This is a genomic window from Meridianimaribacter flavus (genome assembly GCF_004366715.1).
Taxonomy (GTDB): Bacteria; Bacteroidota; Bacteroidia; order Flavobacteriales; family Flavobacteriaceae; genus Gaetbulibacter_B; species Gaetbulibacter_B jejuensis.
On record NZ_SOQZ01000004.1, the window covers coordinates 1 to 57,671 of the forward strand.

A 57,671-nucleotide genomic window follows, 5' to 3' on the forward strand; every position below is an offset into this window, starting at 1 on the left:
TAACTGATGATTGTGGTAACACTGCTACGCTTGTTCAAACTATTAATGTGGTAGATACTACTGCGCCTATTATTGTTGGAGACTTTGAAACAACTATAGATGTAAGCTGTTCAGATATTCCTGAAGTACCAGAATTAGTATTTGAAGACGCTTGTTCTTCTGACATAACTGTAGAGTTTAACGAATCAAATGATTCAAATGATGGTTTAGAAGATTATTCAATCACTAGAAGCTGGACTGTTACTGACGAATGTGGTAACGAAGCAATCTATACACAAATAGTAAATGTAAATGTTGAGAGTACATTCACAGGATATGATACCGAACTTTGTATAGATGATTTAGCTATTGACTTATTTGATTTATTAAGTGGAGATTATGACAGTGATGGTGTTTGGGAAGTTGTTTCTGGTAACGCTACGTTAGACGGAAGCATCTTTGACCCTGCAACAGCTGATCTAGGTGATTACATCTTTACTTACACTGTAGCAAACGGACCATGTCCAAGCACTGTTGAAGTAATGATTACAGTTCATGATGATTGTATTGTACTACCATGTGGCGCTGAAGATGTTGTGATTTCTAAAGCTGTTACTCCTAATGGTGACCAATGGAATGAGTTCTTTACAATCACTGGTGTTGAGGATTGTGGGTTCACTATTGAACTACAAATATTCAACCGTTGGGGAGCAAAAATCTATGAAAACTTCAATTATCAAAATGATTGGAATGGTACAGCTTCAAAAGCTTCAATAGGAAGATCTGATAAAGTACCTTCAGGAACGTATTATTATATAATAAACATCAAAGGTAGTAATGGACTGCAGCTAAAACCTTTTACAGGTCCAATCTACATAGGAACCAAATAAATTTTAACCTATTATGAAATTATTAAAGTTTAACATAATCGTTTTTATACTGTTCAATTGCTGGACAAGTGTTGCCCAACAGTTACCTCAGTTTACACAGTATATGTATAACACTATCTCGATAAACCCAGCTTATGCTGGTAGTAGAGAAACATTAAGTATTGTTGGATTACACAGGAGCCAATGGGTTGGTCTTGAAGGTGGACCAACTACACAAACCTTGTCTATTCATACACCGCTTAGAAACGAGAAAATTGGTTTAGGATTGTCGTTTATTAACGATGAGTTAGGTTATGAAAATTTCTCTTACCTATATGGTGACTTTTCGTATACTATTCAAACTGGAGAAAACACCAAACTTGCCTTTGGTCTTAAAGCTGGATTTACTCATTATAATTTAGATCAGGCTTTACTTAATGACCCTTCGGTAGTAAATGACCCTTTCTTTAATGATGTATCTAATAGATGGAGTCCAAATATTGGTACTGGTGTTTATTGGCATTCAAACAAATGGTATATAGGCCTCTCTGCTCCTAGAATTTTAAATACTGATTACAACAAAGGAAGCCAAGGAAATATTGACTATGTATCATTAGAACGTGTTAGTTACTATTTTACTGGTGGATATGTATTCGATTTAAGCGAAACCACAAAATTCAAACCAGCCACAATGCTAAAAGCTACAAATGGAGCTCCTTTATCATTTGATATAACGGCTAACTTTTTATTTAATGAAAAACTATGGTTAGGTGCTGCTTATAGAATGAATGAGTCTGCTGCTGCTATTGGTGGTATTGCCGATTTTCAGGTTTCAAAACAATTGAGAATAGGTTATGCTTATGAGTATCCTATTTCAGATATTAGACCTTATACAAGTGGAACTCATGAAGTTTTACTTATGTTTGAAATTTTCAAGACACAACGTGTTAAATCACCTAGATACTTCTAAAAAAACAGATTATGAAAGCAAGAATAATATTATTAATAGTTGCACTTAGTAGTACTTTTATGGTTGCTCAAAAACAGCAAGTAAAAGTAGCTGACAAGTTCTTTAAAAACTTCGCTTATCAAAAGGCTACTGAATTTTATGAAGAAGCTGTAAAAAAAGGTGATAGTAGCGAATATGTATTAACTAGATTAGGTGATTGTTATTACAATAATTCAGATTCTGAAGGATCAGCAAAATGGTATGCTGAAGCTGTAAGATTACATAAAAATAAAATTGATCCAGAATATTTTTACAAGTACTCACAAGCGCTTAGAGGTTTAGGTAATTATGAAGAAGCTATCATTTGGTTAGAAAAATATAAAGCAGAAAATCCTGATGACGACAGAATTGCAGGCTTAGAGTATGATAACCTTGAACTTTACGAAAAACTATCATCTACTGATGAAATTTATGTTACTATCAACACATTACCAATTAACACCAAGTTTGCCGATTTTGGTGCGTTTGAAAAAGATGGTAAGTTAATTTTCTCTTCTTCAAGAGATGGAAAAGACAAAATTTACGATTGGAATGGTGAACCATTTTTAGACCTTTATGAAGTAGAGGTTACTGAAAAAGATGGTGTAAACACTTATGAAAAAGTAAACAAAATTAATGGACCAAAAATAAATACTGAGTTCCATGAAGCAAATGCAGTTATTACTAGTGATGGAAAAACAATGTACTTTACTAGAGACAATGTAAATAAAAGAAACAAGTTAAAAACTGACAAAGAAGGAACATCACATTTAAAGATTTATAAAGCTTCTTTAGTAGATAGCATGTGGCAAGATGTAGTTGAACTTCCTATTAACGACACCTACTACTCTACTGGTCATCCTGCTTTAAGTCCTGATGATAGTACATTATTTTTTGTTTCTGATCGTGATGGTGGTTATGGATCCACAGACATCTATAAAGTTGCAATACTTGGAGATAATAAATATGGAACTCCTGAAAATTTAGGACCAGAAATTAATACAGATGGTAAAGAAATGTTCCCTTTTGTTGCCAAGGATAATACATTATACTTTTCTTCTGACAGTAATATAAACTTAGGATTCCTGGATATTTTTAAATCAAATATATTAAAAGGTGAAAACGCTGAAGTAGAAAACTTAGGTGCTCCTTTTAATACAAGTTATGACGACTTTGGTTTTATTATAGATTCTGACACTCAAATTGGTTACTTTTCATCAAACAGACCTGATGGAGCTGGTAGTGATGATATTTATGGATTTATTGGTTGTTCTCAAATAATTAAAGGAACCATTAGAGACAGTTTAACTCAAAAACCTATTGCAATGGCTACCGTTAAACTAATCAACAAAGAAGGTAAAATCTTAAACGAAGTTACTGCTGATGAAAATGGAGCATATTCATTTAAAGTAAAATGTCATACTGAATATACTGTATTAGCTACCAAACCAGATTATAAAGACAATCATAAACAAATTATGACTGGTGAAGTTAATAATGAAGAAAACACATTAGACCTAGATTTAATTCCGTTAATTATAAATAATGAAATAGTTATCAACCCTATTTTCTTTGATTTTGACAAATGGAATATAAGACCTGATGCTGCTTACGAACTTGAAAATATAGTAAGTGTAATGAGAGACCACCCAAATATGGTTATTAAAATTGAGTCGCATACTGATAGTAGAGGTAGTGATAGATATAACTTAAAACTATCAGACAGAAGAGCTAAATCAACTCATGAATATTTATTATCAAGAGGTATAGCTCCTGAAAGAATTGAAAGTGCTATTGGTTATGGTGAAACACAATTGTTAAACAAGTGTTCAAATGGTGTAAAATGTACTCCTGAAGAGCATCAACTTAACAGAAGATCTCACTTCTATATCTTAAAAAACTAAACAACACTTAATTATAAGAACAAAAAAACAGGCTAATAATAGCCTGTTTTTTTATACATCATAGTTAAGTCTATTATTGCCTAACCATTGTAATTTTGAACTATTAAAAACTAAGCCTTTTAACAACCTAGAATCATTTTTTTTGTTACGGTAGTTGAATAATCCAATTCAAACTTTAATATTAATTGTTCTTCAATAATTAAGTATGCTTCTTCTCTTCTAGCATTAATAAGAAATCCTAATGCTCACACACTTGTGATTTATTTTCTCGTTTCCGTTAGGTTAAATATAACTCATAGACAATGTACTCAAATTTAAAGTCCTTTTAATAATTACATACTTTAATTTATCAGAGCTAATAAAACTACTTATTTGTAGTTTGAATTATACCATGGTTAAGCTAGAAATAGTAAATGGTTTAGCAGCATGATTTATAACAGTACAACAAATGTAATTCCTGTATTTACATTAATAACCATGAATTAAATAAATAAAACCTTTAAATAAAAAAAGACCACTAAAAAGTGGTCTTAATTCATTAACTAATAATTAATCTATTAACGTTTTATAAAAATGTTGGTATAATACCATTTACCTTCTTCATTTTGTTCGGCAGAAATATCAAAGTCTGTAAAGTCTCCTTCAATATTTGCTCTATGACCTTCACTGTTAATCCATGCATTTACAACTGATTGTGCTGAGCTAAAAGCATAAGCAACGTTTTCAGATACTTTAGTTGCTGATGCGTGTTGCTCTAAACTACTTTTTCTTTGGAAAAAATTGTCATGATTTACTTGATTAACACTAACCATGTAGTCAGTATGCGAATAGGCAACAGACTTAATAATGTTTAAATTGTTCAATGGATTTAAGCCTAATTCTATTCTGTGCGCATTGATAAGCTCTAAAATTTCTATTTCAATAGTTTTTGCAGCTGGTGCGTTTTGTAATGTTATATTATTTGCTTCATTTTCAGGGAATTCTTCAGTAGAACAAGAGAAGCTTAACATTGCAAACAATACCATAACTGGTAGGTAAAATTTAGTCTTCATAAGAGGGTTATTTAGATTTGGTGTAGTAAAATTAGAAGACTATACGTAGTAGACTGTTAATAAAATGTTAAAATCGATAAAAAACATGCATTTCATCGATTTTAAATGTCAATAATCGATGAAATGCATAAAACTGAAGAATATTCTTACTTTTTATCGATAAAATTTTACACTTTATCGTTTTGTAAAAGCTGAAAAAAATAATTAAGGCGCAAGTCGGTTAATTGTCCAACTAGAATCTGAATTCAATTTATATTCAATTCTATCATGAAGTCTATTAGGTCTCCCTTGCCAAAACTCAATTTCTGTAGGCTTAATTAAAAATCCGCCCCAATGATTAGGTCTAGGTATATCTTTGTCATTATATTGAAGCTCTAATTCTTTTAACTTGTTATTCAATACATCCCTATCGTCAATAATTTCGCTTTGGTTAGAAGCCCATGCTCCTAGTTGACTTCCTCTTGGACGTGTTGAAAAATAGTCGTCACTAGTAGCAGCATCAACTTTTTCAGCAATACCTTTAATGATAACTTGTCGTTCAGCTGAATGCCAAAAAAAGGAAAGACAAACATTAGGATTTGCTAGTATGGCTTGTCCTTTGTCACTATTATAATTAGAATAAAACACAAAACCATCAGTATTAAACTCCTTTAACAGCACAATTCTACTTTTAGGGAAACCATCTAAACTTATTGTAGATAACGTCATTGCATTAGCTTCAATTTCAGGAAAAGAAGTATCTATTTCATGAAACCATCTTTTAAACAACTCTAGAGGGTTTGCAGGAGCATCTTTTAATAAAAGCTCATGTTTTTCATAAGATTTTCTGTAATTACTTAAGTCTGTACTCATTAGATTTTAATATGCTTTTTTGATTAGATTTTATTTTTTTGAATAAAGTAATTCATATAAATTTAAGAATTATTTTAGTCCCATGACATTTGAAAATAGCAAATATTTTAACCTTCTTAAACACTCAAAAGTAGAGTTTTCATTTGGTAATTTTTATCTTTTTGACAAGTTTATAATCTCTGAAATAAATGAAGGCGTCCATTTTGACTGGGACAAAATTCAACAGGTTATTGCTGCATTAATAGATTACTATGGGTCAAATCTTAAAATTGGATATATTTCAAACAGAGTAAACCCCTACTCTATTGAACCACAATTGTGGATTAGATTTCAAAGAGATTATGGGTTTATTGTTGCTAGTGCTATGGTATCTTATACTGAACTTAATTACATAAACGCCTCTATTGAAAAGCGATTTTCAGAGATGAGTATAAAGCGTTGCGGCTCTTTAGATGAAGCTATAAACTGGATTAAAAATTTAAAGGAGTTTAAATAATAAAATAGAACTGTCTTGCTTTTACTCTCAAAAAAGCTTATTTTAGTTAAAATATTTCCCCTTACATTATTATTTAAATTTTATAGCAATTAACAATGGATCATTTTAGAACCATAGAACAATATTGTAAGGGAATAGGTATATCTAAACCTAAACATTCAGAGTTTGACATTAGAAGATTTGAGATTAACATGAAAACCGTTAATCTTAAACAACCTCCTTTTAGACATGAATTTTATGCTATTGCCATAAAAGTTGCAGGAGGTGGCAAAGCTATTTCTGGTCATCATACTGACTTTCCTACTGGTTATACCATTTTCTTTAACTCACCTTATCAAATTTTATCTTGGGATATTTTACCCGATTGGGAAGGCTTTTACATCATTTTTAATCAAGACTTTATATCAAGATCTTCAGTGTTTAATAATATCTTGAATAGATTTCCTTTTTTAAAGATTGAAAAAGATATCCCATTAGAGATTGGACAAAAACAAGTAGACGATGTTTTAGCCATCTACGAATCAATTTATGAAGAATACCACAGTAATCATAAAGACAAGTTTCAAATTATTGAATCTCAAGTGTTACTGTTACTAAACTACATTAAAAGGTATTTTAAAAACACAAATACCACTTTAGATGTTCCTGAAGAAATTAGAAAAACAGATTTAAAAATACTAGCTCGATTTCAAACACTTATTGAGACTTCTTTTTTTCAAGACATTGATACTAACTTTGATTCTAAGCTACACTCTACCTCATTCTATGCTGATATATTAAATGTTCATCCTAATCATTTAAATACTGTAATTAAACAAATTACAGGGCAAACAGCAAAACAGTTAATACAAAACCATGTTATCAATTTAGCTAAATCAAGACTTATTAACACTCAACTTAGTGTAAAAGAAATCGCATACTCTCTACATTACGAATCTCCTAACAATTTTAGTAGTTTCTTTAAAAAAATGACAGGAAAAACACCAAATTATTACAGAAAAGAAAGTAATATTTGATTTTTATAGTTTTTCCTTTGTTTTTATTTAGATACAAAGTTCTAATAATTAGAATTTTGTATTCATAAGAAATAAAATGCAAAAAAAAATATCTTTTAATAGCAAAGGCCTCAAACTTAAGGGCAACCTTTTTTACCCCAATAACTATAGTGATAAGCAAAAATATCCTGCTATTATAGTCTCTGGAAGCTGGACAACAGTAAAAGAGCAAATGGCAGGTCTTTATGCTTCAAAATTATCAAAAAATGGGTTTATCACCTTAGCTTTTGACTTTAGTCACTATGGTGAAAGTGAAGGTGAACCTCGTTTTTTTGAAAGACCAAAACTTAAAAAAGAAGATATTAAAAATGCAGTTACTTTCTTATCAAGACAAAAAACTGTGGACACTAATAAAATTGGTGTTTTAGGCATTTGTGCTGGCGCAATGTATACATTAATGGCTGCTGCAGAAGACAATCAAATTTCTTCAGTAGTTACTGTTGCATCTTGGCTACATGATGAAGAAGCAGTAAAACTTTTTTATGGTGGAGAAACAGGTGTTAGATCAAAAATTAAAGCTGCAAAAAACGCAAAAATTAAATACGCTATTACTGGAGAAGTAGAATACATACCAACTATATCTGAAACAGATGAAAGTGCAGCCATGTTTGGATCGTACGATTATTACCTAAATCCTAAAAGAGGCGCAATTAAAGAATGGAGTAATGATAAGTTTGCAGTTGCTAGTTGGGAAGATTGGTTAACAACTAATCCTATGCCTTATGCTGAAAAAATTAAAACACCAACATTAATGATACATTCAGATGGTGCTGTTTTACCTGACTACACAAAAAAATTTTATAACACTATACCAACTCACAACAAACAACTTATATGGATGGATACTGACTTAGAGTCACCATTTCATCAATTTAGCTTTTACGATCAAGAACCTGAAGTTAACAAAGCAATAGAATATGCTAGCCAATGGTATAAAAAACACATGAATTAATAGCCTTCAAATATTAACCAAACAACCTCAAAAACACTTTACTATGCGACTAGAACTAACACGTTATTACAAAGAAAACAGTTCGTACAAACTGAAACTGTCTTTTGGAACATTTTATTTATTTAGTAAATTTTATGTTGCCGAAATCAATGAAGGAGTCCATTTAAGCTACAATAAGTTAAAAGTTATTTTTCAAGAAATAACTGATTTTTATGGTAAAAATGCTAAAATTGTATGTATTGCAAACAGAGTGAACACCTACTCTACCGAACCTATAGTATTTAATATACTTGATGATGAATTCCCTATTTTAAAAGCAAGTGCTTTTGTTACTTATAGCGACAAAGCTTTTAAAGTATCAACTTTAGAAAAAATTATCATTAAGAATAATGTATTAAGATTTAGATCTTTGGCCGAAGCTTTGCATTGGGCAACTAATTATGACCTCAAATCATCAAAATCAAATGATTTTCCATCTTTAGATAACAACACATTATCAAATACTGATGAAGCTTCCTCTCGAAAATCTTCATAGTCATTATAACGTGTTGAATAATGACCTAAAATTAATGATTTTGCATTAGCTAACTTAGCAATTTCAGCAGCTTCCTTTGCTGTAGAGTGCTTTGTTTTTGGAGCTAAATGTGCGTGTTTTTCTAAAAAAGTAGCCTCGTGATAAAGCACATCAGCATCTTTAATAATAGGAACAATACTTGGGTTATATGCTGTATCGCTACAAAACGCATAGCTTTTAACTGGAGCTGGAGCTTTAGTAAGCTCACTATTTTTAATTAGCTCTCCATTATTATCTACAACATCTGCTCCTTGTTTTAACTTTCTATAATACGCAACATCAATATCATTATTTAATATTGCATTCATATCTAGTTTTCGCTCTCCAGGTTTTTCTTTAAATAAAAACCCATTAGTGTACACTCGATGGTCTAAAGGAATTGTATGAACTTCTACTTTATCGTCTTCAAAAATTAATTCAGACTTTGTTGAAGTTAACTCATGAAAAATCAGTTTATAATTTGTCCATGATTCGGCTAACTTCATTTGGAGTGTAATGACTTCCTTAAGTCCTTTTGGCCCATAAATATGCAAATCAGTTTCTCTGGTTAAAAGCCTAAAAGTTGATATTAAACCAACTAAACCAAAATAATGGTCACCATGAAGATGTGAAATAAAGATATGTTTTATACGATTGAACTTAATCTTAGCTTTTCTTAACTGCACTTGTGTGCCTTCGCCACAATCAATTAAAAACATGTGGTTTTTAATTTGCAATACTTGAGACGTTGGGTTTGTATCTATTCGTGGAGTTGCACTATGACAGCCAAGGATTGTTAGTTGCATGTAGTTGTTTTAAAATCCTAAATCGCGCTCAATTTCTTCCATTTCAATAATATCATAAGCTTCTTGCAGTGTAGGAACTACAACAATTTCATCTGGAGTTTCATCTAAATTGGTTTTATCAGTAACTATAACAAACGAATGTTTTGATGCTCTATGTGTATTTGAAATACTTAAAAATTCTACTATTTGTTCTAAAGGAATTTTATTTAAACTAGTAAGATTAACAATTACATTGTCATTTTTAAAACGCTCATACATTACTTCAAGCTTTTTTACTAGTTCAACAACCGTAGCTTTTTCTTGTGTAATGATAGTTGTATTTCCGTCTTTGTCAAAAATCATAATAAATTAGTGTTTAATTTTTGAAGCTAATAAATAAATTACAGCCATTCTAACTGCTACTCCATTTTGAACTTGATCTAAAATAATAGCTTGGTCAGAATCTGCAACATCACTCGTGATTTCGACACCACGATTAATTGGTCCAGGATGCATTATTGTAATTTCTTTATCAAGACTGTTCAATAACGCTTTATTAACTCCATATTGCTGAGTGTACTCTCTTGTTGAAGGGAAATAGCTTATATCCATTCGTTCGTTTTGAACGCGAAGCATATTAGCTACATCACACCAATTAAGGGCTTTACGCAAATTAGTTTCAACTTTTACACCAAGTTTATCAATATGTTTTGGCAACAATGTTTTTGGTCCGCAAACCATAACATTTGCACCTTGAAGTTGTAATGCATATATATTTGAAAGCGCAACACGACTATGTAAAATATCACCAACTATAACAACATTTTTACCTTTTACACTTCCTAGTCGCTCTCGTATTGAATAACTGTCTAACAAGGCTTGTGTTGGATGCTCATGAGCTCCATCTCCAGCATTTACAATACTTGCATCTACATGTTGAGATAAAAACACTCCTGCTCCAGGATTTGGGTGTCTCATAACAACCATATCCACTTTCATGGAAAGAATATTGTTTACCGTATCAATTAAAGTTTCTCCTTTTTTTACTGAAGATTGTGATGCTGAAAAATTGATAACATCAGCAGACAATCGTTTTTCGGCTAACTCAAAAGAGAGCTTTGTACGCGTAGAGTTTTCAAAAAATAAATTAGCAATTGTAATGTCTCTAAGCGAAGGTACTTTTTTTATTGGCCTGTTAATGACTTCTTTAAAATGATCGGCAGTTTCAAAAATAAGTTGAATATCTTGAGAGTTAAGATATTTTATTCCTAATAAGTGGTTGACACTTAATTCGCTCATAGATTTAATTATTTATTAAGTAAACCGAGTCTTCTCCATCATTTTCAGCCCAATTTACTTTTACTTTTTCTTTGTTAATAGCATCTACCTGACGACCTCTATAATTAGGTTGTATTGGTAAATGCCTACTAAAACGTCGGTCAATTAAGGTTAAAAGTTCTATTTCGTTAGGTCTTCCAAACGATTGAATTGCTGTTAAAGCAGACCGTATACTTCGTCCTGTATATAAAACATCATCAATAAAAACCACATTTTTATTTTCAACTAAGAAGTTAATTTCGGTAGTATTAGCTTCAAGGGTTTTTTCTCCTCGTCTAAAATCGTCTCTAAAAAAAGTAATATCTAAATGCCCTAACTGAATGTTTTTTACTTTATAGTCTTCAGTTAACATTTTAGCTAAACGATTAGCTAAATACTTCCCTCTAGGCTGAATACCTATTAAAACTGTGTTGGAAAAATCGTTGTGGTTTTCAATTAATTGACAAGCCAATCTATGAAGAATGATGTTTACCTCTTTTGCATTAAGTAACACTTTTTGACTCATATTGTATCCAAACGTATTTGGAGAACAAAGATAATGCAAAATTTTTACGCAGTTTGCATAAACTCTAAAAAAGTAAAAAGAAGCCTATTTAAGGCTTCTTTTTTTTAGTTGTCAAAATAAATTAATATCTAACAAACTTGACAGACTCACTGTTTTTATTATTGTATAAGTTTAAAACATAAACTCCTTTGTTTAAATAAGATGTATCAATAGATTGTAAAACATCACTTGAATCTCCTTTAGCCAATTGCTTACCGTCTAATCCATAAATACTAAATTCAAAAAAATCGATATTATTTAATAAATCTATTTTATTGTCCTTTACTAAAACTTTAAAGTCTTGTTGATTTGCGCTTTCTAAACCTAAAGTACTATCATACTCACTAACCATGGTAATTGATGTTCCATTTAAAAGATTGGTTAAAACACCTCCAAGTCCTGAAGTTTTATACACTCTCAAATAGTAAACATCACCTGGGTTAATATTATTGATAACAACTTCAAAGCTACCTCCAACAACCAATAAAACTCCGTAAGAATCACATCCTATTTCTTGAAGATTTCCAATATCTCCTGATGGTGCTAATAAAATTTGGTAATCAACACTAGTTATTAAAGAAACACCAGCGCTTACCATACCAATTGTAACTTTGTTATCTCCTCCTGAGACTTCATGCATATAAAACACATCATCAGTAGCTCCACACGCAGGATTTAATCCCGAAGGAGTAGCTGAGTTAAAATCTAAAACATTTACAGCTACAGCAGTTCCATCTACTTCTATAGCATCATTAATCGTGTTTCCATTTTGAGCTACTAAGAGGGTAGCCATCAAAAATCCGGTTAAAAAAAGTACATTTTTTTTCATAATATAAAAATTTAGGGTTAATAAAAAGACTGCTTTGTTCTTGATTGAACTATATCTTGTCTAATTACAAAGTGCACTCTATAATTATGAAAAAATTTAAAACTTATTTTAACAAATAATCATTAAAATCGTTATTTTAATACTTATTTACTATTAATTTAACAAACAAAAGCATAAATAACAACGATTTAATTAAATATTATGTGAAATACATAAAATTTTAACATTTAATATGAAAAACATAAAAAAGCCTTACAGAAACTGTAAGGCTTTTTAAAAAATTGGTTTTGGGTCAAATATTACTTCTTCCCGTCCATTTTATCTTTAAGAGCTTGCAACGCGTCGTTAGCATCACCTAAAGTAGGTTTTGCTTCAGCAGCTTGAGCTTCTGCTTTTTTAGCAGCAGCTTTTACGTTTGCAATTTCTTCTTCTTTAAAGATTGCTGTATGAGAAGCAACTACTCTCTTGAATTCTTTATTGAACTCAATGATTTTGAATTCTGCTTCTTCACCTTTCTTAAGTTTCTTACCATCTTCTTTCTCTAAGTGACGAGAAGGAACAAAAGCAACGATATCTTCGTTAAACTCAACAGTTGCACCTTTGTCAACGATTTCAGAAATTTCAGCAGTGTGAGTTGTATCTAAAGCAAACTCAGTCTCATACTTATCCCATGGGTTATCAGTAGTTTGTTTGTGACCTAAAGATAATTTACGTCCTTCTACGTCTAACTCAAGAACAACAACTTCTAACTTGTCTCCTACGTTACAGAACTCGCTTGGGTGTTTAATTTTCTTAGTCCAAGATAAATCAGAGATATAAATTAATCCGTCGATACCTTCTTCTAATTCAACAAATACACCAAAGTTTGTAAAGTTACGCACAATACCAGTGTGTGTAGAACCTACAGGGTATTTTCCTGTAATATCAGTCCATGGGTCTGGAGTTAATTGCTTAATACCAAGTGACATTTTACGATCTTCTCTATCAAGAGTTAAGATAACTGCTTCAATTTCGTCTCCTACAGATACGAAATCTTGAGCTGAACGTAAATGTGTTGACCATGACATTTCAGATACGTGAACTAATCCTTCAACACCTTCTTCTACTTCAATAAATGCACCGTAATCAGCAATTACAACAACTTTACCTTTTACTTTGTCACCTACTTTTACAGTTTCACCAAGTGCTTCCCAAGGATGCTTGCTTAATTGTTTTAAACCTAATTGGATTCTAGATTTATCTTCATCGAAATCTAAAATTACAACGTTAAGTTTTTGGTCTAATTCAACAATCTCATTTGGATGGTTGATACGAGACCAAGAAAGATCAGTAATGTGGATTAATCCATCAACACCACCAAGATCAATAAACACACCGTATGACGTAATGTTTTTAACAACACCTTCTAATACTTGTCCTTTTTCTAATTGACCAATGATTTCTTTCTTTTGTTCTTCAATATCAGCTTCAATAAGAGCTTTGTGAGATACTACTATGTTTTTGAATTCGTGGTTGATTTTTACAACTTTAAATTCCATAGTTTTATTTACGTACTGGTCGTAATCTCTAATTGGTTTTACATCGATTTGAGAACCTGGTAAGAATGCTTCAATACCAAAAACGTCAACGATCATACCTCCTTTAGTTCTACATTTTACAAAACCGTTTACGATTTCACCAGTGTCATGTGCATTGTTTACACGATCCCATGCTTTGATAACACGAGCTTTACGGTGAGATAATACTAATTGTCCTGTTGTGTCTTCACGAACGTCAATTAATACTTCTACCTTGTCACCAACTTTTAAATTTGGGTTGTAACGGAACTCATTTAATGAGATTACACCTTCAGATTTTGCGTTGATGTCGATGATAGCATCACGATCAGTAATGTGGATTACTTCTCCTTCTACTACTTCATCATCTAAAGTATCTACGAAATTTTCAGATACTAATTTTTCAAATTCTTCTAATTGCTTGTCGTCAACTTGGTCAATTCCTTCTTCGTAATTGTGCCAGTTAAACTCTTTTAAGAATTTTTCAGGATTTGCTTGCGCTTCAGATACTACTGGAGCTTTAGCTGCTACTGCTTCAGTTGCTTCAACTTCTGCTTGTTTTGCTTGTTTTTCAGCCATGTGCTGATAATTAATTTGTATTCTGTATGTTTAAAAAGATTTATGCGAACACACACAGAAGTGTTATTGTTTGTTTTGTTTGTTTCCTTCCTATCTTTTTCAACTCGCTAAAAAGGAGTGCAAAAATACAATTTATTTATTGTAATACCAAATAAATAATTGAAGTATAAATTATTGGTTTTTAACGCGTAATAAGTGCTTATGCGTTTTTAGCAATGGTTTGTTTTGCTAGCTGCAAAATGGTTTCAAATTGCTCACTTAATGTAAGGTTAGAATTATCTATTTCTATAGCGTCTAAAGCTTTGGTAAGTGGAGAGTCTTTTCTGGTGGAATCTATCCTATCTCTGGTTTCAACATTTTTTAAAACGTCTTCAAAACTCACATCGTCACCGCGTTCTTTCAATTCTTCATAACGCCTCACTGCTCTTGTATTTGCAGATGCTGTCATAAACAATTTAAGCTCTGCATCAGGAAAAACAACTGTACCAATATCTCTACCGTCCATAACAACACCCTTGTCTTTTCCCATTTGTTGTTGCTGTTTTACCAATTGCCTACGAACTTCGGGAACTGTTGCTACTTGACTTACAAATTTTGAAACTTCTAATGTTCTAATCTGCTTTTCAACATTTACAGAATTTAAATATACCTCAGCAAAACCTAGCGTTTCATTAAACTTAAATGAGATATTTATATCATCTAATTGATTGATTAATGCTTCTGTATCAAAACAGTCTTCTGCTATAAGGCTATTTTGCATCGCATATAAAGTTACAGCTCTATACATTGCTCCTGTATCCACATACACATAGCTTAAAGCTTTTGCTAATTGTTTAGCAACTGTACTTTTTCCTGTTGAGGAAAATCCGTCTATAGCAATAGTAATGTTTTGCATTAGCATGTTTTTATTTATCAAAATTAGTTATTTTTTAATAAGATCATAAACTTTATCAGTCAACTTAATAACTTCAAAATTAGTGCCTTCTATGGTTCCCATTTCATTGTTATACAAGGATATATTACCTTTTTTGTCTTTTACATAAGAGTATGCATAACTTTTACTCTCATTATCAAAAACATCTCTAATAAAAATAACTAAATCTTCATTAGATGGTAATCCACAATAAATATCAGTTGAAAAATACACAGTAAAACCCTCTAACAATGAATATCCTTTTACCAATCCATCTTCACTAATAACCAAATCATTAGAAAGTAAATTATCATTAATATCTTTAAGAACATAATTTCCTACTAAATTCTTACTCCTTGTATAATAGTATAAAGGATTAGGATATTGATAGTCCTTATTGAAGGTTGATTTCACTCGTTTGTATTTAATAATCTCCTCTGTATGTTCTTTATTTTTTGGTCTATATAGAGTAACTGTACTGTTTTGAGAATCTAAAGATAAATAAGACACCCAATCATTATTAAATTCACGAAAATCTATTATCTTATAAAACCCTAATGAATCTTTTGAGTTTAAATCCACACTAAAACTACCTTGTTCACTTATAGTGTCTTTATTTTTCACAACATATTTAGACACTTCAGGATGTAAAAAATGGTCGTGTAAAACAGAATATCCTATATTAAGAATTCCATTTTTATTTTCGGATGTATTAATTCTTAAAGCTACAGGATAACTATAATCAAAAGCATTTTTACTTTTTATTGCACTATTATTCTCTTCAAAAGCATTATAATATTCTTCAGCAATCCAAACTCCATTCAAAGTGCTTATTTCAATTAGGTTGGTTTGTGAAAAAACATTTACACTAAATGCTAAAAGGAAAAAAGATAATTTATTAAACATAGACTGGTTATCTCAAATCTATTTGCAACCCAAAGAAACTTGTGTTTGAAGCTCCTGTATATCTTGCATGCGTATAACTGAATCGCATTTTGTTGAGTTTTATTCCAACTCCAAAAGATAATCCTGAAAAGTTACGTTGGTCAACAATTCTTAATTCTTCTGATCTTCTAAAGTTATACCCTAATCGAACATTAAACCCTCTATCAGGAAATAACTCTACTCCTAGTATTGTATGACGTAGTACTTCATTTAAAAAGCCTACTTTTTCTTGGGTTTGTTCGCCATCTAGGTCTGTAGTTGCTCTTGCAGGATTAGAAAAACCAATTGGCCACTCTTGAAGGTTTTCTAAGGTTAAGTGCCATCTAATTGGTACGTTCTCTAAAGTTTGCGACATACCAAAATTGATTTCTAAAGGTAAACTCTCATTTAAACCTGCATAAGTTTTAAGCTGCGCTCCAAGATTTCTAACGGTTAATGCTGCATGAAAATCTAATCTTTCATTTATATACATTATTCCTAAATCTAATGCACCTCCAATAGAGTTGTATTGTTCCAATTTTGAAGTGATTATTTTAAGGTTTGCTCCTGCATAAAAATCGGAAAACCCTATTTGCTTTGCATAACCTAAAGATAAAGCAGCTTCATTTCCTGTAAAAGAACCTGTAGATACTCCGTTGATATCATAACCATCAAAACTACCATAATTAATATAGGTCATCCCAATATGAAATGTTTGCACTCGTCTGTCCCAAGTATATGCATAAGCAGCAGTACCATAACTAATACCTCCCAAATAGCTTGAATAATTAAGTGCTAACTGGTTATCCATTTCATCATTAATAGTTGCAGGATTGTATAAAGGACTGGTTACATCATAATCATAATTGGTAAGCACTTTACCTCCTAATGCAGCTTGACGAGGAGATGATACCAAATTTAAAAACTGGTACGTAGACTCTCCACCAACTTGAGCATAAATTGATGAAGTGACAATGCAAAATAAAAAAATAAAAACCCTCTTTAGCATAAGTCTGCAAAGTAAACAAATCTATCTTAAAACGAAGACATCATTGTTTTATTTTTATGCTATAAAAAAACCTCAACAAATTGTTGAGGTTTAAACTTATAAGGCCTTTGCATTTTTAACCTTTTGGTTAGTGAGTGCAAGCTTTAAAACATCACTCATATCGGTAACATAGTGAAATTTGAGACCTTTTAAATATTCAGGCTTTATTTCGTCTATATCACGCTTGTTGTCTTCACAAAGTAAGATTTCTTTTATTCGAGCACGTTTAGCAGCCAATATTTTTTCTTTAATTCCACCAACAGGTAACACTTTTCCACGAAGCGTAATCTCACCTGTCATCGCTAAACTACTTTTAACTTTACGTTGCGTAAATAAAGACACTAAAGAGGTTAACATAGTTACACCTGCACTTGGACCATCTTTAGGAGTAGCTCCTTCAGGTACGTGAATGTGTACGTTATATTTATCAAACACTTCTGGGTTTATACCAAACTCATCAGCATGCGATTTAATATACTCCATAGCAATGGTAGCAGACTCTTTCATCACCTTTCCTAAGTTACCAGTAATAGTTAAATTACCTTTTCCTTTAGAAAGTATTGATTCTATAAACAAAATATCGCCTCCTACTCTAGTCCAAGCTAATCCTGTAACAACTCCTGCTACATTATTATTTTCATATTTATCGCGTTCTAGCTTTGGTGCTCCAAGTACTTCTACAATATCATCATTACTCACTTTTACATTGTACTCCTCTTCCATAGCAATGTTTTTTGCTGCATAACGCACCATTTTTGCTACTTGTTTTTCCAATCCTCTAACACCAGACTCTCTAGTATAACCTTCTACAATTTTTTCTAATTGTGGTTTTGCTATTTTAAGGTCTTTAGGTTTTAAACCATGTTCTTCAAGTTGTTTTGGCAGTAAATGTCTTTTTGCGATTTCAACTTTTTCTTCAATAGTATAACCGCTTACATTTATAATTTCCATTCTGTCTCTTAAAGCAGGCTGAATGGTATTTAAGCTATTAGAGGTTGCAATAAACATCACTTTAGAAAGGTCAAATCCCATTTCTAAGAAGTTATCATAAAACTCACTGTTTTGCTCAGGATCTAACACTTCTAACATTGCAGATGAAGGATCGCCTTGATGCGAATTAGACAGTTTATCTATCTCATCTAACACAAACACTGGGTTTGATGTTCCTGCCTTTTTAAGACTTTGAAGAATTCGTCCAGGCATTGCACCAATATAGGTTTTACGATGTCCTCTAATTTCAGCTTCATCTCGCAAACCTCCTAATGACATCCTTACATACTCTCTTCCTAAAGCTTCAGCAATAGACTTCCCTAAAGACGTTTTACCAACTCCTGGAGGTCCATAAAGACAAAGGATTGGAGATTTCATATCATTACGCAATTTTAAAACTGCCAAATATTCAATAATTCGACGTTTTACGTCATCTAATCCATAATGGTCTCGGTCTAAAACTTTTTTAGCGTGTTTTAAATCGAAGTTATCGTCACTAAACTCATTCCAAGGTAAATCTAAAAATAAGTCTAAGTAATTACGTTGAATAGAATACTCTGCAACTTGCGGATTCATTCGCTGTAATTTAGATAATTCTTTATCAAAATGCTCGCCTACTTTTTCATCCCAAACTTTATCCTTAGCACGTTGACGCATTTCTTCTACTTCCTCTTCATACGAAACACCTCCAAGTTCTTCTTGAATGGTTTTCATTTGTTGATGTAAAAAGTACTCACGTTGCTGTTGGCTCATGTCGCTTTGCACTTTAGACTGAATGTCGTTTTTAAGCTCCAGCTTTTGGAACTCAACATTCATATACTTTAAAGTCGTTAACGCACGCTCTTTTAAATCGTTTATCTCTAAAAGCTCTTGCTTTTCCTTTACTGTAAGATTCATGTTTGAAGACACGAAATTTACCAGAAACGAATTGCTTTCAATGTTTTTAATTGCAAAAGTAGCTTCGGTAGGAATGTTTGGGCTTTCCTTAATGATTTGAAGCGACAATTCTTTTATAGAATCTATTATTGCCGAAAACTCCTCGTTATCAACAGCTGGTTTAGCTTCTGCCACATCTTTGATAGTTGCTGTTATATAAGGTTTTTCAGAAACTATTGTATCAATCTCAAAACGTCTTTTACCTTGTATAATAATAGTAGTATTACCATCAGGCATTTTTAAAACTTTAAGGATTTTAGCTACTGTTCCTTTTTTATAAATGTCGTTTCCTGTTGGGTTTTCGATAGTTTCATCTATTTGAGAAACCACACCTATTACCTTACTACTTTTATTAGCATCGTTAATAAGCTTTATAGACTTGTCTCTACCTGCTGTAATTGGAATAACCACTCCAGGAAACAAGACTGTATTACGTAATGGTAATATTGGTAATGTTTCGGGTAGTGCTTCATTATTTATTTCTGCTTCATCTTCAGGTGTCATTAGTGGGATTAACTCTGAATTTTCATCGAAATCCTGTAATGACAAACTGTCAAGACTTAAAAAATTAGATTTTGCCATATATCTTTTGTAGGTCATTCTGTCATTATAAATAACAAAATGCATTTTAATTAATCATTAAATATTCAAAACAAATGCTGATAATCAACAATTTAACATATCAACAAAGTTATTTACCTTTATATAATTTCAATAGTTATGCCATTACCAAAATATCACAGTAAAAACTTTTTTCAATTAAAGTGTAACAAATTAAAAACACATACATCTTTATACTAAAGCATTTGTTTTTTGACACTAACCAATCAAAATATAGAGCAGCTACTACAGCTATGTAAATTAGGCAACCAAAACGCGCAAATGGAAGTCTACAACCGGTATTACAAAGCTATGTATAATACTGCACACCGAATTGTAAAAGACAGCTTTGAAGCTGAAGATATCATGCAAGATTCTTTTTTAACCGCTTTTACAAAATTAGACAGCTTAAAAAACGTGTCGACTTTTGGATCATGGTTAAAACGAATTGTAGTAAACAATAGTATTTACCATTACAATAAAAACAGTAAATACAGTGATGTTCCTTTAGATAATGTAATGTATAAAATTGAAGATGAGCAAGGGATTGCCGAAGATTATGAATTTACCAATCTAAAAGCAACCCAAGTTATGCAGAGTATGAAGCAGCTTAAAGAAAATTACCAAGTTAGCTTAACACTGCATTTAATTGAAGGTTATGATTATGAAGAAATCTCGGAAATCATGAATATATCACACGCCAATTGCAGAACAATGATATCTAGAGCTAAAGAAAGTTTGAGGCAAAAACTTCAGCCATTAGCTGAATTATAAGTAAACGATATGGAAAAAGATAACTTAAAGAATTTGTTTGAAAAGCTAGATGGTCAATTTGACATTGAAACTCCATCTATAGGTCATCAAGATCGTTTTTTGAGTAAATTAAAAACTCAAGATACTAAAGTAACAACGGTTGAATCCAAAGGTAAAAACATTTGGAAACCTTTAATGGCTGTTGCTGCATCAGTAATACTATGTTTAAGTCTTTTTACTATTACTCAGCAAGAACCTGAAGTAAAAGATTTAGCTAGTGTGTCTCCAGAGTTATCAAAAACTCAAGATTTCTTTACAACAGCTATAAACAAAGAATTAGCATTACTTAAAGATGAGCGTTCTCCTGAAACCAAAGTTTTGGTTGACGATGCTTTAAAGCAGTTAAACATTTTAGAAAAAGAATACGAATTACTAAAAGTTGACCTTACTGAAAGTGGAGATGACAAACGAGTTATTTATGCTATGATCTCAAATTTTCAAACCAGAATTGACGTATTACAATCAGTACTAGAAAACATAGAACAAGTTAAACAATTAAAGCAACAAAATAATGAAATCAAAAATACTATATAACCTGTTTTTAACCTTGGTTTTAGTGATGCCACTATCTGTTATAGCTGGTGGAACAAGCTTAAAAGGCAAACACACTAAAGAAAAAACCATTAAAAAAGAGTTTACTGTTAACAGTGATGCTCTATTAAGAATAAAAAATAGCTATGGTAATATCAATGTAGCTACCTACGAAGGCAACACAACATCTATTGAAGTGGTTATAAAAACCAACGGAAATGATTTAGACGAGGTTCAAAAAAAGCTTGATGAAATTACTGTTGAATTTAACGCAACATCAAACGAAGTTGAAGCAAAAACCATTTTCAATAAAAACAAATCAAAGTCTTGGTGGAATTGGGGAAAAGGTAACAATATTAATATGGAAATTAATTACATAGTCAACCTTCCTATTACCAACAATGTCGATTTAAACAACGACTATGGTAGCATTACACTTGATAAGCTAGAAGGAAGCGCTATAATAAGATGCGATTACGGAAAGATTACCACAAAAGAATTAATGTCAGACAATAACATACTAAGCTTTGACTATACTAAAAACTGCTACTTTGAGTATATAAAAAGTGGTAAAATCAATGCTGATTACAGTGGGTATACTGTTGCAAAAACGAAAAATCTTGAAATTTCGGCAGACTATACAGACTCTACAATTGAAGTTGCTGAAAATGTAAGTTACAATTGTGATTATGGTTCAATTACCATTAATAACGCAAACAACGTAAATGGCAAAGGGGATTATCTAACTCAAAGACTTGGCAACATTTATAAAAATGTAAAATTGAATGCTGATTATGGTTCTATAAAAATTGCTAAAATGGCTGCAAATGCAGGAAGTGTATTGATAGAGTCAGATTATGTTGGAATTACAATTGGCTACGATCCTGGATACAACTTTAATTTTGAAATTGATTTAGAGTATGCATCCCTAAAAATTGATGATGCTGTTGAAATTTCTAAAAAACGAATTGAATCTACTGACAAATATTACTTAGGACATAAAGGAAACCCAAATAGCGGAAACAACATTAAAATCACTTCAGACTATGGAAGTGTAACACTAAAAGAGAATTAATCAAAAAACACAACTAAACAATGAAAAAATCAATCTTATTTTTAGCCTTTTTAGCATGTTCGTTTATTGTAAACGCACAAAAAATAAAAGGCAATGGAAACATGACCACTATTACCAGATCAACATCAGACTATGATGGTATAAAATGTGCTGGTTCGTTTGATTATATTTTAGTAGCAGGAACTGAAGGAAACATAACTATCGAAGGTGAAGAAAACCTTTTAGAGTATATAGTTACCGAAGTTAAAGGTGGAAACCTTATCGTTAAAACCGAAAACAATGTTAACCTTAGAACAAGTAAAGGGAAAACTATTAAAATTACCATTCCTTTTAAAGATATCAATAATGTATCGCTTGCTGGTTCTGGAGACCTTTGGAACGAAGATAAAATTACCTCTACAAACCTCGACGTAGCTTTAGCTGGTTCTGGTGATGTAGTACTTAACGTAGAGGCTTCTTCTATAGTTGGAAAACTAGCTGGCTCTGGCGATTTAACGCTTAAAGGAAACACCAATGAGTTAGAAGCTAAAGTTTCAGGATCAGGAGATTTTCATGGCTTTAATTTGCAGTCAAACCACACAAATGTAGCTGTTGCAGGTTCTGGTGATGCTGAAGTTGTGAGTAATATAAGTTTAAAAGCAAGAGTTGCAGGTTCTGGTGATATAGAATATAGAGGAAACCCAAAAACTGAAGATACTAAAGTTGCAGGCTCAGGAAGTATTAGCAACTAAAATAATTTCATCAATCAATTAAAAAAGCCACTCAATCCCATTACTTAGGAAGAGTGGCTTTTTATTTTTATCGTTTATATTTCTTAATACGTAATATTAATAACACCTGAAGTAATACTAAGGTCTCCTCCATCTGCATTGGTAACTACTCCTCCAAAAGAACCAACTAAATTTCCAGCTTCATTAACTGTTATATTTGATACAAAATCAAATGGAGGTCCTAATTCTGAAGGATAAAATACTGATGTTAATGTTAATTCAAAAGTATCATTAATTAAACCTTCTCCTGTAGTATCAACAGGTACTTCAAAATAAATTGAATATACAGATCCTGGAGATGTATCTACTCCTGTAACTTTTACCATTCCGTTTTCAACAGCTACACTAATATCTTCAAAATCAATTGGAGCTGTACCTGCAAAAAGGCTTAGTTCTTGATCAGGGTTTTCAACATTTACAACACATTCGCCTAAATCATCAACAATCGCTTGTAAGCTTCCGTCGTTATCTCCACATTCGGCAATTTGGTTTTCTAAAGCCAATTTGTAAGCATTACAATAGTCAGCATAATTATCGTCAGTTGCATTATTAAAGTTTACCTCAGCTAAGTTAGTTGCGTTCGCTAAAGCTTCACAATCATCAAATCCGTTAGGATCTGAACAATCTCCTAAAGCGTCGATACTAGATTGAATGCTTCCATCAGGATCACCACAAGCTGCTAATAAGTTTTCTAATGCGGTTTTGTACGCAGAACACAATTGAGTATAGTTATCATCAGTAACCGAAACAAAAGCTAAAGCAGCTGTAGCTACTTCTTGTGCTGCAGCTTCACAATTTAAATTTCCTGAGTTTGATGTATCTATTTCACTATCTAATGGTTCATTTTCGCAAGTAAATGCTGATAAAAGAATAAATAGAGAAAATAAAAAACTGAGTTTTTTCATAATAGTTTTGAGTTGAATTTTTACAAACATAATGCTTTAAGTCTCAAAGATAAAATTGAGTGTCCCTTTTTATTAATTAAAATACTGACTAAAACGAACTCTAAAAGTACCTTCTGTTACTTCAATTGAGTTTCCATTGCTATCATATAACACACAATTAAATGTTCCTGTTACTATTTGTCTATACACTTCGTTTCCATTACTTAATGTGTAGTTTGCAGATTCTGAATTTGTAATTTGAAATTGACTGTTTGATTGATCACCTGAAGCACTAGTATACCAGCCTCCTTCAAGACCTGTAGGATAATACTCCATATGCATACCTTGTTCTAAATTTCCTTCATCATTTAAAGCGTCATAACTACCAACAGTAAAAATAGAATTAAATACACTAGTTTCATTAGTATAATTGCATCCTCCGTTGTAAAAATAATCGAAGTTTATATTTGCGGCTGGTAATTGATTAAAAGGAAGTGAAGAAGCCAATGTACCATGATAACCTATTATACAATTATCGTCTTCAAAATCTAAAACACTAAAACCAGACCCATCTCCTGTAAGATAATTATCACTGGTTCCTGTTTCCATAATTATTGATTCTCCATTAAATAAACCTGTTATGTAGAATTCTGCGCTAGACACTGGAGAACTATTGTTACAATCACCTAAATCATCAACAATCGCTTGCAAGTTTCCGTCGTCATCTCCGCATTCGGCAATTTGGTTTTCTAGAGCCAACTTGTAAGCATTACAATAATCAGCATAATTATCATCAGTTGCGTTATTAAAGTTTACCTCTGCTAAGTTAGTTGCGTTCGCTAAAGCTTCGCAATCATCAAATCCGTTAGGGTCAGAACAATCTCCTAAAGCATCGATACTAGATTGAATACTTCCATCAGGATCACCACAAGCTGCTAACAAGTTTTCTAATGCTGTTTTGTAGGCAGAACATAATTGAGGATAGTCTCCTTCTCCAGCAGAAATAAAAGCTAAAGCAGCAGTTGCTACTTCTTGTGCTGCAGCCTCACAATTTAAATTCCCTGAATCAGTTGCATCTATTTCACTATCTAATGGTTCGTTTTCGCAAGTAAATGCTGATAAAAGAATAAATAGAGAAAATAAAAAACTGAGTTTTTTCATAATAGTTTTGAGTTGGGTTTTTACAAACATAATACTTTTAATTAATTTTCAGGATTAGATTTAGGCACTCTGAACAATAAAATTATTCCAAATAAGAAAAACAGAAATAGAAATACAATAGCATTTCGCATTGTACTTATGTGGTCAACAATAGCAAAAATAGCCATACCGATAACGATTCCTATTTTTTCAGCTACATCATAAAAACTAAAATATGAGGTTGAATCTTCAGTTTCTGGTAAATATTTTGAATACGTAGAACGTGCCAAAGCTTGTATTCCTCCCATTACTAAGCCTACAAATGCAGCAGTAACATAAAAGTGTATTGGCAATGTTACAAAGTAAGCACATACACATAAGAGCATCCATATAGCATTAATTACAATTAGCGTGTATTTGTTTCCAAAACGCTTTGATGCTCTCGAAGTCAATACAGCTCCTAATACAGCTACTAATTGAATTACTAGTATGCTCACTATTAATCCTGTTCTTTTTTCATTATCATCAGCCCAAAGAATTTCTTTTTCACCAAAGTATACAGCCATTAACATAATGGTTTGTACAGCCATACTAAACACAAAAAACGCATACAAATAACGTTTTAATCTTAGGTTTTGCTTAAGCTCTTTCCAAACCGATTTAAGCTCAGTAAATCCGTTAAAAATTACACTTTTGGTTACTTTATGACCTTTAGATGTTCCTTTTGGTAATACATAAAATGTGTACTGACTAAATATAATCCACCATAACCCAACTGTTATAAATGAAATTCTCATAGCTTCTATTGAAGCTGTATTTCGAGACTCTTCGGTTGTACCAACATCAAATCCAAACCACTCAGGAAACATAACCATAAAAAGGTTAAGAATTAATAATAACACGCTACCTATGTAGCCCAAACTAAATCCTTTTGCACTTATGCTATCCTGTTGGTCCTCGAACGCGATGTCTGGTAAATACGAATTATAAAACACCAAACTTCCCCAATATCCTATAAGTCCCATAAAATAGAACAGTAAACTAACGTGAATTAAATCTTTACTAAACCAATACAAGCCTATACAACCTAAGCCACCAACATAACAGAAAAACTTCATGAACGTTTTTTTGTTTCCTACAAAATCGGCAATACCTGAAAGTATTGGTGATGAAAACGCAACCACAAGAAAGGTAAACGCTGTTACAATTTCAATTAAAACGGTTTGTTTAAATTCATATCCAAATGCCGAAACCAGTTCGGTTTTTGTTGCAAATAAACTCCCATAAAACAATGGAAAAATAGAAGATGCTATAGTTAAAGTATATACTGAATTTGCCCAATCATAAAATGCCCAAGCATTAAGAAGTTTTTTACTTCCCTTTTGAAGTTCTGCCATAGTTAGTTAAAATAAAAAGCTGCCCTTTTTAGGACAGCTTCTAAAGTAATCAAATATTTTTAGAATTTGGTGTTATCATTTAAACGATGTTACACCAAACTTTTTTGCTTCAGCTTTTGCCTTTGCAGCATTCTTTGTAAGATTAGCAATTCTTGTTTCGTTTGAAGGATGCGTACTTAAAAACTCAGGTGGTGCTTGTCCTCCACTTTGTGCTTGCATACGTTTCCAAAGTTCAGCACATTCATCAGGATTATAGCCTGCAATAGCCATAATCATTTGTCCAATCTCATCAGCTTGCGTTTCATGACTTCTACTAAAAGGCAACATTCCTAGTACATTTGAACCTACTCCATAAGATTGGTTAAATATATTTCTGGTTTGCTCATCTTTTATAGCAAAATTACCTGCTACTGCAAGACCTTGTTGTATATATGCAGCACTCATACGTTGTTGTCCATGGTTTGCTAAAGCGTGTGATACCTCGTGTCCCATAATAGCTGCTACTCCTGTTTCACCATTTGCTATTGGTAAAATACCTGTGTAGAATACAATTTTTCCTCCAGGCATACACCAAGCATTTACAGTTTCGTCATTAACTAGATTATATTCCCATTGGTAATCTTTTAAATACCCTTCATAGCCATTAGCATTTAACCAACGCTCAGCAGCAACTGCAATACGTTGACCAACACGTTTAATCATTTCAGCATCAGCAGTTCCTGTAACTACTTTGTTTTCAGTTAAAAATTGATCGTATTGCGAAAATGATGATGGAAACAATTGGTCGTTAGATACAAATGCCATTGTTTTTTTCCCTGTAAAAGGGTTTGTTGCACAAGATAAAAACAGTAATACTGTACCTAATGCAACGATGCTTTTTCTATAGTTCATTATTGATGGTGTTAAATGTTATTAGTTATAAATTTACAAAAATCATTCCATACAATTATGACACATAACATCATAAATTGTCACAATTAACTTACAGTTTAGTTCTTATTCTCCCACTAAGTGAAGCTCGGTAAAGTCTTTATCAACTATCATACTATTGTCTCCATTCATCTTAACATTAGCTAATGGAATATCGACATTATCAATTTGGATACTAGAAACCTTAAATGGTAATCCATGGAATTTTACTAAAAACTGCTGATAGTTTGCTGTAAACTTACCTTCTTTATGTTGCTGAATAATAAGCTGATTTGGCTTTCCTGTTAACTTAAACGTTCTAAAACTATAACGTCCTTTTATGTAGTCATAACCATCATGTGCATCATCATAAAATAGAGAATCTTCTTTACCTTCTTTGTAATATACATCTAATACAACTTGGTCTATTTCTTTTTCGTCTACATACTGCTGAACAGGATATTTTGGGATAATTGCTCCTTCTTTTACAAAAATTGGCATACTATCAATATCAGCATCAACCCACATTTCCTTTCCTCCATTCACAATTTCATTTGTCCAGAAATTGAACCATTTTCCTCTAGGTACAAACATGCGTCTGCCTCTTGCATTTTGTTCTAAAATTGGACAAACCAATATTTTTTCACCAAAAATAAACTCGTCATTTCTGTAATGCGTGTGAACGTCTTCTTGATCAAACAACATTAATGATTTTAACATTGGAATACCTTCTTCTACATACTGCCAAAATGTAGTATATAAATATGGAAGTAATTGGTAGCGAAGTTCAATAAACTTTCTAACAATATCTGTTACGTCTTCATCAAAAGCCCATGGTTCTTGATCGCCATGATCACCAGAAGAATGTACTCTACAAAATGGGTGAAATACTCCTAACTGAATCCAACGAGTAAAAAGCTCACCTTGTGGCTGTTCTGCAAATCCACCTATATCGCTACCAGCAAATGAAAAACCAGACATTGCCATACGTTGTGCTTGTATGTTTGCTATCCATAAATGCTCCCATGTTGCAACGTTATCACCTGTCCAAGTTGATGTATATCTTTGAGTTCCTGAATAGGCTGCTCTTGTAATTACAAATGGTCGTTTTGGATAAGAGTACTTTTTTAATCCTTGATATGTAGCTCTTGCCATTTGCATACCATAAATGTTATGCGCTTTTCTGTGGCTACAAGGGTTACCATCATAATCGTGTCTTACATCGTTAGGGAAAGTTTTATTAGGAACTTCCATAACTGCAGGCTCGTTCATATCGTTCCAAACTCCTTTTACACCAATGTCTTCAACAAGCTCTTTGAATAAACCTGACCACCATTCTCTAACTTCAGGATTTGTAAAATCAGGGAAATAACATTCCCCAGGCCATACTTTACCTTTCATGTATGGTCCATCAGCACGTTTACAGAAGTAATCTTTATCTAAAGCTTCTTTAAACACACTGTATTCCATATCTATTTTAATTCCTGGATCAATGATAACAACAGTTTTAAAACCATCGTCTGATAGTTCTTTAACCATTCTCTTAGGATCAGGAAAATAGTCTTTATTCCAAGTAAAACATCTAAAACCATCCATATAATCAATATCTAAATAGATAGCATCACATGGTATTCTTAACTCTCTAAATTTTTGGGTGATTTCTTTTACTTTACTTTCTGGATAATAGCTCCATTTACATTGGTGAAAACCTAATGCCCAAAGTGGTGGCAGTTGATGTGGTTTTCCTGTTAAATCTGTATAATTAGCAACTACATCGCTCATTTGAGGACCATAAATGAAATAGTAGTTCATTTCGCCTCCTTGAGCCCAAAAACTAGTGACGTTGCGTCTTTCATTAGCAAAGTCAAAAAATGACCTAAAGGTATTGTCAAAGAAAATTCCGTAGGCTTTTTTATTATGCAATGCTGTATAAAACGGTATTGTTTTATAGATTGGGTCTGTATTTTTACCATAAGCGTAAGAATCGGTTACCCAGTTTTCAAAGCGTTTTCCTTTTAGGTTAAGCTTTGCAGGTTTATCTCCAAGACCAAAGTAACTTTCACCATCATGAGAGGCTTTGCTCATTTTTACAATATTGCCTCCAAACTCATAGCTTTCTTCCCAATGAAACCCTAATTCGTCTTCGTTTATCAAACTTCCATCAATCGCATCAAACAATGACACTCTAAGGTCTAGTTTTGAAATTTCACAAATTAGTTTTGAAGTTGTGACTTTATAAACTTCTTCTTGCTCTTCAATCTCAAGTTTATTATATCCTCTACTTGCATATTTGGTTATTGCATAAGAAAAATCGTTTTCAAAATTGCCTGTTGTTGTAAACCTAAATCTCAACACACTATCTCTAACCACTGTTAATTCTAAAACAACATCATTATCGGTTTTAAAATACAAGGTATCAACATCTTTGCTATACGAAACAATTTTTGAAGGAAATAAGTTTCCTTTATATTCTAATTCAGTATTTACAATCATAAGTCAAGGTTAATATACATAACAAAAAAACGTATAAGTTACCACATATAAAACATTAGTTTATAAGAATTATTAACTATAACGTTTTCGAAAATTTATTTTGAATATTTAAACGCTACCATACCTAAAGGTGGAATAGTAATCTCTACAGAATGCTTTCTATACTGCCAATCTTTTTTCTCTGACTTAAGCGTTTTGTTTTGATATTCACCTGTACCATTGTATGACTTTAAATCACTATTAAAGATTTCTTTAAGTGTTCCTTGTTTGGGTAATCCTATCCTATAGTCTTCCCTAGGAATTGGCGTCATATTACACACCACAATAATGTTATCTTTTACTAGCTTACCTTTTCTTAGATAGACGAGTACAGAGTTTTCAGAATCGTTATAATCTATCCATTCAAAACCGTCGTTTGAAAATTGCTTTTGATGTAAAGCAGGTTCACCTTTGTACAGTGTATTCAAATCTTTTATAAGTGTTTGAACACCTTTATGAACATCATACTGTAATAAATGCCAATCTAAACTTTGTTGAAAATTCCATTCTTCGCTTTGCCCAAATTCGGCTCCTTGAAACAGCAAGTTTGCTCCAGGATGTGTAAACATGTAACTATACAGCAATCGTAAATTTGCAAAGCGTTGCCATTCGTCACCTGGCATTCTACCTAGTAAAGAACGTTTACCATACACAACTTCGTCATGTGATAAAGGCAGCATAAAATTCTCTGAAAATGCATAGGTCATTGAAAACGTTAAATCATTTTGATGATGCTTTCTATAAATAGGTTCTTTTGCAAAATATTGAAGTGTATCGTGCATCCAACCCATCATCCATTTCATACCAAATCCTAAACCTCCTAAAAAAGTTGGTTTTGATACCATTGGATATGCTGTAGATTCTTCAGCAATGGTTTGTACATCAGGAAACAAACTATAAACGGCTTCATTCATTTCTTTCATAAAATCAATAGCCTCAAGGTTTTCTCTACCTCCAAACTTATTTGGTTCCCACTCTCCTTCTTCTCTTGAATAGTCTAAAAACAACATAGATGCCACAGCATCAACCCTTAAACCATCTGCATGATAATGATCTAACCAAAAAATAGCGTTACTAATTAGAAATGATTTTACTTCATTTCGACCATAGTTAAAAATTAGGCTTTTCCAATCAGGATGATAGCCTTTTCGCTTATCAGGATGTTCGTACAAATGTGAGCCATCAAAAAAACCGAGTCCGTGAGCATCTTCTGGGAAATGTGATGGTACCCAATCTAGAATAATTCCTATGTCATTTTGATGAAGTTTATCTACCAGAAGTTTAAACTCTTCAGGATACCCAAAACGCGATGTTGGTGCAAAATATCCTGTAATTTGATAACCCCAACTTGGGTCATAAGGATATTCCATTACTGGCATCAACTCTACATGTGTAAAGTTCATGTCCTTTACATAGCTTACCAACTCGTCAGCTAATTCTCGATAAGACAAAAACCGATTGTGTTCTAGCTTTCGTTTCCAAGACCCTAAGTGCACCTCGTATACTGAAAATGGAGCGTCCAAAGCATTATTAGCTTTACGCTTTTTCATCCATTTGGCATCATCCCAAGTATAATTTTCATCATCCCAAACTATTGAAGCTGTTTTTGGAGGATGTTCGCATCGTCTTGCGTAAGGGTCAGCTTTTTCAGTTATTATATCAGCATTATTACTATGTATTTTATACTTATACACACTACCTTTCCCAACATTGGGTATAAAGCCTTCCCATATTCCGCTAGAATCCCAACGTACATTAAGTTGGTGTTGTTCATCTTCCCAAAAGTTAAAATCACCTATAACCGAAACAGCCTTAGCGCTTGGAGCCCAAACAGCAAAATACGTCCCTTTTACTCCATTTAAAGTAGTAATGTGAGATCCAAACTTTTCATAAAGTCTGTAATGCTTTCCTGCTTTGAAAAGACCAATATCAAATTCTGTAAACAAACTATAGGCTACTACCTTTTCCATATTGAGAATTAAACACTAAATGTACATAATTAAATACACTGTAAAAGTATTATTTCTTTTAAATAAATGTAATTTTAAGCTAATGGTTTCGACCAAAACCATAAAAAATTGAAAATTTAGAATTATGAAAAAGCTCTTTTTATTATTTGTTGTAGGAATGTTATTTAGCTGCAATACTGTAGCGCAAAAAACAAAAACTACAAAAAAAGACGTTTACAAAGTGAACAAAACTGATGAAGAATGGAAACGCGTTTTAACTGATGAACAATTTTATGTATTAAGAGAAAAAGGCACTGAAAGACCTCACACAGGCAAGTACAATTTACACTTTGAAAAAGGGACTTATGCTTGTGCTGCTTGTGATGCTCAATTATTTGAAAGTGGAGATAAGTTTATGTCAGATTGTGGTTGGCCCAGTTTTGACAATGCCATTGAAGGTACTATAAAATATAAAGAAGATCGCTCTTTAGGAATGGTTCGCACCGAAATACTTTGTGCCAATTGTGGAGGACATTTAGGACACATTTTTAATGATGGACCTACTGCAACAGGAAAGCGTTTTTGTGTAAACTCTGCGAGTTTAAACTTTGACGCTAAAGCTGAAAAAAATTAGCACCTAGTCATTGACATAAGTGTTATCTTTACACTTATGGAAAACACAATAATTTCTGGCATAATCAAGCAGTTTGAATACTACAAAACTGCTGCTGACAAAACATTTGACCAGCTATCTTTTGATGATATGAATTGGCAACCTAATGATACTTCAAATAGTATTTCTATAATTGTTAAACACATGGTAGGAAATATGTTGAGTAGGTGGACCAATTTTTTAACAGAAGATGGTGAAAAAGATTGGAGGCATCGCGAACAAGAATTTGTGGCAACTTACACAACTAAAAACGATGTTTTGCAAGCATGGGAAAAGGGTTGGAACTGTTTGTTTGACGCTATACAACCACTTAAAGATTCTGATTTAGAACGTATAGTTTACATTAGAAATGAAAAGCATACTGTAGCTGAGGCTATCTTTAGGCAATTAGGACATTACCCTTATCACATCGGTCAAATTGCTTATATAGGAAAATTGCTAAAAGAGAACCATTGGAAATCATTATCTATTCCCAAAGGACAATCTGAAGCATTTAACAAAGAAAAATTCAACAAGAACAGAAATTAACTTTTTTTCACTTCAGATTTTACAATGTGATGTTTTTTATAAGGCCTAATAATTAGTCGTGCTTCCCTATCAAAACGAATGTAATTATACACCCAGTTTATAAAAACAATTGCTCTGTTTCTAAATCCTATTAAAAAGAATAAGTGAACAAACATCCAAACAAACCATGCAAACACACCTTGAAATTTAAACGACTCTAAATCTACAACCGCTTTATTACGACCTACTGTTGCCATTGATCCTTTATCGTTATACTTAAAAGGTTTCATGGGTTTACAATCTATTAATCTCACCAAGTTATCTCCAAGTTGTTTTCCTTGTTGAATAGCAGGTTGAGCCATCATAGGATAACCTTGCGGAAAATCTTCGGTTTGCATACAAGCAATATCACCTACAGCAAAAATGCTATCAAACCCTTTTACTTGGTTAAATTCGTTTACCACTACTCTATTACCTCTTGTAATGTAATCTTGAGCATCTAATCCTTTTATGGTAGCACCTTTAACACCTGCAGCCCAAACAACAGTTGCAGTTTCAAAAGTAACATCGGTATTTGTAGTTACCGTTTTACCATCATATCCTGTAACTCTTAAATCTTTCCAAATGTTAACACCTAGTTCTTCAAGAAAATCTTCAGCTTTTTTAGAAGCCTTTTCACTCATTTCTTTCAACACTCTGTCACCAGATTGCACAAGATTTATTTGTGCTAAACGCGTATCTAAATCAGGATAATCTTTAGGTAAAATGCCTTTCTTTATTTCGGCTAAAGCACCAGCTAATTCTACTCCTGTTGGTCCTGCTCCTACAATTACAAAATTCATTAAAGCATTACGCTCATCAAGGTCTGATGTGAGTAACGCATCTTCAAAATTCTCTAAAATTAAACTTCTAAGGTTAAGCGATTGTGGTATGCTTTTCATAGCCATACTATGCTTTTCAATCGATTGGTTACCAAAATAATTGGTTTCAGAACCTGTTGCAATAACTAGATAATCGAACTTTAAATCTCCAATATCAGACTTAACTATTTTATTTTCGGCATCAATCTCCTTCACATTTGCCATTCTAAAGAAAATATTAGGAAAATTCTTCAATATTTTTCGCAATGGATATGCTATAGAATCAGGTTCTAATCCACCTGTAGAGACTTGATATAGTAAAGGCTGAAACGTGTGATAATTGTGTTTATCCAATAAAACAACTTGTGCTTCTTTTTTTGATAATCTTCTGGCAAGAGAAATGCCTGCAAATCCACCACCAATAATAACAATGCGTGGATAACTCACTCTAGGTATATTCATAAAGCTTAACTTTCAATACAAAGGTAGCAAAACATATAATTTTTTGTTAGCTAAATTCATATTTCAATTTAGGTTTTGTAAATTCGTAGCTTCAAAATAAGACAAAACAAATTCTCATGAGTAAATACGATATTATTGTTCTTGGAAGTGGTCCTGGAGGCTACGTAACTGCTATTAGAGCTTCTCAATTAGGTTTTAAAACTGCAATTGTTGAAAAAGAAAGTCTAGGTGGTGTGTGCTTAAATTGGGGTTGTATTCCAACAAAAGCATTGTTAAAATCTGCACAAGTATTTGAATACTTAAAACATGCTGAAGATTACGGATTATCAGTTAAAGATGCTGATAAAGATTTTGATGCTGTTGTAAAACGTAGTCGTGGTGTAGCAGATGGTATGAGCAAAGGTGTTCAGTTTTTAATGAAAAAGAACAAAATTGACGTTATTGAAGGGTATGGAAAAGTAAAACCTGGAAAGAAAGTTGAAGTTGATGGTAAAGACTACAGTGCTGACCATATTGTAATAGCAACTGGAGCACGTTCTAGAGAGTTACCTAGCTTACCACAAGATGGTAAAAAAGTAATAGGTTACCGTGAAGCAATGAGTTTAAAAGAGCAACCTAAAAAGATGATTGTTGTAGGTTCTGGAGCTATAGGTGTTGAGTTTGCTTACTTTTACAACTCTATGGGAACTGAGGTAACTATAGTTGAGTACTTACCTAATATTGTTCCTGTTGAAGATCAAGACGTATCTAAACAACTAGAACGTAGCTTTAAGAAAAGTGGTATTAAAATCATGACTTCAGCCGAAGTAACTAAAGTTGACACTTCAGGAAAAGGTGTTAAGGCTACTGTAAAAACATCTAAAGGAGAAGAAGTTCTTGAAGCTGATGTAGTATTATCTGCAGTAGGAATTAAAACCAATATTGAAAACATAGGATTAGAAGACGTAGGTATTGTTGTTGATAGAGATAAAATTTTAGTAAATGATTTCTACCAAACCAATATACCTGGTTATTACGCTATTGGAGACGTTACTCCTGGTCAAGCATTAGCTCACGTAGCCTCTGCTGAAGGAATTCTTTGTGTTGAAAAAATTGCAGGAATGCATGTTGAAGCTTTAGACTACGGAAACATTCCTGGTTGTACATATTGTACTCCAGAAATTGCTAGCGTTGGTTTAACCGAAAAACAAGCTAAAGATCAAGGTATCGATATTAAAGTTGGAAAATTCCCATTCTCGGCTTCTGGTAAGGCAAGTGCTGGTGGAAATAAAGAAGGCTTTGTAAAAGTTATTTTTGATGCCAAATATGGTGAATGGTTAGGATGCCACATGATTGGTGCTGGAGTAACTGATATGGTTGCTGAAGCTGTTTTAGGTAGAAAACTAGAAACTACAGGTCATGAAGTATTAAAAGCAGTACATCCTCACCCAACAATGAGTGAAGCAATTATGGAAGCTGTTGCAGATGCTTATGATGAGTGTATTCATATCTAAACAAAACAAACTAATAGATATAAAAAGCAATCCTTAATTTGGGTTGCTTTTTTTTATAATACAAGTCCCATTCCTATGAACAATCCATTAGGAGCTATTTCTTCAAATCCTATGGTGTATTTCATGTGAGCATCTAATGAAGGTGTGATATTATAAGACGCACTTATATCTGCTCTTACCTTAAATTTACTAGAGAAAAAATCAAAAAAGTAATTAAGACTAGGTCCTGCAAGTAAGTTAAAATTGTTAGCCACTTCATATTTGGCATAAATAGGAGCATTTATAAACTTAAAATCACTAAGCCCAATGTATAACACTTCAGGTTGCAAAGAAAAGGTTTCGTTAATTTCAAACTCAGTACAAGCACCTAAATAAAATCCTGTTTCAGTTTCAGTGTTTGCTCCAAAATTAGCTTCTTCTACATTAAAAAACGTAAGGTTTAAACCTCCTTTAACCCCAAAATTCACTTCATTTTGTGAATGCATTGTAAATGTTGAAATACAAAAAAATAGTAATAGATTAAATCTCATGGTTAGTTATGTAATTGGTTAAATTATGTATCTAGAACTTAAATCTAGAGCCTAAATTAAAAGAAGAACGTGATTTACCTTGATAATGTTGTGTATTAAAACCCTCATTCTCAAACTGCTCAGTCATTAACAAATTAAATCGCGCATAAATATTCAAATTATCATTAACATCATATTGAACTCCAGTAGTCATGGACATGGAGTATTCGCGTGGAACTCCTGTATTATCTGTGAGAATATTAACTTTTGGACCAGCCATTACACTAAATTTATTTGTAACTCCATATTTTAAAAGAAAAGGATATTCTAAATAATTAAAATGTGGTGTAAAGGTTTTATGCAGTTCTGTTCTCAAGGTCCAATCATCTCCAAGTATGTCGTATTCTGAAAAATAGCTACCATAAAAGTAATTAATCCCTAAATCTGAATTCAAGACTTCGTCACTTTGTGTAAAAGAATCTACTGGTTGAGTGCTCGTTTCTTGAGCGTTAATAGTTTGAAAAAGACCAACTAATAACAGGCTAGAAATTAATCGTTTCATATGGCTGAGTATAGTATTTTACACTAATTTACAACAACATAGAATAAATATTTCACAAAAGAACCTTAAATTATAGCTTAAAAAAAGTTAATTTATTAATCATAACTTTATAAAAAGCTTTGAATACCAAGCTCATAGCTTTGTAAACCAAAACCAACTATTACGCCTTTTGCATTAGGAGAAACATAGGATACATGTCTAAACTCTTCCCTATCAAATGTGTTGGAAATATGAACTTCTACAACAGGTGTTTCAATGGCTTTTACAGCATCACCTATACCAACAGAAGTATGTGTATAAGCAGCAGCATTTAATACAATACCATCATAAGCACCATAACCAGCTTCATGAAGTCTATTAATAATTTCGCCTTCAATATTTGACTGAAAGTATTCTATGTTTACGTTTTTATACTTTTCTTGTATTGTATCAAAAAACTCATTAAAAGTTAAGCTACCATATATATTGGTTTCACGTTTACCTAGCAAATTTAAATTAGGTCCATTAATAATAATTAGTTTCTTCATATAGTAAAGATATTAAAAAAAGGTATAAAAAAAGCCGAAGCAATTGCTTCGGCTTTTTATAACTATTATTTCTTTTAATTAGAAATGTAAAGCAAATCCAATTCTGAATTCAAAGATTCCTTCATCAGTGAAATCTTCGTTCATTGAAAGATTGTATCTTAAACCTGGCTCAATGCTGATGTTATCAGCTACAAACCAAGCATATCCACCTTGTAATCCAACCCATAATGGAGACTCATCACCATAAACATCATCACCAGAAGCACCAGTTAAATCAACTTGTACTGGGAATTGGCTAGCGATATAGTACTTAGCACCTAACTTATAGCTGAAAGAAGAAGCGCCATCGTAATCGTTGTATCCTAAACCAACTTTTACAGCTAAATCATCCATAACAAAATAACCACCTTCAGCACCTATTGACCATATTGTAGTTCCATCTACAGATAATAAACCAAAACCTGTATTAGCACTGTGTCCATACATGTCAGCACCAAAACCAGTGTTAGCTTCAACAAGGATACTTCCTTTAGATAAAGCAGTTGATCCGTTATCAGAATCTTGAGCGTTTACATTAGATAATCCTAATACTGCAGCAGCAGCAAATAAAAATAATTTTTTCATAATTGATTAAGTTTTTTTTTAATTGAGTTTGCGAAAGTATGTAGAAGTTTTTTATCTACACAACATTTTAACAAGAATTTTCTTAACCTTTTAAGTATCAGAACATAAAAAAAGCCGAAACGAATGTTTCGGCTTCATTTTTTATGTTTTGGAATATTATAACCCAAACTCAATACCTAAAGAAATCGCATCGAAAGATCCACCATCAACACTTACTCCCTTATAAGATAAAACGATATCTAAAGATTCGCTTACTCCATATTGTACTTTAGGAGCATAGTAAAATCCACCATCGTTACCATCTGGACTTAGTCCTATTGCGTATCCTAAGTCAGCTCCTAAAGTAAATTCTTCAGAAACAGCAAAACGACCAGCAGCAGCTATTGGTAAAAATCCTGCATCGTCTACATCAATAGATGTTCCTAATACTTCAACAGAATCTCCAAAATAGTGATGATAACCAGCAGCAACACCTGCATTGAAGCTTTCAGAAACTTCCCATAAATAATTTGCGTCTAAATTAACTCCAAAAGTGTAAGAGTCTCCAGCATCTCCAATTGGTAATGCAGCACTAATTCCTGCATTAAAATCTTGGGCTTTAGCAGTAAACCCAAAAGCTACCATAGCAGCTAATAACATTAATTTTTTCATAATATTTAAAGTTTTTAAATTGATTATTAGCAAACTAAACACTTTTTTTTGAATTTTTCACATTTTTATCGCTAGTTATTAACAATTTTATAAACATTAATTTTTAAGTTGTTAATTATCAATGATTTAAAAAACACGTTATTAACAATTTTTAAGAAATATACGACATATGACGTACTGATTTTGACTAATTTACAGTAAAAAAGTACTATTTTTACCCAATGAAATGGCTAAATGCACTCAACGATTATAAACATTATCTCAAAATTGAAAGAGGGTTGTCTGATAACTCAATTACTAATTATGAGTATGATGTTCAAAAACTCATCATCTATTTAGAAGAGAATAACATTAATCAATCGCCTGATGTAATTGATTATGATACTATACAACCATTCATTTACGAATTATCAAAATCTCTTAATGCTAGGTCACAATCGCGTTTAATATCTGGTTTGCGTAGTTTTTTTAGCTATTTGGTATTTGAAGATTACAGAACCACAAATCCTTTAGACCATATAGAGTCGCCTAAAATAGGCCGAAAACTACCAGACACTTTAAGTATTGAAGACATTGACTCGCTTATAGCTGCTATTGATATTACCAAAGAGTATAATGGTATACGAATTGGTGAACGCGATAGGACTATACTAGAAACACTTTACAGTTGCGGATTGCGTGTAAGCGAACTTACTAACCTAAAGCTGTCTGACCTTTATTTTGATGAAGGTTTTATAAAAGTTACAGGTAAAGGTAATAAGCAACGGTTTGTGCCTATTGGAAAAAACACTCAAAAGTACATTAACATCTATAAAAACGAAGTGCGTACAACTATTAATGTTCAAAAAGAGTTTAAAGACACTTTATTTTTAAACAATAGAGGAAAACAGCTTACTCGTGCTATGATATTTACAATTATTAAACAGCTAGCAAAGAAAACTGGTCTTCAAAAAACTATTTCTCCACATACATTTAGACATTCGTTTGCTACTCATTTATTAGAAAATGGTGCCGATTTAAGAGCTATACAACTTATGTTAGGTCATGAAAGTATTACCACTACCGAAATTTATATGCATGTTGATAGAACTCACTTAAAAGACGTACTTACTCAGTTTCATCCAAGAAAATAATGTTCTTCATAATTTTTTCTAAAAATCAGTCATATCTTTGTGACCCTTTTTTAGATTATGTGTCTTAACACAAAAGCCCTTACATCAATCAAAACTTATGGAAAATAGCAAGCTACTCTACATAGAATGCTTAAATAATGATAAATATCTCGAAGAGTTAATTACTGATAGTTATAAATGGCGTTTTGCTTTAGAAAACTCAAATATTGGTGTTTGGGATTGGAATGCAAAAACTAACGAAGTGTTTTATTCTGAAGAGTCTAAACAAATGATAGGCTACGAAGATTATGAAATTGGAAACACATCAGACGAATGGGACAAAAGAGTTCATCCTGAAGATAGAGAAGCCTATTACAGAGACTTTAATGCACACTTAAGAGGCGAACTTGACATCTATATAAACGAACATAGAATACGCTGTAAAGACGGAAGTTATACGTGGATTTTAGATAGAGGTAAAGTTATTAGTAAAGATAATGATGGTAAACCTACAAGAATTATTGGTACACACTCCAATATTACCAAACGTAAAGAAGTTGAAGAGGCATTAAAAATAAATCTTGACCTTATAACTAATCAAAACGATAGGTTACACAACTTTACTCATATTGTATCTCATAACCTACGCACACACGTTGGTAACTTTGAGAGTATTTTAGAGTTTTATGACCAAGCTAGTTCTGAAAACGAAAAGGAAGACATGGTTAATCATTTAAAAACTATTTCAAAATCTTTAACTGAAACCATAACCGATTTAAATTCTATCATTAGTATTAAATCAAAGTCAGATACCAAAGCACTTAATCAAAGAGTAAACTTAAGAGAGGTTGCAAAAAAAGTTCTGGAAAGCTTAGTACTTGATATTAAAAAACATAATGTTTTAATTGAAAATCTTATTCCTGAAACAATTTATTTAAATACCAACGTAAGTTACTTAAATAGCGTTATACACAATTTAATTTCAAACAGTATTAAATACAGTAGTAAAACACGTCAACCCTTAATAACATTAAATTGCGATGTAACTATTAACACTATTCAACTTACTGTTAAGGATAATGGTATTGGTATAGATTTAAACAAACATGAAGACAAGATTTTTCAGCTTTACCAAACATTTCATGGCACTCAAAGAGAAGACTCCAAAGGCATAGGTTTATATATTACAAAAACCCAAGTAGAAGCTCTTGGAGGAACTATTGAAGTTGATAGCACTCCTAACCAAGGTACTTGCTTTAAAGTCACATTAAACACATAAAAAAAAGCACCTTTTTAGGTGCTTTTTTTACGTTGTAGTAGTTTATATATTCTATTTAGCAATATTAACTGCTCTTGTTTCTCTAATTACAGTAACTTTAACCTGACCAGGATACGTCATATCTGTTTGGATTTTTTGTGAAATCTCAAACGATAAGTTTGCTGCTTGATCATCAGATACCTTTTCACTTTCAACAATTACACGAAGCTCTCTACCTGCTTGTATTGCATAAGCTTTATTAACTCCTGTAAATCCAAATGCAACGTCTTCAAGGTCTTTTAACCTTTGAATATAAGAATCTAGCACTTGTCGTCTTGCTCCTGGTCTTGCTCCTGAAATAGCATCACACACCTGAATAATTGGCGATAATAAAGTAGTCATTTCTATTTCGTCGTGGTGCGCTCCAATAGCGTTGCATACTTCTGGTTTTTCACCATATTTTTCAGCCCATTGCATTCCTAAGATAGCGTGAGGCGTTTCGATATCAGCTTCACTATCTGGCACTTTTCCTATATCGTGTAATAAACCAGCACGTTTAGCTAGTTTTGGGTTTAGGCCTAATTCTGCAGCCATTACACCACATAGCTTAGCAACTTCACGAGAGTGTTGTAATAAGTTTTGTCCGTAAGACGAACGGTACTTCATACGTCCTACAAGCTTTATAAGTTCAGGATGTAATCCATGAATTCCTAAATCAATTACAGTACGCTTACCTACTTCAATAATCTCCTGCTCTATTTGTTTCTGCGTCTTTTTAACAACCTCTTCAATACGTGCAGGATGAATTCTACCATCAGTTACCAACTTGTGTAACGATAAACGCGCTACTTCTCGTCGCACAGAGTCAAAGCATGATAAAATGATTGCTTCAGGTGTGTCATCAACAATAATCTCTACTCCTGTTGCAGCTTCAATAGCTCTAATGTTTCGACCTTCACGACCAATAATGCGTCCTTTAACGTCATCAGATTCGATATTGAAAACCGATACACAGTTATCAATAGCTTCTTCAGTACCTATACGCTGAATGGTGTTAATAATAATTTTCTTTGCTTCTTGTTGAGCGGTAAGTTTAGCTTCTTCTATTCTATCTTGAATAAAGGCCATTGCATCAGTTTTAGCTTCACCTTTAAGTGACTCTACCAATTGTGCTTTAGCATCTTCAGCAGAAAGTCCTGAGATAACTTCTAATTGCTGAATTTGGCTTTTATGCGCTTTTTCGAGCTCTACTTTTTTCTTCTCTAAAAAGTCTAAACGAAAATCATAATCTTTGATTTTTGCGTCTAGTTCTTGATTGGCTTTTTTACTTTTTGAAAGCTCGTTAGATACTTGAGACTCTTTATCTCTAGTCCTTTTTTCAGCTTCAGCCATTTTTTTATCTCTAGATAAAATCACCTTTTCGTGTTCAGACTTTAGCTCGATAAACTTTTCTTTTGCCTGAAGTATTTTATCTTTTTTAATCGATTCTCCTTCGGAGTTTGCTTGCTTTATAATTGAATCTGCTTCACTTTTAGCATTCTTAATAAGCTTTGATGCGTTGCTTTTTTCTAATGATTTTGCAACTATATATCCAAGTATTACTCCTAATACTATTCCTCCAACAATTAATAAAATTGTGTTCGTTTCCATGTTTAGTTAGTGTTTATATATAAAAAAAGCCTACATCAGTTGAGCATTTTGTATAAACTCCTTAAAAACAAGTTTAGGGCTAACAAGCTGATCAAGGATCCATTCAAAGATGGCTTGCTTTTACAACTTAAACTCACCCTTTTTAAAGAATTAACGTTGAGTTTATCAAAAAAAATAACTAATGTAGGCAGTAACCTTATGTTTTATTTAAAAGAACGTTAGGCTGATAAATGTTTGTGTAATAGTTCATCAAGTGCTGATAACTTGTTTTGAACTTCTTCACTCACGTTTGCCTTATCTATTTGTTTTTGCTCTACCTGAGATGCAAACTGTAACGCACACATGGCTAATACATCTTGCTTATCTCTGACAGAATAATTCTGCTCAAACTGAGAAATCATGTCTTCAATTTTCTTTGCAGCTCTTCTCAAACCTTCTTCTTGGCTTGGAGCAATCGTTAAAGGATATACTCTATTTGCTATTGAAAGCTTTATTTTAAGCTGTTCTGCCATGATTTATTTTACTAACATTATTCAGATAATTGCGCAATACAATGGTCAATATCCCTGATTAATGTATTTATTTTGAGCTTAGTTTCTCTATTATCTTCGCCACTGCCAAGTAATGAATTTGCCATTTTTAGAGCTTCATACTTTTCAACCCAAGAACTTATTTCTTCTTGTTGTTGAATATTTTTTTGTTGTTGTACTGCTAATTCTTCTGAAAGTTTAGCATTGGTTTGCCTTAAAACCTCTAGTTTGTGCAAAACCTTGCTAATTTTATTCTCTAAAGAATCTACAATATCTTCAATTTTACTCATTTACAAATTTCAATACTGTTGAAACAAAGTTAACATACCAAATCAAAAATTACAATTGTTTTACAATAAATTTTAAAATATTTAATTAATAGTATGATAAGCAATCAATATTTTATGAATAACTCTTTATGCTTTTGAAGATTACATTCAAATTAATATTTTAGCTATTATAATTCCATATATGAAATACCTTTTTTTAATCCTTTTTTGCTCGCAATTCTATAGTGCTTACGCACAATACCCTCAAGATTACTTTAGGAATCCTTTGGATATTGACCTTGTTTTATCTGGTACATTTGCTGAGTTGCGTTCTAACCACTTTCACTCAGGATTAGACATTAAAACACAACAACGCACAGGCTTAAAGGTTTATGCTGCTGCTGAAGGTTATGTGAGCAGAATTAAAATATCACATTATGGTTATGGTAAAGCGTTGTACATTACTCATCCTAATGGATATACTACGGTTTATGCACATTTAGAGAAATTTTCGCCAAGAATTGAAGAATACATCAAGCAGTGTCAATACCAAAAAGAAACTTATGAAGTAGAGGTCTTCCCTACTCCTGACGAGCTTCCTATTACAACTGACGAAATGGTTGCGTTCTCAGGAAACTCAGGGTCTTCTGGCGGACCACATTTACACTTCGAAATTAGAGATAATGCTGAAAGACCTATAAACCCAATGCTCTTTGGCATGGATGTAAAAGATTCTAAAAAGCCTTTAATTTCTGGTATTTATGCGTATCCTAAAGACGAAAATTCGCATGTGAACAATTCAAAAAAACGTGTTGAACTGAGATTAATACCAAATAAAAATGGTGATTATTCCGTTGAAAGTGTTGAAGCTTATGGAAATATTGGGTTTGGTATAGTAAGTTATGACCAATTAGATGGAGCCAATAATAAAAATGGTGTTAGTAACATTCAAACCTTTTTTAATGGCAACAAGAGTTTTGAAATGGATTTTAAGCGTTTTAGTTTTAACGAAACCAAACACATCAATCGTTATATAGATTTTGAAATCTACAAAACCAAACGCTCAAGAGTTCAAAAATTATTTGCACAATCTGGTAATACACTTAGCATGCTTAAAGATTTAGATAATAATGGGTATTTAATTGTTGAGGACAGCACATCTTCGGTTTATAAAATTAGAGTTAAAGATTTTAAAGACAACGATGCGTGGATTACCATTCCTATTATTGGAAAAAAAGAAGTCAAAAAAGAACAAGAAGAACTCAACGATATTAAACCGTTACACTTTGCGTATGCCAACCAAGTGACTACTTTAGAAAAAGGTAATGTTTCAGTTTATATTCCTAGCAATACGTTTTACGACGACCTTCACTTAGATTTTAATGTTAGTAGCGACACCCTATTAATGCATAAAGATGTGGTGCCATTACTTAAAAGCTACACCATAAATTATGACATAAGTAATTATAACAATGTTGATAAAGACAAACTGTTTATTGCTGAACTTGTTGGGTATTACCAAAGACCATCTTATGTACATACAACCCGAAAAGGAGATGTGCTTTCAGCTAGAACAAAATCCTTAGGAACATTTGCTTTACAAAGCGATTTAGTAGCTCCTACTATTACTCCTGTTAATTTTACCAATGGTAAGTGGATGAGTAAATCTTCCGAATTGAAAGTGAAAATAGCCGATGATATTTCAGGTATTAGTAATTACAGAGCTACTGTAAACGGAAAATGGATTTTAATGGAGTATGAATACAAAACAGGTGTATTAACCCATAATTTTGACGATGGTATTGTTACTGATACCGAAAATAAATTAAAAATAATTGTTACTGATAATGTAGGAAATAGTTCTACTTTTGAAGCAACCTTTTTCAGAAAATAAAATTTACAGCATTTGAAACCACTTACCAACTATCTACTTTTGTTTTTCTTCGCCATGTCTACAATGGCTTTTTCACAAAACGCTACCATTAGAGGTGTAATACTGGATGAAAACGATACTCCTATTTATGATGTAAATATCAAAGCAGGTGATTTAGGAACAGCAACAAACATAAACGGGTTTTACGAACTAAAAATACCAGCCAACCAAGACGTAACTATTGTTTTTACACATTTATCACATAAACCAATAACACAAACTTTTAACCTAAAAAGTGGTCAAGAACTGGAATTTAACCCAGTAATGAAAGTTGATGTAGAGCAAATAGGTGTTGTTGTAATTAACACAAACACAAGACAATCAGTAACTGGAGTAACCACAATAGCTCCCGAAATGATTAGAACCATAAAAGGTGCGCAACCAGGAGTTGAAAACATCTTAAAAACCTTACCAGGTGTAAATATTTCCAATGAATTGAGTACACAATATTCAGTAAGAGGTGGAAATTTTGATGAAAACTTGGTATATGTTAACGAAATTGAAGTGTATCGTCCGTTTTTAATTCGTTCAGGTCAACAAGAAGGATTGAGTTTTGTGAATACTGACTTGGTTCAAAATGTAGATTTTTCAGCTGGTGGTTTTCAAGCAAAGTATGGAGACAAACTATCTTCGGTATTAGATATTACGTATCGAAATCCAATAAAGTTTGGTTTAAGAGCAGACTTAAGCTTACTTGGAGGAAGTATTGCTGCTGAAACTGTGAGTAAAGACTCTAAGTTTTCAGGTATTGTAGGGTTGCGCTATAGAGACAATAGTCTTTTAATAAACTCTTTAGAAACCGAAACTAATGTAGTTCCTGTTTTTGCAGATGCTCAAACCTATTTAACGTATAAGTTTTCTGATAAATTTCATTTAAATTTCCTTGGAAACCTTTCACTTAACAAATACGATTTTAAACCTCAAAACAGACAAACCAACTTTGGTACTATAGATAATCCTGTAGCTTTATTGGTGTTTTATGAAGGTCAAGAAAAAGACCGTTACCAAACTGCTTTTGGAGCATTTAAAACTAATTATTTTGTAAATGATGACCTAACCTTAAAACTCATTACTTCTGCGTATCACACGACTGAAGAGGAATACTTTGATATTTTAGCACAATACAGACTAGGTGAAGTCAATAGCAATATTGGAGACGAAGACTTAGGTGAAGTGGAGTTTAGCGAAGGTATTGGCTCTCAACTTACGCATGCTAGAAATAACCTTGATGCTGTAATTGTAAATGTTGAGCACAAAGGAGACTATAAAATTGATGAAGAAAGCACACTTGAGTGGTCAACAAAATATACTCATGAAGATATTAGAGACCGTCTAGTAGAATGGGAAGTTATTGATAGTGCAGGTTTTTCAATAAACCCACCAAATATTGATGCGTTTAACGATCAACCTTACTCGCCTTACGAAGGACCACTTGTCGCATTCCAAAATGTAAGAGCAACCAATAAAGTACTTATTGATCGTTTACAAGCCTATTTACAATATAGCAAGCGTACAAAACTAGGAGAACACGACGTGTTTTATAACGCTGGAGTACGTGTGCACAACTGGAATGTTAGTGGTGACGCTATTGAAAGTAAAAGCCATACAGTATTTAGTCCAAGAGCTCAATTTGCCATAAAACCAAATTGGGAAAAAGACATGCTATTTAGGTTTGCTGCTGGTATGTACTACCAACCTCCTTTTTATAGAGAATTAAGAGACTCTTCTGGTGTAGTACAACCAGATGTAAAAGCACAAAAATCAGTTCATTTTGTATTAGGAAACGAATACAGTTTTGAACTTTGGGACAGACCGTTTAAACTTGTATCTGAAGCCTATTACAAAAATCTGTCTGATGTAAACCCATACACTTTAGAAAACGTTCGTATTCGTTATAGAGCAAAAAACAATGCTAAAGCCTATGCTTATGGTCTTGACTTAAGACTTAATGGTGAGTTTGTAAAAGGTACAGAAAGCTGGTTTAGTTTTAGCTACCTTAAAACCGAAGAAAACATTGAAGACAGAGGATATATTGCAAGACCAACAGATCAACGTTTAAAATTTGGAGTACTGTTTCAAGATTATGTACCAAGTATTCCTGATTTAAAAATGTACCTTAATTTGGTTTATAACACAGGTGTTCCAGGAGGTTCACCAAGTTATGCTGACCCATACGACTACCAAAACAGATTGAGAGACTACAAACGTGCCGATTTAGGTATAAGCTATGTGCTTGTTGACCAAAACAAAACCTATAATAGTAGTTGGAAACGTCATTTTAAAGAACTTACCATAGGTTTTGAAATCTTTAATATGTTTGACGTACAAAACTCAATTACCAATACTTGGGTAAGAGATGTGTATAGTAAGCGTCAATATGCTATTCCAAATTACTTAACACCAAGAGTATTTAATGTAAGGTTGTCTACTCGATTTTAGAGGAATATGATGCGGAAAATATTGTTTCCAATAATAGCATTAATACTTTTCTCTAGCTGCAAATCAGAAAGTAAAGAAAGAGAAAACACATTAGCAAGTAATAAAACTACTTCTAAAGCATCTAAGCTAACTGAACAATACAACCTATTTGTTGACCAATTTCCAATAATTGAAACTCCTATTAAAATAAAAGCTTGTGATGATGATTTTAGTGAGTTTATCCAATTAAACGACACAAACAACATTCTTGGTAGAGAAGAATTCAATTACATCTATGGAAAAATTAAAATTAATAAAGAGTATATTGCTGTAATAACACTAGAAGAAGCTGAGTGTTTTATGCCAATATTAACAACTTTCAAGAGTAATGGTGAAATAGTTAATTCAAAAGAATTGATGATTGGACGTTGTGGATCTGACCCATGTTTTGAATGTGAAGAATTAATGGAAATAGATAATGATTTAAATATTTATGTTGCTTTTAATTCTCGTTATTTTAATTGTGATGAAAATGGAAACGAAATAATAGGAACTGATAAAAAAGAAGTTATTTACAAAACAGGAAAAATCACAAAAGAAGGAATTATTAAGTTAACAAATGAAGTAAAAAAACAAAACCCTGATTAAACTATAACCAAGGTTTTTCTATTAGTACTAGGTAAAAATTTAATACCTTTAAATTTTAGTAAATTTAGCAGTCATATCGGTTGTAGATTTTTGACCTTCAATACTCATCGTCATATTGATTTTTGATAATGTAGGCATACCAGAATCTCTATCTATATCCATAGTTCCAGTAATATCACCAGAAGCAGTACCCGAAATACTACCAGAAATATCAACTAAAACATTATTACGATTGATAGCTTTCACTTTGTATATAAAGTTAAACGTCATTGCGTTATCGACCTTAGTTTTTGTCCAAGTATCACCAACAGCAACTTCCTCTTTAGGGTAAATTACACTACCTGATTGATCTGCAAAGTCTGCAGCACCTTCAATGTCACTAGGCTCAACTCTAGTTTCTAAAATATTACCTAAATTATCACCTTTAGTTATAATTGTTGCCGATAACATAGGTTCCAATCGAGTCTTCATCATTTGTCCTGTTTCATCTAATTCATCATGTTTTTTATTTGTATCATAAGATACAGCCAATTGATCTTGTCTCATATCCATTGCCATTCTAGTAATTTTCGCATTACTTTCATAGGTGTCACCAGTGACCTTAGTTATATCATACTGCATATCTATTTGCATATCATTGGTTATAATATCATCACCAATTACTTGCGACATGCTCATACTCATAGCATATTTTTGTCCTTCAACATAATTTAAACGAAGTAACACTTTTTCTTGCGCAGCACTTAGCATGCTTACACCTAACAAAAGCAGTATTAAAATTTTTTTCATCTTTATTGATTTGTGGTTAATTATTTGAAAGCTAATATAGATAAAATAAAAAGACTACTTACAGTAATGTCTTGTAACAACTTAATTGAAAAATAGTATCTTTAATCCAAGTAACTGACGGTTATACGAGACTGTTGTATGCAAGCTGAAAAAAATGAATTCTTTTGACTTAAATGATATTTTTAAAAAGAATGTAGGTGAATTTATACTTACATTTTCAGAAATTGAATTTGGTCTAGGTGTTATGATTTCATATTTAGAAAATGGAATTCAAGATACCCCTTTAAAACCTGATATAATTGGACTTAACTTGGATGATAAACGTAAGCGGATTAGAAACGGATTAAAGGAAAATTCAGAATTATCGAAGTTGTGGAGTAAAATTGAAGGCAAAATTTCGGATTGTAATGAATTTCGGAGATTAATTGCTCACGGAATTGTATCTAACCATTTACCTAATCCAAGTTTACAAGGTTTGATTAAGGTAAAAACGAGAAATGGTGTCAAAGGATTTAAATTTAAGGATATTACTAATGAAGAAGTAGAAAAAAAACTTAAAAAACTAATTGATATAAATTCAGGTAAAATCGGTCTTGGAGTTTTAAATTCTGAAATTAAAGAATGGAAAAAAATAAAAAGTCAGTGCTAACAATGTACAAATGAAATCAATGTAAATAATTATGAAAAAACAAGTTCTGATAATATTTTTACTTCTGATTTCAATGAAATCTTTTGCTTGCTCTTGCGAATGCAATTGGAATTGTCGATTTGGAGCAATCTCTGATAATCAAGAGTTTGTTGCACTAATCAAAGTAATTGAATATTCGGACTTTTTAGAAGAAGAAACCTACGGTTACGATGGAAAAATGCCTTATTCAATGACAGTTGAAGTGGTTAAAAAGTATAAAGGTTCTGAATCTCGAAAAAGATTTAAAGTTTGGGGAGATAACGGAATTCTATGTCGACCATATATTACAGAATTTGAAGTTGGAAAATATTATTTAATTGCACCATCCAAAATAGAAAATGATTTAGATGATGAACAAAATGGAGATTATGATTTTTTCTCTTGTTGGAACGATTATTTGAAAGTAGATTATGACAAAAAAATAGCTTATGGAGAATACTCTTGGTGGCGGAAAGAAATAACTCTTGAGAAGTTTGAACAGAAACTCGAAAAATAACTGTTTATGATATAGTTAACTACTTCTCAATCTTTCCTTAACCAACCCAATACGCTGGTTTCATCAATAATCCATTTTCCGTTCACTTGTTTTAAACCTAATTGGTCTCTAGATTGTTTTCCAACGTTTTGTTGTACAATTTCAACATAACTATCTTCTACTCTACTCACAATAGCTACATGTCCATAAGGGTTAAACATATTTCCTTTAAAGACAGCCAAATCATTAACTTTTGGTTTACTACTACTACCATTAGTGTATTGTAGTAAATTCCTATCTCTATTGATGCTGCCATCTGCTATTTCAGTATTAAAAAAATCGACAGCATGTCCATAACTATTAGGCATTTTATGGTTGAGATGTTCGTAGTAATAGCGTTTTACAAATTCAACACACTGCCATTTTAAACCAAGATTATAACCGTCTTTGGTTAAATGCCTACCAGAAGTATTCCCTATACTTTTATTGTAAATAACATACACTTCGTTAAATACATCTAGTGTATCACCAATGTTTTTAACCTTAAAGGTTTTAGGAGATTGAGCTGTTAGTTGTTGCAACTCTTGAGTAATCACAACGTCTTGCTTAGGTTCTTGTTTACAAGACACAAGCAATAAAGCAACAATAACTACTACAATTGGGTTAGTTTTCAACAAAATCTTTTAAAACCTCTATAACGTAGTCCACTTCGTCTTTAGTATTAAAACTACTAAACGAAAAACGTACCGAAGGTTTTTTTAGTTGTTCTTCATCTAGTATTTGAGACAACACATGAGAGCCTAAAGTACTTCCGCTTTGGCAAGCACTTCCTTTAGAACATGCAATTCCTTTTAAATCCAACTGAAAATGTAACATTGGTGCTTTTTCTGGTGCAATTGGCAAACATACATTAACCAGTGTGTATGTGCTGCTTTCAAAACACTTACTAGCTCCATTAAAGCTAGCTTGTGGCAAAACATCTTGCAGCTTAGTAATGAAATAATGCTTTAAATCTGATATATAAGCAGTTTCTTCTTCTAGAGTGTTGTAGCTTATATTAAGAGCTTCTTCCATACCTACAATATCGTGTATAGCTTCGGTACCTGCTCTAAAACCACGCTCTTGCTCTCCTCCAAATACTGATGCTTTTAAACCAGAGTTTTTTCTTATGTAAGCAAATCCTACACCTTTTGGACCATGAAATTTATGTGCACTAGCTGTAATAAAATCAACAGCTACATCTTGTAAATCTATTTTATAATGTCCAACAGATTGCACAGTATCACTATGAAACAGAGCTCCATTGGCTTTGCACAATTGCGCAACACGCTTTATGTCTAAAATATTTCCTATTTCGTTATTAACATGCATTAAAGACACTAAAGCTTTTTCAGTAGATGTTAATACCGTTTCTAGATGTTCAATATCAATGCTACCATCGTCTAACAATGACACAAAATGAAGCGAAACGTTATACTCATTACTCAATGCTTCTAATGTATGTAGTACCGCATGATGCTCTATTTTGGACGTTATAATATCGGTTACTCCTAAATCTCTTACAGCACTTCTAAGTATTAAATTATCGGCTTCAGTACCACCTGCAGTAAATACAATTTCTGATGCTAAAGCATTAAAATGTTTAGCAATTGATTTTCTTGAATTTTCAATTAAAGCTTTAGATGACCTACCAAAACTATGTGTAGATGAAGCATTTCCAAAATTGCTCATCATCACTTCCGTCATCTTATTCACAACCTCTGTACGCATAGGCGTGGTTGCAGCATTATCAAAATACACTTTCTTCATGCTGCAAAAATACTTCAAATAAAATTATTTGCATCTTACTGCGTTATAAGTTTATCAAATCTTTTATTTTTGTTTCCAAATCAAATACAATGCGAAAAATACTCTATATATTTTGTCTAAGTTTACTGTTAACAAGTTGCGATGATGGTGATATTCTTGAAATTGAATTAGACTTTGAAGATGACCTTACGTTGTGTGATCAATTTGAAGATGAATACAGCTTATATAAGATTAAAGCAGACCCTTATGAATCGTTGAGCATTGTTTTTCCTTCCAATACTAATAATGATCAAATTTTCAATCCTCCAACTGATGAAATTCCTTTTGAAGGTACTATAACTGGAAGTGTTAGGTTTATTTACAGAACTTATGATGGAAATCCAGAAAATCTTTTCTGTACTCTTGTTCCTGGTTCAGACGTTAATATTATTAGCGATAATGAAAGTGAATCAATAGATATAGATTTCACCTCTACTTTTGTGGATGATGATGATGATGGAATTCCTTCTGAATTTGAAGATTTAAATGGTAATGGTAATTATGATGACGATGACTTTGATGGAGATGGTATACCAAACTATATCGACCAAGATGATGATAATGACAATGTATTAACCATTAACGAAAATCATAATTTTAGTACTGAAGATGGCTTAGCTAATGCTGTAAACACTGATAACGACACGTACGACCACGATAACGATCCTACAACTCCTGAAATACCTTTACCTAACTATTTAGATAATGACGATGATGGTGATGGTGTGTTAACGCGTTATGAGGATGAAGATATGGACAAAAACCCAACTAACGATTTTGCTACAGATTCAACTATTGCAAGGTATTTAGACGCAGATGCTGCTGATACTTTTGTGGTTGATGAGTTTATAGACAATACATACACTAGAACAGTGACCACGAATTTTGAAATTAATGATCCTTTCAATTTAGGTGCTTTAAGTATGGATTATTACTTCTTTGGAACTTATGAAACTACAATTACGTTTCCTGAAGAAGACTAATTCACGTTTTGGTAAATATAAACCTCAGTAGCTCCTAAACCGTATTTTTTGTAGTCTGCGTCGTAAAACTTGATGTTGTCATAGCGTCGAAACAATGTTTCTAACTCCATTTTTAGAACGCCTTCTCCTACGCCATGAATAAATACGATTTTTTGAATTCGCTTTTTTATTGCAAATTCTAGTTGCCGTTGAGCTGTATCTAACTGTAAAGTTAACTTTTCATGACTAGTCATTCTAGAATCATGATCAGTAAGCTTGTGTATGTGAAGATCAACTTCCATTGCAGGATTATTACGCTCTTTAGGCTTTATCTTAGGAAGTTTTCGTCTTTGTTGCTGCTCTTTTTCTTGAATAACAGCACTAGCACTTTGGGTTGAAAACAATTCAGATTGTATTGAAGCATCAGTTTTTATAAGTTCGCTTGCAGGAAATTCAAACACAAAACCATCAGGAGTTTCAATACTCACTTGTGCATCTGAAGTTTTTAAAACAACACCAGAAATGTCTTCATCTAACACTGAAACTTTATCGCCTTTTTTAAATTTCATTGTGCAGTATCATTATTAGAGTCGTTAGTGTCATCATTTTTATATTTACTAGGAATATTACGAGAAGTCCTGTAAATACCCATCATTAATAGTACAATTCCTGCCATTAGCAAATAAACACTTTGTCCATCACCTGCTTTGGCATAAATTGCAATAATTCCGCCAGATAAAATCAAAATAAAATTTATTGTTCTTGATAAACTCATGTGTTTGCCTATTAAAAATATGTTATCTATAAAGTAATAGATACAAAAGTAAAGCATTAAGCTAAATCGTTCAAATTTTCACTAAAAAACAAAGAAACCTTAGTTTCATTTTTAACTTTTTTTACATTTGTAAGAACTAAAACAGTACCATGTCGCAATACGAAGACTATATGTTACCTTGCTTAAACAAAAAGTTGTTTGGCTTTGAGTGTATGGGTTGTGGCATGCAACGATCGGTTGCTCTTATTCTTGAAGGCGACTTTATTGGTGCATTTTTTATGTATCCTGCTATTTATACACTTATACTCCTTTTTGGGATGCTAATAGTAAATGCGCTTAAGATTTATGAAATTTCTCAAAAAATTATTCTTACATTGGTAATCATTAACATCGTTATTATTGTAGGTAACTTTTTACTAAAAATAATCTAATCAAAACTTAAAATTATGGAACAACAAAAACTCAACCCAACTATTGTTTATGTATTAGCAATTTTAGGATTACTATGCTGCTGCTTTGGAGGTTTAGGATTTATCCTTGCTGGTATTGCTTTTTTTATTGCACAAAGTAAATTAAAGCAAGCGCAAGCAAACCCTGAAAATTATGACCAACAAAGTGTAAAAGCAATGAATACTGCAAAAATTGTAGCAATGGTAATGCTAATAATAAACATAGCATATTTAATTTTTACTATATACCGAATTTCAACAGTTGGTTGGGATGAGATGATGGAACAGTCCAGAGAAATGATGGAACAGTACCAACAACAAAATCAATAAATGAGAAAAGCGACCAAATGGTCGCTTTTTTTATTACATTTGAACACTAACTAAACAAAAAATTATTACATGGAACAAAAACCTACAAGACCTAATAGTTACTTAGCCTTAGCTATAATAAGTACCATTTTATGCTGTTTACCTTCTGGTATTGTGAGCATTATTTACGCTACAAAAGTTAATTCATTATATGAAGATGGAAAGTATGATGAAGCAGTACGTGCCTCTAAGAATGCAAAAACTTGGGGAATTGTTTCTGTGGTTATTGCACTTGTAGGATGGCTACTTTATATTTTAATCTTTGGAGTTGCAATGCTTGGAGCAATTGCTAATGGTGGTTACTAAGTCAAAAAAAATAGTAATATATACAAGTATAGTGATAGTGTTTTTAGGAATGCTATCACTATATTTTTTTTGGAATCCGTCTAACCACGCTTTTTTTCCTAAATGTCCTTTTTATGCTTTTACAGGCATTTTCTGTCCTGGTTGTGGTAGTCAAAGAGCAATACACAAGTTAATTAATGGTGAAATTGTTGAAGGTATAAGACACAACTATCTAATACTTCTTCTATTTATAGTTTTAGGGTATCAGTCTATCTTATTTTTGCTTAACAAGTTCACCTCAACGACCTATAAAAACCTGACTCATAAACCAATTACTACAAAAGTAATTTTAGTAATTGTTATTCTGTTTTGGATACTTAGAAATATTAGTGTTGTTCCGTTTACCGAGTTAGCACCTTAACAAAAAAAAGCAACCAAATGGTCGCTTTTTTTCTTATAAATTATTGTCAGCTTTTTAAAACAAGGAAGCTCCAACTACTGCTCCTATTAAAATTAAAGCGTATAAAGAAATAACTACAATAGTAAAAATCCCGATAAACTTATAGTGAGATTTTAGATTTGCAAACGCCTTTTTAAAATCTTGATTATTGCTTAGTCTTAACGCACTTTTCATGTTTTTAGAAAACCTAAATAAGTACAACACAGGAAACAAATAAACAAGCGCTAAAACAACATATACAAACGCTACACCTACAGCGTATCCTGCTCCATACGCTCCATCAAATCCACTGTTTGCAATGCCTCCTGAAATGGCCATAATCAATGCTCCAATAAGCATAAAACCTATTCCTACAAATCCTAATATTGATAAAATATAAGACCATTTAGATGTTTCTTTTAAATAATCAATAATCGCTTGATTAACGTCTAGTTCAAAGCTTTTAAAAGCTGATTGTTGTTCCATAAATTTAGTTTTCAAATTGTTTTAATGTCTTTGTTATAATTGACACACAGTCTAACAGTTGCTCCTTATTCATTACTAAAGGTGGTGCAAATCTAATAATATTACCATGTGTTGGTTTAGCTAAAAGACCATTATCTCTTAATGCCAAACAAATGTTCCAAGCTGTATCGCTATCTTCATCATCATTTATAACAATAGCATTTAGCAATCCTTTTCCTCTAACTAAATTAACGGTAGAACTTGTTGCAATGTATTTATTCATTTCCTCACGGAATAATTGTCCTAATGTTTCAGCATTTTCAGCTAGCTGCTCGTCTTTAACCACTTCTAAAGCAGCAATAGCAACAGCAGCAGCAACAGGATTACCACCAAAAGTACTTCCGTGGTTTCCTGGTTTAATCACATTCATAATGTTATCGTTTGCTAACACAGCCGAAACAGGATAAGCACCTCCAGATAATGCTTTACCAAGAATTAACACATCTGGTTTTACATTTTCATGGTCAACAGCTAACAACTTTCCTGTTCTAGCAATACCAGTTTGCACTTCGTCTGCAATAAAAAGTACACCATGGGCTTCACATAACGCCTTTGCTTTGGCTAAATACCCTTCACTTGGCACATAAACTCCTGCCTCTCCTTGTATTGGCTCAACCATAAAACCTGCTACGTTAGGATTGTTTTTTAAAGCAGTTTCTAAAGCTTCTAGATTATCGTATTCAATTTTTATAAACCCTTTAGTGTAAGGTCCAAAGTTTTTACGTGCTACAGGATCGTTACTAAACGAGATAATTGTAGTTGTTCTTCCATGGAAATTGTTTTCGCAAACAATAATTTCAGCATCGTTTTCAGAAATACCTTTTACTTCATAAGCCCATTTTCTACAAAGCTTTAAAGCCGTTTCAACAGCTTCAGCTCCTGTATTCATTGGTAATAATTTATCAAACCCAAACATTTCAGTTGCAAACTGCTCATACTTTCCTAGCATATCGTTATAAAATGCTCTAGAAGTTAAGGTTAATGTTTTTGCTTGCGATACCATAGCATCTACAATTTTTGGGTGACAATGTCCTTGGTTAACTGCTGAGTAAGCCGATAAAAAATCATAATATTGCTTCCCTTCTACATCCCAAACATGGACACCTTCTCCTCTACTCAACACTACAGGTAACGGATGGTAATTGTGTGCACCATACTTGTTTTCTAAATCTATCGCTTGTTGCGATGTTAATTGGTCTAAAACAGCCATTTTAAAAAAATTTTAATTGTGAAAAAATAACCATTCCTGCTCTACCTTTATTCTTTCATAAGCGTTGCGCAACCATTTTTGAAGTTATGGTGACGCTTAGAAAAAGCAGCGTGGGAGAGAAATCATCCCTAGAGGATGTAAATTTAGTAATTTCTGCACGATTTATAAATAATCACTATCAATTTTAAGTGTAGAATTTTATAAAATGCCACTATCTTTGCAATCAAAATTTTAAGCACATGGCAAGACGAGAACGCAATAAGTTTGTAAAACGTGGCGAAACGATAGACATCTTAATAGAAGATTATGCCTTTGGTGGTAAAGGTATAGGACGTATTAGAAATGAACATGGTGAGTTTGTTGTTTTTGTGCCTAATACTTTACCTGGTCAGTTAGTTAAAGCTCAGGTTAAAAAATCGAGTAAAAAAT

At 32.4% G+C, this 57,671-nt stretch carries 61 protein-coding genes and 1 other RNA gene (1 of these 62 running past the window's edge); 27 read left to right on the forward strand and 35 right to left on the reverse strand.

Annotation, left to right across the window (positions count from 1 at the left end; all coding sequences use genetic code 11):
• The 3 genes from A8975_RS09040 to A8975_RS09050 all read left to right on the forward strand — a co-directional run.
• Positions 1-869: gliding motility-associated C-terminal domain-containing protein (locus tag A8975_RS09040; protein ID WP_134199958.1), on the forward strand; the 869-nt coding region annotated here is incomplete at its 5' end.
• 13 nt (positions 870-882) lie between these two features.
• On the forward strand, positions 883-1,818 hold the full coding sequence (locus tag A8975_RS09045) for a type IX secretion system membrane protein PorP/SprF (RefSeq protein WP_129760791.1): 936 nt from the start codon (positions 883-885) through the stop codon (positions 1,816-1,818).
• An 11-nt stretch (positions 1,819-1,829) separates the two neighbouring features.
• A complete protein-coding gene (locus A8975_RS09050; protein ID WP_134199960.1) occupies positions 1,830-3,740 on the forward strand; it encodes an OmpA family protein in 1,911 nt (636 codons plus the stop codon).
• Between the two features lie 557 nt (positions 3,741-4,297).
• On the opposite strand, the gene A8975_RS09055 is transcribed toward A8975_RS09050, so the two are convergent.
• Together A8975_RS09055 and pdxH are read right to left on the reverse strand one after the other, a co-directional pair.
• Positions 4,298-4,792: a CAP domain-containing protein gene (locus tag A8975_RS09055; RefSeq protein ID WP_129760789.1), complete on the reverse strand. Its 495-nt coding sequence runs from the start codon at positions 4,790-4,792 to the stop codon at positions 4,298-4,300.
• A gap of 204 nt (positions 4,793-4,996) precedes the next feature.
• Positions 4,997-5,644: a pyridoxamine 5'-phosphate oxidase gene (gene pdxH / locus A8975_RS09060; RefSeq protein ID WP_134199962.1), complete on the reverse strand. Its 648-nt coding sequence runs from the start codon at positions 5,642-5,644 to the stop codon at positions 4,997-4,999.
• Between the two features lie 82 nt (positions 5,645-5,726).
• Here pdxH and A8975_RS09065 point away from each other — a divergent pair, with 82 nt between their 5' ends.
• The 4 genes from A8975_RS09065 (at position 5,727) to A8975_RS09080 (ending at position 8,682) form a co-directional block, all read left to right on the forward strand.
• The gene (locus tag A8975_RS09065; protein ID WP_131507253.1) at positions 5,727-6,140 is read left to right on the forward strand and encodes a hypothetical protein; all 414 of its coding nucleotides are present in this window, start codon (positions 5,727-5,729) and stop codon (positions 6,138-6,140) included.
• Between the two features lie 95 nt (positions 6,141-6,235).
• A complete protein-coding gene (locus A8975_RS09070; RefSeq protein WP_134199965.1) occupies positions 6,236-7,156 on the forward strand; it encodes a helix-turn-helix domain-containing protein in 921 nt (306 codons plus the stop codon).
• 76 nt (positions 7,157-7,232) lie between these two features.
• Entirely contained in the window at positions 7,233-8,147 is a 915-nt protein-coding gene (locus tag A8975_RS09075; RefSeq protein WP_134199967.1) for an alpha/beta hydrolase, read from the forward strand.
• Positions 8,148-8,190: 43 nt separating this feature from the next.
• Entirely contained in the window at positions 8,191-8,682 is a 492-nt protein-coding gene (locus A8975_RS09080) for a hypothetical protein (RefSeq protein WP_134199969.1), read from the forward strand.
• Here the strand turns inward: A8975_RS09080 and A8975_RS09085 are convergent.
• The 10 genes from A8975_RS09085 to lon form a co-directional block, all read right to left on the reverse strand.
• Positions 8,586-9,506, reverse strand: a complete 921-nt coding sequence (locus A8975_RS09085; protein WP_134199971.1) for a ribonuclease Z — start codon at positions 9,504-9,506, stop codon at positions 8,586-8,588. The two genes, A8975_RS09080 and A8975_RS09085, sit on opposite strands and share 97 nt — an antisense overlap.
• A 9-nt stretch (positions 9,507-9,515) precedes the next feature.
• Positions 9,516-9,848, reverse strand: a complete 333-nt coding sequence (locus A8975_RS09090; RefSeq protein ID WP_131507263.1) for a ribonuclease Z — start codon at positions 9,846-9,848, stop codon at positions 9,516-9,518.
• Between the two features lie 6 nt (positions 9,849-9,854).
• A complete protein-coding gene (locus A8975_RS09095) occupies positions 9,855-10,784 on the reverse strand; it encodes an aspartate carbamoyltransferase catalytic subunit (RefSeq protein WP_129760784.1) in 930 nt (309 codons plus the stop codon).
• Between the two features lie 4 nt (positions 10,785-10,788).
• Positions 10,789-11,328 (reverse strand): bifunctional pyr operon transcriptional regulator/uracil phosphoribosyltransferase PyrR, encoded by a 540-nt coding sequence (pyrR, locus tag A8975_RS09100; protein ID WP_129760783.1) that lies wholly within the window; start codon positions 11,326-11,328, stop codon positions 10,789-10,791.
• Positions 11,329-11,449: 121 nt separating this feature from the next.
• The gene (locus A8975_RS09105; protein WP_166667462.1) at positions 11,450-12,160 is read right to left on the reverse strand and encodes a T9SS type A sorting domain-containing protein; all 711 of its coding nucleotides are present in this window, start codon (positions 12,158-12,160) and stop codon (positions 11,450-11,452) included.
• Between the two features lie 335 nt (positions 12,161-12,495).
• Positions 12,496-14,331: a 30S ribosomal protein S1 gene (gene rpsA / locus A8975_RS09110; RefSeq protein WP_129760782.1), complete on the reverse strand. Its 1,836-nt coding sequence runs from the start codon at positions 14,329-14,331 to the stop codon at positions 12,496-12,498.
• Positions 14,332-14,530: 199 nt separating this feature from the next.
• Positions 14,531-15,226 carry a (d)CMP kinase gene (cmk, locus tag A8975_RS09115; RefSeq protein ID WP_134199976.1) on the reverse strand — a complete coding sequence of 232 codons (696 nt, stop codon included), beginning with the start codon at positions 15,224-15,226 and terminating at the stop codon, positions 14,531-14,533.
• A 27-nt stretch (positions 15,227-15,253) separates the two neighbouring features.
• Positions 15,254-16,150, reverse strand: a complete 897-nt coding sequence (locus tag A8975_RS09120) for a hypothetical protein (RefSeq protein WP_134199978.1) — start codon at positions 16,148-16,150, stop codon at positions 15,254-15,256.
• 7 nt (positions 16,151-16,157) lie between these two features.
• Positions 16,158-17,177 carry a type IX secretion system protein PorQ gene (gene porQ, locus A8975_RS09125; protein ID WP_134199981.1) on the reverse strand — a complete coding sequence of 340 codons (1,020 nt, stop codon included), beginning with the start codon at positions 17,175-17,177 and terminating at the stop codon, positions 16,158-16,160.
• Between the two features lie 96 nt (positions 17,178-17,273).
• Positions 17,274-19,724, reverse strand: a complete 2,451-nt coding sequence (gene lon / locus A8975_RS09130) for an endopeptidase La (RefSeq protein ID WP_134200468.1) — start codon at positions 19,722-19,724, stop codon at positions 17,274-17,276.
• A gap of 231 nt (positions 19,725-19,955) precedes the next feature.
• Here lon and A8975_RS09135 point away from each other — a divergent pair, with 231 nt between their 5' ends.
• From A8975_RS09135 to A8975_RS09150, 4 genes are read left to right on the forward strand one after another with little or no spacing between them, the layout of a single operon-like run.
• Positions 19,956-20,516: an RNA polymerase sigma factor gene (locus tag A8975_RS09135; protein WP_134199983.1), complete on the forward strand. Its 561-nt coding sequence runs from the start codon at positions 19,956-19,958 to the stop codon at positions 20,514-20,516.
• 9 nt (positions 20,517-20,525) lie between these two features.
• Positions 20,526-21,089 carry a hypothetical protein gene (locus A8975_RS09140; protein WP_134199985.1) on the forward strand — a complete coding sequence of 188 codons (564 nt, stop codon included), beginning with the start codon at positions 20,526-20,528 and terminating at the stop codon, positions 21,087-21,089.
• Positions 21,067-22,161, forward strand: a complete 1,095-nt coding sequence (locus A8975_RS09145) for a hypothetical protein (RefSeq protein ID WP_134199987.1) — start codon at positions 21,067-21,069, stop codon at positions 22,159-22,161. Before A8975_RS09140 ends, A8975_RS09145 begins: the two co-directional genes overlap by 23 nt.
• Positions 22,162-22,181: 20 nt before the next feature.
• Positions 22,182-22,892, forward strand: coding sequence for a head GIN domain-containing protein (locus A8975_RS09150; protein ID WP_134199989.1), 711 nt, complete (start codon positions 22,182-22,184; stop codon positions 22,890-22,892).
• A gap of 83 nt (positions 22,893-22,975) precedes the next feature.
• On the opposite strand, the gene A8975_RS09155 is transcribed toward A8975_RS09150, so the two are convergent.
• From A8975_RS09155 to glgB, 6 genes are all read right to left on the reverse strand, one after another.
• A complete protein-coding gene (locus A8975_RS09155; RefSeq protein WP_131507278.1) occupies positions 22,976-23,836 on the reverse strand; it encodes a hypothetical protein in 861 nt (286 codons plus the stop codon).
• A 72-nt stretch (positions 23,837-23,908) separates the two neighbouring features.
• Positions 23,909-24,976 carry a hypothetical protein gene (locus A8975_RS09160; RefSeq protein WP_134199992.1) on the reverse strand — a complete coding sequence of 356 codons (1,068 nt, stop codon included), beginning with the start codon at positions 24,974-24,976 and terminating at the stop codon, positions 23,909-23,911.
• Positions 24,977-25,017: 41 nt separating this feature from the next.
• Positions 25,018-26,352, reverse strand: coding sequence for an MFS transporter (locus A8975_RS09165; protein WP_134199994.1), 1,335 nt, complete (start codon positions 26,350-26,352; stop codon positions 25,018-25,020).
• Between the two features lie 75 nt (positions 26,353-26,427).
• Positions 26,428-27,243 carry a M48 family metallopeptidase gene (locus A8975_RS09170; protein WP_131507282.1) on the reverse strand — a complete coding sequence of 272 codons (816 nt, stop codon included), beginning with the start codon at positions 27,241-27,243 and terminating at the stop codon, positions 26,428-26,430.
• Between the two features lie 105 nt (positions 27,244-27,348).
• Positions 27,349-29,754 carry a glycoside hydrolase family 31 protein gene (locus tag A8975_RS09175; RefSeq protein WP_134199996.1) on the reverse strand — a complete coding sequence of 802 codons (2,406 nt, stop codon included), beginning with the start codon at positions 29,752-29,754 and terminating at the stop codon, positions 27,349-27,351.
• Positions 29,755-29,849: 95 nt separating this feature from the next.
• Positions 29,850-31,763 (reverse strand): 1,4-alpha-glucan branching protein GlgB, encoded by a 1,914-nt coding sequence (glgB, locus tag A8975_RS09180; protein ID WP_134199998.1) that lies wholly within the window; start codon positions 31,761-31,763, stop codon positions 29,850-29,852.
• A 124-nt stretch (positions 31,764-31,887) separates the two neighbouring features.
• Here glgB and msrB point away from each other — a divergent pair, with 124 nt between their 5' ends.
• Together msrB and A8975_RS09190 are read left to right on the forward strand one after the other, a co-directional pair.
• Complete coding sequence (gene msrB / locus A8975_RS09185) at positions 31,888-32,376, forward strand: peptide-methionine (R)-S-oxide reductase MsrB (RefSeq protein WP_134200000.1); 489 nt, start codon at positions 31,888-31,890, stop codon at positions 32,374-32,376.
• Positions 32,377-32,412: 36 nt separating this feature from the next.
• A complete protein-coding gene (locus A8975_RS09190) occupies positions 32,413-32,943 on the forward strand; it encodes a DUF1572 family protein (RefSeq protein WP_134200002.1) in 531 nt (176 codons plus the stop codon).
• On the opposite strand, the gene A8975_RS09195 is transcribed toward A8975_RS09190, so the two are convergent.
• Positions 32,940-34,244 (reverse strand): NAD(P)/FAD-dependent oxidoreductase, encoded by a 1,305-nt coding sequence (locus A8975_RS09195; RefSeq protein WP_134200004.1) that lies wholly within the window; start codon positions 34,242-34,244, stop codon positions 32,940-32,942. The genes A8975_RS09190 and A8975_RS09195 overlap by 4 nt on opposite strands.
• Positions 34,245-34,360: 116 nt before the next feature.
• Between A8975_RS09195 and lpdA the strand changes: the two genes are divergently transcribed.
• Positions 34,361-35,737, forward strand: coding sequence for a dihydrolipoyl dehydrogenase (lpdA, locus tag A8975_RS09200; RefSeq protein WP_131507293.1), 1,377 nt, complete (start codon positions 34,361-34,363; stop codon positions 35,735-35,737).
• Positions 35,738-35,790: 53 nt separating this feature from the next.
• On the opposite strand, the gene A8975_RS09205 is transcribed toward lpdA, so the two are convergent.
• The 5 genes from A8975_RS09205 to A8975_RS09225 all read right to left on the reverse strand — a co-directional run bounded on the left by A8975_RS09205 (position 35,791) and on the right by A8975_RS09225 (position 38,610).
• Complete coding sequence (locus A8975_RS09205) at positions 35,791-36,222, reverse strand: hypothetical protein (RefSeq protein WP_166667463.1); 432 nt, start codon at positions 36,220-36,222, stop codon at positions 35,791-35,793.
• A 76-nt stretch (positions 36,223-36,298) separates the two neighbouring features.
• Entirely contained in the window at positions 36,299-36,808 is a 510-nt protein-coding gene (locus A8975_RS09210; protein WP_134200008.1) for a hypothetical protein, read from the reverse strand.
• Between the two features lie 107 nt (positions 36,809-36,915).
• On the reverse strand, positions 36,916-37,335 hold the full coding sequence (gene aroQ / locus A8975_RS09215) for a type II 3-dehydroquinate dehydratase (RefSeq protein WP_134200010.1): 420 nt from the start codon (positions 37,333-37,335) through the stop codon (positions 36,916-36,918).
• 78 nt (positions 37,336-37,413) lie between these two features.
• The gene (locus tag A8975_RS09220; RefSeq protein ID WP_134200013.1) at positions 37,414-37,959 is read right to left on the reverse strand and encodes a hypothetical protein; all 546 of its coding nucleotides are present in this window, start codon (positions 37,957-37,959) and stop codon (positions 37,414-37,416) included.
• Positions 37,960-38,115: 156 nt separating this feature from the next.
• Positions 38,116-38,610: an outer membrane beta-barrel protein gene (locus A8975_RS09225; RefSeq protein WP_129760760.1), complete on the reverse strand. Its 495-nt coding sequence runs from the start codon at positions 38,608-38,610 to the stop codon at positions 38,116-38,118.
• A 221-nt stretch (positions 38,611-38,831) separates the two neighbouring features.
• On the opposite strand from A8975_RS09225, the gene xerD reads away from it, so the two are divergent.
• Together xerD and A8975_RS09235 are read left to right on the forward strand one after the other, a co-directional pair.
• Positions 38,832-39,743, forward strand: coding sequence for a site-specific tyrosine recombinase XerD (gene xerD, locus A8975_RS09230; protein WP_134200015.1), 912 nt, complete (start codon positions 38,832-38,834; stop codon positions 39,741-39,743).
• Positions 39,744-39,840: 97 nt separating this feature from the next.
• Positions 39,841-41,001 carry a sensor histidine kinase gene (locus tag A8975_RS09235; protein ID WP_134200017.1) on the forward strand — a complete coding sequence of 387 codons (1,161 nt, stop codon included), beginning with the start codon at positions 39,841-39,843 and terminating at the stop codon, positions 40,999-41,001.
• A 51-nt stretch (positions 41,002-41,052) separates the two neighbouring features.
• Here the strand turns inward: A8975_RS09235 and rny are convergent, their stop codons facing one another.
• From rny to A8975_RS09255, 4 genes are all read right to left on the reverse strand, one after another.
• Entirely contained in the window at positions 41,053-42,630 is a 1,578-nt protein-coding gene (rny, locus tag A8975_RS09240; RefSeq protein ID WP_129760757.1) for a ribonuclease Y, read from the reverse strand.
• Between the two features lie 54 nt (positions 42,631-42,684).
• Positions 42,685-42,792, reverse strand: a non-coding RNA gene (gene ssrS / locus A8975_RS09245) — 6S RNA.
• Between the two features lie 56 nt (positions 42,793-42,848).
• Positions 42,849-43,142, reverse strand: a complete 294-nt coding sequence (locus tag A8975_RS09250; RefSeq protein ID WP_129760756.1) for a cell division protein ZapA — start codon at positions 43,140-43,142, stop codon at positions 42,849-42,851.
• A gap of 17 nt (positions 43,143-43,159) precedes the next feature.
• Positions 43,160-43,450, reverse strand: coding sequence for a hypothetical protein (locus A8975_RS09255; RefSeq protein WP_134200019.1), 291 nt, complete (start codon positions 43,448-43,450; stop codon positions 43,160-43,162).
• Positions 43,451-43,631: 181 nt separating this feature from the next.
• Between A8975_RS09255 and A8975_RS09260 the strand changes: the two genes are divergently transcribed.
• The 3 genes from A8975_RS09260 to A8975_RS09270 are packed head-to-tail and all read left to right on the forward strand — an operon-like array spanning position 43,632 to position 48,428.
• Positions 43,632-45,323 carry a M23 family metallopeptidase gene (locus A8975_RS09260; protein ID WP_134200021.1) on the forward strand — a complete coding sequence of 564 codons (1,692 nt, stop codon included), beginning with the start codon at positions 43,632-43,634 and terminating at the stop codon, positions 45,321-45,323.
• A 54-nt stretch (positions 45,324-45,377) separates the two neighbouring features.
• The gene (locus A8975_RS09265) at positions 45,378-47,801 is read left to right on the forward strand and encodes a carboxypeptidase-like regulatory domain-containing protein (RefSeq protein WP_134200470.1); all 2,424 of its coding nucleotides are present in this window, start codon (positions 45,378-45,380) and stop codon (positions 47,799-47,801) included.
• Positions 47,802-47,807: 6 nt separating this feature from the next.
• Positions 47,808-48,428 (forward strand): hypothetical protein, encoded by a 621-nt coding sequence (locus tag A8975_RS09270; protein ID WP_134200024.1) that lies wholly within the window; start codon positions 47,808-47,810, stop codon positions 48,426-48,428.
• A gap of 48 nt (positions 48,429-48,476) precedes the next feature.
• Here A8975_RS09270 and A8975_RS09275 read toward each other — a convergent pair whose 3' ends face one another.
• Positions 48,477-49,217 carry a DUF6263 family protein gene (locus A8975_RS09275; RefSeq protein ID WP_134200026.1) on the reverse strand — a complete coding sequence of 247 codons (741 nt, stop codon included), beginning with the start codon at positions 49,215-49,217 and terminating at the stop codon, positions 48,477-48,479.
• 154 nt (positions 49,218-49,371) lie between these two features.
• On the opposite strand from A8975_RS09275, the gene A8975_RS09280 reads away from it, so the two are divergent.
• Entirely contained in the window at positions 49,372-49,866 is a 495-nt protein-coding gene (locus A8975_RS09280) for a hypothetical protein (protein WP_134200028.1), read from the forward strand.
• Positions 49,867-49,897: 31 nt separating this feature from the next.
• Complete coding sequence (locus tag A8975_RS09285) at positions 49,898-50,401, forward strand: hypothetical protein (protein WP_134200030.1); 504 nt, start codon at positions 49,898-49,900, stop codon at positions 50,399-50,401.
• A gap of 26 nt (positions 50,402-50,427) precedes the next feature.
• Here the strand turns inward: A8975_RS09285 and A8975_RS09290 are convergent, their stop codons facing one another.
• Together A8975_RS09290 and A8975_RS09295 are read right to left on the reverse strand one after the other, a co-directional pair.
• Positions 50,428-51,054 carry a CHAP domain-containing protein gene (locus A8975_RS09290; RefSeq protein WP_243832968.1) on the reverse strand — a complete coding sequence of 209 codons (627 nt, stop codon included), beginning with the start codon at positions 51,052-51,054 and terminating at the stop codon, positions 50,428-50,430.
• The gene (locus tag A8975_RS09295) at positions 51,044-52,189 is read right to left on the reverse strand and encodes a cysteine desulfurase family protein (protein ID WP_134200032.1); all 1,146 of its coding nucleotides are present in this window, start codon (positions 52,187-52,189) and stop codon (positions 51,044-51,046) included. Before A8975_RS09295 ends, A8975_RS09290 begins: the two co-directional genes overlap by 11 nt.
• A gap of 89 nt (positions 52,190-52,278) precedes the next feature.
• Between A8975_RS09295 and A8975_RS09300 the strand changes: the two genes are divergently transcribed.
• Positions 52,279-53,211, forward strand: coding sequence for a hypothetical protein (locus tag A8975_RS09300; protein ID WP_134200034.1), 933 nt, complete (start codon positions 52,279-52,281; stop codon positions 53,209-53,211).
• Here A8975_RS09300 and A8975_RS09305 read toward each other — a convergent pair.
• Together A8975_RS09305 and A8975_RS09310 are read right to left on the reverse strand one after the other, a co-directional pair.
• Entirely contained in the window at positions 53,208-53,759 is a 552-nt protein-coding gene (locus A8975_RS09305; RefSeq protein WP_134200036.1) for a Smr/MutS family protein, read from the reverse strand. The two genes, A8975_RS09300 and A8975_RS09305, sit on opposite strands and share 4 nt — an antisense overlap.
• Positions 53,756-53,965 carry a hypothetical protein gene (locus A8975_RS09310; RefSeq protein WP_129760747.1) on the reverse strand — a complete coding sequence of 70 codons (210 nt, stop codon included), beginning with the start codon at positions 53,963-53,965 and terminating at the stop codon, positions 53,756-53,758. Before A8975_RS09310 ends, A8975_RS09305 begins: the two co-directional genes overlap by 4 nt.
• 149 nt (positions 53,966-54,114) lie before the next feature.
• Between A8975_RS09310 and A8975_RS09315 the strand changes: the two genes are divergently transcribed.
• The 4 genes from A8975_RS09315 (at position 54,115) to A8975_RS09330 (ending at position 55,489) form a co-directional block, all read left to right on the forward strand.
• A complete protein-coding gene (locus tag A8975_RS09315) occupies positions 54,115-54,396 on the forward strand; it encodes a DUF2752 domain-containing protein (protein WP_129760746.1) in 282 nt (93 codons plus the stop codon).
• A gap of 15 nt (positions 54,397-54,411) precedes the next feature.
• Positions 54,412-54,744 (forward strand): CCC motif membrane protein, encoded by a 333-nt coding sequence (locus tag A8975_RS09320; RefSeq protein WP_129760745.1) that lies wholly within the window; start codon positions 54,412-54,414, stop codon positions 54,742-54,744.
• A gap of 69 nt (positions 54,745-54,813) precedes the next feature.
• Complete coding sequence (locus A8975_RS09325) at positions 54,814-55,089, forward strand: CD225/dispanin family protein (protein WP_129760744.1); 276 nt, start codon at positions 54,814-54,816, stop codon at positions 55,087-55,089.
• Between the two features lie 49 nt (positions 55,090-55,138).
• Positions 55,139-55,489 carry a DUF2752 domain-containing protein gene (locus tag A8975_RS09330; RefSeq protein WP_166667464.1) on the forward strand — a complete coding sequence of 117 codons (351 nt, stop codon included), beginning with the start codon at positions 55,139-55,141 and terminating at the stop codon, positions 55,487-55,489.
• A gap of 54 nt (positions 55,490-55,543) precedes the next feature.
• Here A8975_RS09330 and A8975_RS09335 read toward each other — a convergent pair whose 3' ends face one another.
• Positions 55,544-55,993, reverse strand: a complete 450-nt coding sequence (locus tag A8975_RS09335) for a DUF5362 family protein (protein WP_134200040.1) — start codon at positions 55,991-55,993, stop codon at positions 55,544-55,546.
• Between the two features lie 4 nt (positions 55,994-55,997).
• The gene (gene rocD / locus A8975_RS09340; protein WP_134200042.1) at positions 55,998-57,242 is read right to left on the reverse strand and encodes an ornithine--oxo-acid transaminase; all 1,245 of its coding nucleotides are present in this window, start codon (positions 57,240-57,242) and stop codon (positions 55,998-56,000) included.
• A 239-nt stretch (positions 57,243-57,481) separates the two neighbouring features.
• On the opposite strand from rocD, the gene rlmD reads away from it, so the two are divergent.
• Positions 57,482-57,671 carry the 5' end (the start) of a 23S rRNA (uracil(1939)-C(5))-methyltransferase RlmD gene (rlmD, locus tag A8975_RS09345; protein WP_134200044.1) on the forward strand. The gene runs 1,262 nt beyond the window's last position, so only the first 190 of its 1,452 coding nucleotides appear in the window; the start codon lies at positions 57,482-57,484; its stop codon lies off the right edge, out of view.

Bases quoted from the DNA above. Each gene is read 5' to 3' on its own strand.
- A8975_RS09045 (WP_129760791.1), top strand. From the start codon at position 883: ATGAAATTATTAAAGTTTAACATAATCGTTTTTATACTGTTCAATTGC.
- A8975_RS09050 (WP_134199960.1), top strand. From the start codon at position 1,830: ATGAAAGCAAGAATAATATTATTAATAGTTGCACTTAGTAGTACTTTT.
- A8975_RS09055 (WP_129760789.1), bottom strand. From the start codon at position 4,792: ATGAAGACTAAATTTTACCTACCAGTTATGGTATTGTTTGCAATGTTA.
- pdxH (WP_134199962.1), bottom strand. From the start codon at position 5,644: ATGAGTACAGACTTAAGTAATTACAGAAAATCTTATGAAAAACATGAG.
- A8975_RS09065 (WP_131507253.1), top strand. From the start codon at position 5,727: ATGACATTTGAAAATAGCAAATATTTTAACCTTCTTAAACACTCAAAA.
- A8975_RS09070 (WP_134199965.1), top strand. From the start codon at position 6,236: ATGGATCATTTTAGAACCATAGAACAATATTGTAAGGGAATAGGTATA.
- A8975_RS09075 (WP_134199967.1), top strand. From the start codon at position 7,233: ATGCAAAAAAAAATATCTTTTAATAGCAAAGGCCTCAAACTTAAGGGC.
- A8975_RS09080 (WP_134199969.1), top strand. From the start codon at position 8,191: ATGCGACTAGAACTAACACGTTATTACAAAGAAAACAGTTCGTACAAA.
- A8975_RS09085 (WP_134199971.1), bottom strand. From the start codon at position 9,506: ATGCAACTAACAATCCTTGGCTGTCATAGTGCAACTCCACGAATAGAT.
- A8975_RS09090 (WP_131507263.1), bottom strand. From the start codon at position 9,848: ATGATTTTTGACAAAGACGGAAATACAACTATCATTACACAAGAAAAA.
- A8975_RS09095 (WP_129760784.1), bottom strand. From the start codon at position 10,784: ATGAGCGAATTAAGTGTCAACCACTTATTAGGAATAAAATATCTTAAC.
- pyrR (WP_129760783.1), bottom strand. From the start codon at position 11,328: ATGAGTCAAAAAGTGTTACTTAATGCAAAAGAGGTAAACATCATTCTT.
- A8975_RS09105 (WP_166667462.1), bottom strand. From the start codon at position 12,160: ATGGCTACCCTCTTAGTAGCTCAAAATGGAAACACGATTAATGATGCT.
- rpsA (WP_129760782.1), bottom strand. From the start codon at position 14,331: ATGGCTGAAAAACAAGCAAAACAAGCAGAAGTTGAAGCAACTGAAGCA.
- cmk (WP_134199976.1), bottom strand. From the start codon at position 15,226: ATGCAAAACATTACTATTGCTATAGACGGATTTTCCTCAACAGGAAAA.
- A8975_RS09120 (WP_134199978.1), bottom strand. From the start codon at position 16,150: ATGTTTAATAAATTATCTTTTTTCCTTTTAGCATTTAGTGTAAATGTT.
- porQ (WP_134199981.1), bottom strand. From the start codon at position 17,177: ATGCTAAAGAGGGTTTTTATTTTTTTATTTTGCATTGTCACTTCATCA.
- lon (WP_134200468.1), bottom strand. From the start codon at position 19,724: ATGGCAAAATCTAATTTTTTAAGTCTTGACAGTTTGTCATTACAGGAT.
- A8975_RS09140 (WP_134199985.1), top strand. From the start codon at position 20,526: ATGGAAAAAGATAACTTAAAGAATTTGTTTGAAAAGCTAGATGGTCAA.
- A8975_RS09145 (WP_134199987.1), top strand. From the start codon at position 21,067: ATGAAATCAAAAATACTATATAACCTGTTTTTAACCTTGGTTTTAGTG.
- A8975_RS09150 (WP_134199989.1), top strand. From the start codon at position 22,182: ATGAAAAAATCAATCTTATTTTTAGCCTTTTTAGCATGTTCGTTTATT.
- A8975_RS09155 (WP_131507278.1), bottom strand. From the start codon at position 23,836: ATGAAAAAACTCAGTTTTTTATTTTCTCTATTTATTCTTTTATCAGCA.
- A8975_RS09160 (WP_134199992.1), bottom strand. From the start codon at position 24,976: ATGAAAAAACTCAGTTTTTTATTTTCTCTATTTATTCTTTTATCAGCA.
- A8975_RS09165 (WP_134199994.1), bottom strand. From the start codon at position 26,352: ATGGCAGAACTTCAAAAGGGAAGTAAAAAACTTCTTAATGCTTGGGCA.
- A8975_RS09170 (WP_131507282.1), bottom strand. From the start codon at position 27,243: ATGAACTATAGAAAAAGCATCGTTGCATTAGGTACAGTATTACTGTTT.
- A8975_RS09175 (WP_134199996.1), bottom strand. From the start codon at position 29,754: ATGATTGTAAATACTGAATTAGAATATAAAGGAAACTTATTTCCTTCA.
- glgB (WP_134199998.1), bottom strand. From the start codon at position 31,763: ATGGAAAAGGTAGTAGCCTATAGTTTGTTTACAGAATTTGATATTGGT.
- msrB (WP_134200000.1), top strand. From the start codon at position 31,888: ATGAAAAAGCTCTTTTTATTATTTGTTGTAGGAATGTTATTTAGCTGC.
- A8975_RS09190 (WP_134200002.1), top strand. From the start codon at position 32,413: ATGGAAAACACAATAATTTCTGGCATAATCAAGCAGTTTGAATACTAC.
- A8975_RS09195 (WP_134200004.1), bottom strand. From the start codon at position 34,244: ATGAATATACCTAGAGTGAGTTATCCACGCATTGTTATTATTGGTGGT.
- lpdA (WP_131507293.1), top strand. From the start codon at position 34,361: ATGAGTAAATACGATATTATTGTTCTTGGAAGTGGTCCTGGAGGCTAC.
- A8975_RS09205 (WP_166667463.1), bottom strand. From the start codon at position 36,222: ATGCATTCACAAAATGAAGTGAATTTTGGGGTTAAAGGAGGTTTAAAC.
- A8975_RS09210 (WP_134200008.1), bottom strand. From the start codon at position 36,808: ATGAAACGATTAATTTCTAGCCTGTTATTAGTTGGTCTTTTTCAAACT.
- aroQ (WP_134200010.1), bottom strand. From the start codon at position 37,335: ATGAAGAAACTAATTATTATTAATGGACCTAATTTAAATTTGCTAGGT.
- A8975_RS09220 (WP_134200013.1), bottom strand. From the start codon at position 37,959: ATGAAAAAATTATTTTTATTTGCTGCTGCTGCAGTATTAGGATTATCT.
- A8975_RS09225 (WP_129760760.1), bottom strand. From the start codon at position 38,610: ATGAAAAAATTAATGTTATTAGCTGCTATGGTAGCTTTTGGGTTTACT.
- xerD (WP_134200015.1), top strand. From the start codon at position 38,832: ATGAAATGGCTAAATGCACTCAACGATTATAAACATTATCTCAAAATT.
- A8975_RS09235 (WP_134200017.1), top strand. From the start codon at position 39,841: ATGGAAAATAGCAAGCTACTCTACATAGAATGCTTAAATAATGATAAA.
- rny (WP_129760757.1), bottom strand. From the start codon at position 42,630: ATGGAAACGAACACAATTTTATTAATTGTTGGAGGAATAGTATTAGGA.
- A8975_RS09250 (WP_129760756.1), bottom strand. From the start codon at position 43,142: ATGGCAGAACAGCTTAAAATAAAGCTTTCAATAGCAAATAGAGTATAT.
- A8975_RS09255 (WP_134200019.1), bottom strand. From the start codon at position 43,450: ATGAGTAAAATTGAAGATATTGTAGATTCTTTAGAGAATAAAATTAGC.
- A8975_RS09260 (WP_134200021.1), top strand. From the start codon at position 43,632: ATGAAATACCTTTTTTTAATCCTTTTTTGCTCGCAATTCTATAGTGCT.
- A8975_RS09265 (WP_134200470.1), top strand. From the start codon at position 45,378: ATGTCTACAATGGCTTTTTCACAAAACGCTACCATTAGAGGTGTAATA.
- A8975_RS09270 (WP_134200024.1), top strand. From the start codon at position 47,808: ATGATGCGGAAAATATTGTTTCCAATAATAGCATTAATACTTTTCTCT.
- A8975_RS09275 (WP_134200026.1), bottom strand. From the start codon at position 49,217: ATGAAAAAAATTTTAATACTGCTTTTGTTAGGTGTAAGCATGCTAAGT.
- A8975_RS09280 (WP_134200028.1), top strand. From the start codon at position 49,372: ATGAATTCTTTTGACTTAAATGATATTTTTAAAAAGAATGTAGGTGAA.
- A8975_RS09285 (WP_134200030.1), top strand. From the start codon at position 49,898: ATGAAAAAACAAGTTCTGATAATATTTTTACTTCTGATTTCAATGAAA.
- A8975_RS09295 (WP_134200032.1), bottom strand. From the start codon at position 52,189: ATGAAGAAAGTGTATTTTGATAATGCTGCAACCACGCCTATGCGTACA.
- A8975_RS09300 (WP_134200034.1), top strand. From the start codon at position 52,279: ATGCGAAAAATACTCTATATATTTTGTCTAAGTTTACTGTTAACAAGT.
- A8975_RS09305 (WP_134200036.1), bottom strand. From the start codon at position 53,759: ATGAAATTTAAAAAAGGCGATAAAGTTTCAGTGTTAGATGAAGACATT.
- A8975_RS09310 (WP_129760747.1), bottom strand. From the start codon at position 53,965: ATGAGTTTATCAAGAACAATAAATTTTATTTTGATTTTATCTGGCGGA.
- A8975_RS09315 (WP_129760746.1), top strand. From the start codon at position 54,115: ATGTCGCAATACGAAGACTATATGTTACCTTGCTTAAACAAAAAGTTG.
- A8975_RS09320 (WP_129760745.1), top strand. From the start codon at position 54,412: ATGGAACAACAAAAACTCAACCCAACTATTGTTTATGTATTAGCAATT.
- A8975_RS09325 (WP_129760744.1), top strand. From the start codon at position 54,814: ATGGAACAAAAACCTACAAGACCTAATAGTTACTTAGCCTTAGCTATA.
- A8975_RS09330 (WP_166667464.1), top strand. From the start codon at position 55,139: ATGCTATCACTATATTTTTTTTGGAATCCGTCTAACCACGCTTTTTTT.
- A8975_RS09335 (WP_134200040.1), bottom strand. From the start codon at position 55,993: ATGGAACAACAATCAGCTTTTAAAAGCTTTGAACTAGACGTTAATCAA.
- rocD (WP_134200042.1), bottom strand. From the start codon at position 57,242: ATGGCTGTTTTAGACCAATTAACATCGCAACAAGCGATAGATTTAGAA.